Origin of the sequence: Pseudoselenomonas ruminis (assembly GCF_008271295.1) — a bacterium.
Lineage (GTDB): Bacteria > Bacillota > Negativicutes > Selenomonadales > Selenomonadaceae > Selenomonas_A > Selenomonas_A ruminis.
The window spans coordinates 1-53,963 of record NZ_VTOY01000014.1 but is presented as its reverse complement, the minus strand read 5'-3'; the positions used below and the strand labels follow the sequence as shown (position 1 = coordinate 53,963).

The window sequence follows — 53,963 nt, the reverse complement described above, 5'->3', positions numbered from 1 at the left end:
AACGCGGATCACCGTGGTGGTCTCCTCACCAGATTTCTCCCCAGTGTCGGTTATGGCACCGCCGGTTTCCAGTTGGCGCAGCATGGTGCTGAACTTTTCCTTGGCCGCTAGGGTCTTGTCCTTGTTGTTGGATTCCGTTCCCTTGTCAGACCAGGCTGTCATGCCCTGTACTGCTTTGATATTCATTGCGTCACCTCCAGAGCAGATAAGTATCCTTCTATTACTTTATATCGACGAAAGAGGCGTATTGATAAGAGGAAAATCAAAATGGAACTTCTATCCCGAAGTCGCTGGCAGGAATATCCATATCCTGCAAATTGGGAACGCCTACGGAGGCAGCCCCGTCCAAGGAAATGGCAGTATCGTTCATATTAGCGGTAGGGGAGTTGCTGTTTTTGGAAGACCTGGGCAGGTCAACGAATTCTACTTTGTCAGCAGTCACCTCGCTGAATTTTAGATGTTTGCCATCTGCCGTAGTGTAGGTATTATTGGAGAGGTGCCCACGGATATTTAATTGTCGGCCTTTTACGAGATAGTCCCGGCAGTTCTCCGCAATTTTTCCCCAGGCGTTGATACGGTGAAATTCTGCTGGAATCTTACCTTCCTTATTACGCTTGAATCCTGTTGGGGTAGCTATGTTAAAGTGAGAAACCAGTCTGCCGTCCTTGGTGACACGGCTATCAATGTCTGTGGCCACACGGCCACTAAGGATTACAATATTCATAAATTATCCTGCCTTTCGCTTGAAGTTTTTCTTTCCATAACTGTTGGTTTTCTTTTTGGCCGGAGCCGGATTGAAGTCAGGCTTGCCGCACTTATCGCTGAATATGGATTTGCATGCTCTTTCAGGGTCAGTGCAAATCCAATATTTTTTTCCGTTCTTTTTGGATGTGATAAGCTTCAGCGGCCTGCCGCATTGGGGACATTTGGGAATATCCTTGGGTGGTTCAATTTCCTTATGAATGGCATCATCCAAAAGCCGCTCGATGTAGGTTTTCTGCTGGGAGAAGAAATCCTGTACCGACATTTCCCTGTTGCTGATGGCTTCCAGGTTTTTCTCCCAGAGGGCTGTGATATCCGGGTAGGTAATGCTATCCGGCAGCAGGTCGATTATCATCATCCCCTTTTCTGTGGGGACAAGGTTTTTCTTGTCCAGCTTCAGGTAGTTTCGCTCCTGCAATAGCTCAATCTCCCCTGCTCTGGTGGCTTCGGTGCCAATGCCGGAGCAGTCCTTCAGGATGGGTTTCAGGGATTTGTCTTTGACGAAGCTCCCGATATTCTTCATAGCTGCCAGCAGGGTGGAGGTGGTGAAACGCTTGGGAGGCTTGGTGATTTTGGTGATTAACTCTGCTTTTAGGTTGGTCACGTTCTCCCCGTTCTGTACTGTCGGGAGTTGGGATTGTTCTTCATTTTCGCTGTCCTTGTCTGTCGTCTCGCCCTGATAGAGCGTTTTCCAACCTTGCGAGAGAATGACTTTGCCATTTGCCACAAAGGTTTCCCTGGCGGCCTCAATCTCAATACGGGTAGTGAGGAATTTTTGAGCAGGGTAGAACTGGGCAAGGTAGGCTTTGGCTATCATGCCGTAAAGATTTCGCTGCATTTCCGTAAGTTCGTCCATGTTGGCTTTCACCGTAGTCGGCACAATGGCATGATGGGCAGAAATCTTCTTATCGTTCCATGCCTTGCTGCGGAGTGTGGTGTTGGCACCTTTGGTGAACTTTGCAAATTCCCCGGACATAGAGGAAAGATTTTCGATGATTTGCGGTACATCGGCCAGCTGGTTGGTGGGCAGGTAGTCACAATCTGAGCGGGGGTAAGTGGTGAGTTTCTTTTCGTATAGTTCCTGCTGGGTGTCCAAGACCTGCTGGGGAGAGTAACCGTATTTTTTACCTGCCGCAATTTGCAGGGCAGACAAAGAATATGGAAGCAACGGCTCTGACTGTCCCTTTTTTTGCTCCACCTTGCGGATAGTTCCTGTTTGTCCCTGAACTTTGGCTGCGATTGCCTCTGCCTGGGATTTTTCCAAAAGTCTGCCTTCGGCATCCAGTCCTTCCATGTCTTCAGGAATCTGCCAATGGGACTTTATTTCCCCTTGTGGATGCTGCCAAGTGGCGCTGACCTGAAAATAGTTTACTGGGTGGAAATCAGCAATTTCCTTTTCCCGGCGAACAACCAGACCTAAAGTCGGGGTTTGTACCCGGCCAACACTGACCACGCTGCTGTACCCAGCCTTTTCGGCGTGTTTGGTGCAAGCGCGGGTCATATTCATGCCAATAATCCAGTCAGCCCGGGATCGCGCAAGGGCTGAATTGCGGAGGCCGATAAATTCTCGGTTATCCCGTAAATCTGCCAAGGCTTCATGGACGGACTTTTCATCAAGAGCATTGACGAGGATGCGCTGGATAGGCTTTTTCGAGAGAACGCCAATGTAGTTCAGCACCTCATCCACCAGCAGCTGACCTTCTCTGTCCGGGTCCCCGGCGTTGACAATGGTATCTGCCTTCAGGGCTAATTCCTTCACTGCCTTGAACTGATCTTTGGCTCCGGCCTTAACCTTCATCTGCCACTTTTCGGGGATAATGGGCAGCAGCGCAATATCCCAGGATTTGTATTTCTCGTCATATTCCTGTGGCGCATACTGCTCCAAGATATGACCGAAACACCATGTAACAACATCATTTCCACAAACAAAACAAGACCTTTGTTTTGTTGCATTGCCCAGCCCTTTACTGATAGCCTCAGCGAGACTCGGCTTTTCTGCTATGAATAAGCGCATGGGGAGTCCTCCTTAAAAACTTGCCTTGCTGGCAGTTGCAGCATTCTTGACTTCGGTTGTATCGCCGGATGAGGGCACAGTGGATTTCTCCATTTCCGGCTTTTTTTCTTTGCCCATGTTTTCGATAATGAGCCGGAGCGCCTGCTGCATGGTTTCCTTGTCTTCAAGGTCGATGCCGAAATTACTAAGCTCCCCTACCATGTTGGAGTGTTTGTTGGCGTTCAGGCTATACTCCATCGTCTTGATTTCTGCTTTCAGCTTATTGCGGCGGTCACGGAGTTTGTCCAAATCCTTTTCCACCACTTCCAGCTGTTCTTTCTTTTTGGCCAGCTGCTCAACCTTCTTTTCCCCGTCACCGCTGACAATCTGATAAATACTTTCCACTTCCTGATGGCTAATATTCACGATAAGTTTGCCTCCCTTTTGTAATCTTGCAAGATTTGCAGCACCTTGTCATGGTCATAAATGCCCAAGATACCTGCTTCCTTAAAAATCAGACCGGCCTTGTATACCTCCAGTACGTGCTGGTACATTTTCACCGTCTGGCTTTCTTGAGAAAGTTCTCTTTCCAAAGTTCGTTGCTTTACCTCTAAATCTTCAATCTGCCGATTGACGGCGGCAAGGCTTCGGCTCCGTTGTTCCAGCCTTGTTATAGGTAACACCTTCCTTCCTGAGAGATACCCATATTATAAATATGATAGGGGGTTGAAAAACTATACAATATTTTACTCAACGTTAAAATTTCCATAGGGTGAAAAAATATAGGGGGTTCTGAATCCTCGCCAATATTCGAATCTGACCACACTTGAACAGGAATAGGTGTTATAATGCCAACATACGTGAGCAGCACCCCGTTAACTTGGGGCTACATGTGCATCTAGGAGTTTCTCATTTGGAGAAACTCAAATTACTGGTATCGAGGAAAGGGACTTCCCTCAATACTGGGACAGGACAGCTCCTTAAAGCTGCCCTTTTGCCATTCGCTGCTGCTCATTGAACTGCCGTTGGCTGAAGGAGAAGACCATGCCAAATTACTATTTTGACCTAAAGACGGATAAACGCCCCAATGGCAAACAGACAAGTGCGCATACGCACTGTGAGTACATCCAGCGCGAGGGGAGATTTGCCGACTTGGGGCAGGAAGAACTGGAAAGCCTGTCCTATAATAATTTGATTACTGGCAAGTACCCCATAGAGAATCTGCCAGAAAAGGAAATGCTTCTGTATAGCAGCCCCTACGGTAAAATCCTCGTGGATAAATCCGGCGTTCGCTTTATGCGCCAATCTACCCTTAGCGAAGAAACCATAGCTATGGGCATAGAGATAGCCCGGAAAATCTACGGGGATGAACTGGAGCTGAAAGGCAGAAGCACCTTTGTCAACAAAACCATGGCCACGGCGGTCAAGTTGGAAGTGCCGGTGTCATGGCGTGATGAATACCAAAACAAGGTCATGGACATCATGAAGGAGGATTACGAAAATGGAGAACGAGATTTTAGAGCAGCAGGGGGAAAATACATCCGTAGAAGAATTGCTGACCCTAGAAAACGAGCAGGACGAGGCAGAGGTAAAATGCCAATCTCAGAGCCTCACGCTAAACTCGATACCCTCGAAGCTTTGGCCAAAAGAGGATTCAGCTTGCCTAAACTGCCCAAATGCCATATGGTACGCCCAGAAGGAAGAAGCCAGCTGTTACTGTCTCGTGATGAGAATAATCACCTGCTCAACAAATGCCGAGAATCCACTGCGCATCTGCGATGGTATAGCCTACGGGCAAGACGAAGAGCAATAGACAAAACCGTAAATGACATCATGGTGAACTTCCAGAAATGCAATGATGCCGTTTACGCATCCAGCCATGTGCAGTACATCAACCGTGAATCCATTTTCAAGAAAAGAGGTGGCTGCCTCTATACGGCAAATCATCTGCCTCGCTGGGCAGAAGGAAACGCCAAGAAGTTCTTTCAGGCGGCAGACCGTCATGAGCGAGGTAACGGAGAACGGTATAAGGAAATTGTCTTTTCCCTGCCCAATGAGCTGGGGCTGGAGGAAAACAAAAAGATTGTGGAGGCATTTGTGCAGAAGCATTTGCAGGATTTTTACTATGCTTATGCCATCCATGATAAAGTCGGAGCTATGAGCAACGGTGAGCGGCAGCCCCATGTCCACATTATGTTTTCGACACGGGAAATAGATGATGTGGAAAAAAGGCAGGAGCGTCCCCCGGAACTCTTCTTCAGTCGGGCAAATTCCAAGGCACCAGAAAAAGGCGGCTGCAGAAAATCGTGGAAGTGGATTTCTGTTGACCGCCAAAAGTATCTATTGAAGCTTAGGAAGGACTATGCTGTTATACAAAATGAGGCATTGGAGCGAAACGGTGTAAATCTTAGAGTGGATCACAGGACACTGAAGGCACAGCGAGAAGAGGCGTTGGCAAACGGAAATTACTTTTTGGCAGACCTGCTAAAGAAAATGCCGGAAAAGTATGTCGGCCCGGTGGAACTGATGAAAGCCGATAGTGAGGTGGTGAAGAATCAGAAGCGCCTAAGAGCAGTCAATCACCAGCGAGAAAAAGACCTCATAGCTCGGCTGATGATTCAAGATGGCATTGATAAAGATACCATGGAGGAAAAATCCCAAGACCTGAAGCAGCGGCTGGATTCAATCTTTGCCTATGAACCAGACATTGAAGATGCGGATGAACGGGCATACTTCACGGAGGAAAAGCAGAAAATCCAAGCAATGGAGAAAGACATGGTGGCCGTTTACGGCATCACCCTCTGGGCACCAAAGGCGGTAGAAATGGCCTCCCTTGATGCCATGACTACCGAGGAAAAGGAACTCTGGCAGGATTTGAAAAGCTACGGCAGAGAAAAAAAGGAATGGGAAATCCTCAAAAATCGCATGGTTGAGCCGCCGGGGGACGATGTGGAAGCCTTGGAAGCATACCTTAAGATTTGCCCGGAAATCGACAAGGAGCTGGACAAGATTAATCTCAAAATTCATCAAGCAGCTGCCGAAATACGTCCGGTATTCGAGAGGTTGAATCTGCCTCACAACAAGGCCAGCATCTTGAAGCGAGCTGCTTTTTATGTGAATGACAACCGCTTGGCCAAGACGGAAATCAGGAAATTGCAGCGGAATCTGGACAGCAAACTCAAGTCTTTGGACAAGCATATTAAGGACTATTTTGTCGTCCATCAAAAGAACCGGGAGTATTCAGCTGAGGAAGTAGCCAGCATCCTCAATGCGAATATTGTAAGGCAGGAGACGGTTGAAAAACGACTGGCCAAAGAGCTTTACCACATGCGAAAACGGGTAATCAGCTATCCTAGAGCCATCGAAATGGCCAAAAATAACTATGTGCAGGGGGCGTTCAAACAGCTTCGCGCCGATAAGCGTGAACTAAAAAAACGGGAAGACAAACTCTCCCCGGAAGAACGAAAAAGCGCATGGCAGGAAATTGACCGCCGTGAGCAGGAACTGGAAGCTCAGTGCAGCACAGCCGTAGGCCGGTCAAAAATTGAAGCTATTGCTGCTGGCATCCTGCGCAAGAATGCGCCCATAGCCAAAGAGTACAATATGCTAAGTGCCAAGCACAGAACACTCAAAGATTCCATCGTACAGACAAAATATCAATCTCAGCGAGTTGAGGCAAGGGCACCACTAGAACAGGGCAATAAATTCCGTGTTGCGCCATCTGCCCAATCCTCCAGCAGTGGAGGTGGCGGTGGCAGCTTACCCACTCCATCCCGTGATGCAGACCTCATCAGCAAAGCACTTTCCGGCGGAGCTAAAGAAGCCCAGCTTGTGGCAAGGTCAAAACCAGACGAGCCAGACGATTGGAAGTGGCTTAGTGAAGCAGAAAAAGATGATTTGCGAAACGACATGGCTACTATTGACCGCTACTAATGAAAAGTTAATAGACAATCAAACATCTATGTGCTATACTATGAATAGTTAATAAGTATTCATAGGAGATAAATATGGACGAGAAAAAGAGTGGCCGAGGCGGTGCCCGGGAGGGTGCTGGCAGGCCGAGAGAATTTAATGAAAGTTGCAAACCTAGAGCTATATATTGCTCATTTGGTGAGAAGCAGGAAATGGAAAAGTTTCTTGCCTTTAGACGGATTCTCGAGAAATATGATGTTAATCCATTTGCATTGAGTGTGACTTTTGGAGATATGATGTCATTTATGCAAGTTGGAACTGGTATGGGGCTTTTGCAACTCCGTAAAGAAATGCCAGAAGAAGCCGTTAATGAAATGGTTAAAAAGATAGAGTCTATTAATGATAAAGTCCGTAAATATCAGGTTAGGGGTAAGAAGTCGTAACCATAATATGAAAAGTTAATAGTTTATCAAAAGGCGGTGTGCTCCATGGATTATGAAGTAACAGAATACAAAGAAATATTTAGAGAGGTATTTGCTGGCTTGCTGGCAGATATTGACCGGGAAATAGAAAAACGTGGCATCAGCGACCAAGCGCATCCTTTGTATGTGTTCCAGTCAAAAATCAACATGATATGGGGAGAAATCCTGAGCGAGAAGTATTCGACCATGGAAGATATGTTGAAGCTCAAAGGGATTTTCGAGTTTTCTCAGGACTATGTAAGAGGTTTGGCTCAATGACATATAGCATGGAAGAGTTTGAAAAAGCGAAGGGCAAGATTTTATCTAAGCTGCTGCTCCCATATATAAGTCCTGCAGAAGAGCCACAGGCATTTCTTATAGTAGGCCAGCCCGGAGCAGGCAAAACTACCATGGCCAGGATTTTCACAAGCCAACTGGAGAAGAATGTCATATTTATCAGCGGTGACGAATACCGGCGGTTTCACCCAAGGTTTAGTGACTTGATAAAGCAGTATGGTGATGAGGCTGTGCTTCATACTCAAGAATTTGCAGGTAAAATGACAGAGGCTTTGATTGATGAATTAAGCAGCCGTAAGTATAATCTCATCATTGAGGGAACCTTACGTACAGTCGAAGTTCCGGCAAAGACCAAGTTTCAGCTGGAACGCCGGGGCTATGATGTGACTATGGCAGCTATACTTGTGAGGCCGGAAGTTTCCTATCTTAGTACCATAAAGAGATATCAAAGGATGCAGGAATTTGGTTCAGTCCCTCGGAAGACACCTAAAAATCACCACGATTTAGTTGTATCTGCCATTGCCAAGAACATAGGCCTTTTGCACAGGACAAAGGAATTCCCGCATATTCAGGTATACAATCGCCAAGGGGATAGGCTTTGTGATACTATGGAGACGCCGGCTATTAATCCGGGAGACATTTTCAAAAATGAATTTGAGCGGCCATTGTCCCAGCAGGAAAGAGATAGAATCGTCAAGGATTTTGCAGCCTATGTACCAAAAGATAGAATATTGGCTGTAATGGACGAATACAAGGGCGCTTCTACGTTGTCTCATCCGATGGAAAGAGGACGGGGGAAATAGGCTGGTTGACAGCTTGTCAGCAAATGCCCTATAATAGTCAAGCAATTTTAATGATGAAAGGTGGAAAATTCCATGGCAGAAGTAATCAGCAAAAGCACTTTGGTAGACAAGGTGGCAGAGACAGCTGGTGTTTCCAAGAAGGATACCAAGGCAGTAGTAGATGCTCTTATCAGCACCGTAATTGAGGAAGTGAAGAAGGACGCAGAAATCCGTCTTATTAGCTTCGGTACCTTCAAAAAGGCACAGCGTGCAGCTCGTAAAGGCCGCAATCCGCAGACTGGTGAAGTCATTGACATCGCAGCCAGCGAGAGCCTTGCTTTCAAGTCCAGCGTGAAATACTAATTTTGTGGTGAGTGACAAAATGATTCATAATTAATATAAATCATTTTGCGCAGAGAAAAAAGGCCAGCCAGTTCCAATTTAAAGAATACTTGCCGTCTCGAAGTCAGTATAACTACTGATTTGCGACCTTATCTATTTGCTTTGAAGAGCGGCACGTTCACCAACATAGAAGTTAGGGATATTCTTGCTCTGAATACGGTAGCTGCTCTTCGTGTATACATTTTCTGTAAGGACTTAGACCGTATAGGCCAGCATACTACCACTATTGAGGAGATGCGTCGTTACACAGGATTCACACATTCCTCCTACGACCAGTTTAAGGAATTCAAGCGTTGTGTTCTGCAACCTGCCGTCAGGGAGATTCGCAAGCATACGGATTACAAGGACTTCTTCATCGAAGACAACGGAGGCCGTGGCCGAAAGGCTACTCATCTTCACTTTGGCTTCGAGCCAAACTTCGACTCTGAGGACTTGTTCCTGAACACTTCCCAGGATATAGCTAAGACCATAGTCAAGAAGTTCTCACCAGCCGTGCAGATTTCTATTCGTATCGCCATGGACCATGGGTTCAATCCTCGTTATATCAAGGATAAGTTCGATAATATCCCCGATGATGTCATCAAAGCCAACTTCCTTTATGTTGAGAATATCATCACCAGAGAGAAGCGGGAGGGGAATCCAAAGTCCCCGGAGGTTTATGGCAAATATTTCATCAAGGCAGTTACTGAAAACTGGGCACTTAAGAACGAGAAGTTCGACGAGATGAAAGAACGGGCAAAAAAGCAAGAGCAGAACATAGAGATACAGAAAAAAATTAAAGAAGCCCAAGAGCGTGATGATGTTGCTAACTCTAACGAGTTTTACCGTACAAATGCCATAAAATACCTTGATGCCATGGACTTCACGGCTCTGGACAATTTCATTCGTTCCAACATGAATGGTCTTAATGCGATGGCTGGTAAGGCCGTGTTCAACTATGAGCACGCCATAAGCCGAAAGAAGAATTATCGGGAGTACCGCATTTTGGTCAACTTCATCACAGCGAAGATGACTTTACGAGAAATTGATTTGCCACAGCAAGATATATTCAATCATTCTAGTAGATAACAGTCATGTGGAACAAGTTATAAATGTCAACGGCGTGAGAACGCCGTCTTTTTTTGTGTGCCCGGTGGGGATGGCTTTCGGTATCCCGTTGTGCGTCGAAGAAAATGGCATAAGTGGAATTTCATACTGCACGTAAAAATATATAATTATGTGTGTAAAATCACATTTTTATATATAATGGGGTGAGTTAATGTAGAGATTGGCAATTTTTCTCTCTTATTCTCTTTCTTTCTCTTTTACAATGAGAGAGAAAGAGAATAAGAGAGGAACATCGTGATGACCAATAGAGAAAACGTAGATGTTGAGTACAAGCGAGTATCCGTTCAGGAACTTCGTAAGGATATTGTAGCCTTTGCCAATACGGAAGGCGGCACTCTTTATATAGGCATAAATGATGATGGTTCTGTGGCAGGTGTAGAAGATTCGGATGATACCATGCTGCGACTGGCGGGAAGCCTGAAGGATGGCATTGCACCAGATATTATGCCATTTGTGCAGATTCGTGCCATCGAACGGGAAAATAAAACAGTGATTGCAGTGGAAGTGGCCATTGGTTCTGCCAGACCGTATTATTTGAAGGACAAGGGCTTGAAGCCGACTGGAGTGTACGTACGCCGGGGGACATCCTCGCAGCCTCTTAGTGAAGCTGGTATACGGGATATGATTGTGGAGTCATATGGCAAATCCTACGAAACATGTCGCAGCCTTAACCAAGAACTTACCTTCGAGGCTTTTCAGAAAGAAATGGCCGTGAGGGAAATGGAGTGTGGGTCCGTGCAGATGCGGACTCTGAACATGATTGGTGAAGATGGTCTTTTTACCAATCTTGCCCTGCTGCTGTCTGACCAGTGTGAACATACGCTAAAAGTGGCCGTCTTTCAAGGCACAGATGATGTCATCTTCCGCAACCACCAGGAGTTTAGTGGCTCTTTGCTGTCGCAGTTGGAAGCAGGGTATGCTTTTCTGGACAAAAATATAGCTGTCAAATCGACCATTGAAGGCCTGCGACGCAAGGAACAGAGAGATTATCCCATGGCGGCTGTCAGGGAAGCATTGCTCAATGCCATTATTCATCGTGATTACAGTTTCAATGGAAGCACGTTGGTAAACATATATGATGATAGAATAGAGTTTGTGTCTCTTGGCGGATTGGTGCCTGGGCTTTCTATGGAGGCCGTGCTGATGGGAGTTTCCCAGTCACGTAATGCATGTCTGGCAAATGTTTTTTATCGGCTGAAATTGGTTGAAAGCTATGGTACGGGGATAAAGCGTATCAAGGCATTGTACAAGAATAGTGAGAAACAGGCTGTTTTTGAATCAGCACAGGGGGCATTCAAGACTACCTTGTTCAATCTCAACATCGAGGAACAGGCAGAAACAGTGATATCATACCAACCAGATGCAGAAAAGGAAATTGTAATGAATCTTCTAAAAAGACAAGGCAGTATTACTCGCAAGGATGTGGAGTTGGCATTGTCAGTAGGAACGACCAAAGCATATTCCATATTGACGAAGATGTGTGATGAAGGTGCCTTGATTATGCAGAAGGCTGGCAATAGGACGCAGTATAAAATCAGATAGTAAAAAATCAAACAAGCAGCGGAGGCTGAGGGAGGCACAGGTGGGCTTTAAGAAGGCAGATACGGAGGACAGGGATTTTTAAGACAAAATAATACGACCGGCTGTCAGTTTCTTTGCGGAAGTGACAGCCGGTCTTTTGATGCAGAGAAAGGCGATATAAGATAGTTCCTATTCGTTATCGGGGATGTCTTCCAGTAGGTCGGCCAGTGTTATCCGGGAAAAATCGTCCAGCATATGGCTTTTTACCATGGAAAGGCGACTGCCCAGCACCCGGTGGATATTGCGGCCAACGGGGCACTGGGGATTTGGGTTATCTTGGATATGGAACAAGTCCTCGTCTTCTTCTACTGCCTGGAATACATCTTGTAAAGTAATGTCCTGGGGAGCCTTGGTCAGCTTCGCCCCGCCGACAACGGCAGCCACTTCTACGAGGCCAGCAGCTTTAAGTTGGCCCAGAGTCTTGCGGATGATAACCGGGTTTACGTTGACGCTGGAGGCCAAAAAAGTTGAGGTAGTCTTGAACACGCCGTCAAATTTGGCAATGCACAGCATGATATGCACGGCCACGGGCATACGAAACGAAAATTGCATATTCATTCTCCTTATAAATAAACGTTCTCATTGTAATGTATGGTATTACAGTGAGAACGTAATGTCAATTAAGAGTTGAATTTATAAAGGAGAAGGCAGTCAGCGTATGCTTATAGCGGAGAATTCGCTTTTGTCGGCCCGATGATGTGAAATGGAGTATTCAAAGGGATGTCCGTCGCTGAAAAAAGCCACCTGCTCTACCTCTAAAATCGGGTCATTGGGGGCAAGCTGCATTTGTTCCTGCTCCATTTCAGTAGAACGCACAGCCCGGACTATGCGATGAGCTGACTGGATGTTGAGTTTGAGCGTCTTCTCGATATGATGATAGATGGAATGTTCCAGTATCTCATTGCGTATGCCGGGGACTAATTGAATTGGCATCATGGTGTATTCGATAACCATGGGCACATCGTCAAGAATCCGCAGGCGAATAATGTCGTAGACAAAATCCTGGGTGGACATTTGCAGCTTCTTGGCCACTTCCTCGGAAGGATGCACTATCTCAAAACGCAATACTTTTGTGCTGATGTGGCGGCCTTTGTAGGTCTCGGCAAAGCCGGAGAATTGGTTGCCGGTACTGATGCTGAGCTGCTTGGCATAGTTGTCATCCAGAGTCTTGACAAATGTGCCGGAGCCACGTCGCTTGGTTACCAGGCCTTGTTTGACCAGCTCGTCCATAGCCCGTTTAATGGTAACCCGGCTTACCTTGTACTTTTCGCACATATCCTTTTCCAATGGCAGCTGGTCGCCTGAGGTGTACTTGCCCTGGCGGATTTCTTGCCGCAAATCTTCTGCAATCTGTTCGTATTTTAGCATATTCATCATTCCTTACAGATATATATTATAATTATACACAAAAAGAATATACATTTCAAACATTTTTATAGTCTATATTTGGATTTATAAGCAAAAGACTTGTTTTATGTGCAACATTTGAATGGCAAAAGGAGCATCAGGCTCTCAGGGGGAGAGGGCTGATGCTCCTTTTTATATATGCAAGCAAAAATGGGGAAGCTTGCTAAATCCCATGGGGATAGGATTTCTAGAAGGAGAAGAGCAGATTGGCAAAGTAAGCTGTGCCATGGGGATGGGTGGCATCGTAGCTTGCATCAATCGCTCTGCCATTGAACAGGTAATAGGTTTGCAGCTGGATGTTTTTCGTGAAGTGATACCACAGGCTGGCTTCCACGCCCTTGCGACCCGGTTTTTCACTGCCGTTGACGATACTGGTCATAATCAGGGCATCGGAGCCGAGATAGCGATAGCCAAGGGAACCGCCGTATCGCTTATCGCCCCAGGGGCTTCCGTTATAGACTAGTTTGATATCATAGGCCTTGTTTTGCCAGCCTCTGTTGCCGTGGGAATAGAACCCCGTCAATTCGAGGTTGCGGGAAAGCCGCTGACGCAGGTTGACTGCCACAATGCCAAGATGGGAATCACCATAAGCTACGGGGGAGTCGAGGTTGTAGTAGCCAAGACCGGCTGTGGTGCGGTCGGTAAAGCTATGCTCCACCGCCACGCCCCAGGCACGCAGCCGCTGGTCGGCAAAGCCGCTATCCGTGGTGCCCACATAGGTGTAGTCATTTCTGCCGCCTGCCCGGCGGAAGGTATCTGACCAATCTGAGGAAAGGTCGGATACCTTCTCATGAAGATTGCCGCCGTAAGCCTTAAAGGTAGTCTTGCCGACATTCCAGTCCAGCTCGCCGCCCTTGGTTCTGGCATTGCCGACCACGCCTTCCTGAAGGCCGGGCGTGAAGAGGCCGAGAGTGAATGTTGCTCCCTTGGCTACCGGGCCTTGGGCGTAAAAGTGGTAAAGCATGCCGGAAACTTCCTTATTGGAAGCTCCGTAGGCATCGGAAAAACTGGTTTCGCTGTTCCAGCCGTCATTGGTGCCCCATTTGGTATCGATGCCAGCGTGGACTTTCCAGGTTTCATTAACCTGGGCATCCATATTGAGGAAAAGTTCTTTTTCCCACCAGGTATGCTGGTCACTGGTGCCTTTCATGGCTTTTTGGGCAAAGACACCGCTCCACTTAATCTTGTCAGCGTTTCTTTCCAGTTCGGCTACCCGGACACCCAAAGATTCCAATTCCGCAGAAAATTCCGCAGATAATTTGTCGATTAGTGCCTTGTCAGCGGAGGGCACACCGCTTTTGGCCATTGCCCTGGCTGTCATTTGGGCCATTTCGTAGCGGGTAATGGAACGCTCTCCACGAAAGGTGCTGTCTCCATACCCTTCAATAATGTTATCAGCTGCCAGCTGCTCTATTGCATCATAGGCCCAATGGTCAGCGGGGACATCAGCAAAGGGATTGGCTGATGCCTGACCGGCAGAAAGGGCACTTATGGCTAAAGTGGCAGCCAGGATGAGCGGTTTATGGCTCATTTTAGTTCCTCCAATTCTCTAAATTTTTTGGACGTCCTAGGTAAAAGGATAAAGTAAAGAGATAGTGTTTGTCAATATAAAAAAATATTTATTTTATTTTTGAATGTTTTTATTGACAAAAAGAATAGTCATATATTAAAATGATGTCATGATAAGTTATGTCAATCTGAGAGAGGAGCAGAATCATGAACATTTATTTGGTGTGCAATGCCGGGATGTCTACATCCATATTGGTAAAGAAGATGCAGGAGGCAGCAGAGAAAAAGGGACTTGCAGATACCAATATAGAAGCATTTTCCGTTGAGGTGCTGGATGAACGGGTGGATACAGCCGATGTAGTGCTGCTTGGCCCCCAGATTCGCCACATGGTGGAGGATGTAAAGAAGGTTGTCGGCGGCAAATGCCCTGTGGATGTCATTGACATGCGGGATTATGGCATGATTCGGGGTGACAAGGTGCTGGAAAAGGCATTGAAGCTTTCCGAGGGCTGAGGATGAAAAGGGAGATGGCACAGTCGTGTGCACATCTCCCTGCTTAAAAATGGTGTGTGTTTCAGGAGGGAGAAATAGTGAGTTCGGTTATTTCCAAATTTGAGCAGGTCATGATGCCTCTGGCGGGCAAAATTTCCAGCAATAAGTATCTTTTGGCCATGCGTGATGCGTTTTCCATGTTGTTGCCTTTTATTATTGTAGGCTCTTTTTTTGGCATTATTGAATGGGTGGTGCTTGACCCTTGGGGCACTATTATGGGTGAGAATGGCATGAATCTTGGCCAGGCCATAACAGGGCTTTCCGGCGATGCCTACAAAGCTTCCCGTTTTGTGGCTGCCATGCAGATTATGCAGGGACTTTGCAATAATGTAGTTACAGTAGGTTTTGGCATCTTTTCGTTTTTGCTGGTGGCAGCCTTCTCCTATCGCTTGGGGGGAATATGGGGCGGTGACAAGTTTGCCACGGCCCTGACGGCCATGGGTGCCTTTATCATCATGACCCCGCAGCAGGTTGTAGGCAAGGCCGGAGATACTATCGGTGCTTTCAGCCTGGATTATTTTGGCAACAAAGGCGTATTGACTTCCATCATCGTGGCAACGGCAGCTTCCTGGCTGTTTGTGAAGCTTTCCCAAAATGAGAAAATCCGCATCAAGATGCCGGATACAGTGCCACCGGCAGTTTCCAAGTCATTTGCCGTTCTGGTACCTGTATTTATCACCCTGTTTTCCTTTACGATATTGGCTACTCTCTTTGCTCATGCGGAATTTTTTGGCAAAACGGCTCTGAATGACATTATCTATGCCATTATTCAGGCACCGCTGATGGGCTTTTCCCAGGGAATCGGCTTTTCTATCCTCTATCAGGCTATTGTCTGGTTCTTCTGGTGGTTTGGCATTCATGGCCATAATGTGACGGCAGCTATTCAGAATATGGTATATATGCCGGCCCAGCTCGCCAATCAGGCCGGGGATGCTTCCTATATTTTCAGCAATGGATTCTTTGAGGCCGGCCTTATGCACATCATGGGCCTTTTGATTGCCATTTTCCTCTTCTCCAAGCGTGACAGTTGGCGGGCCGTGGCCAAGCTGGGCTTCCCTGCTATGCTGTTCAACATTCAGGAGCCGATTGCTTTTGGCCTGCCCATTGTGCTGAATCCCATATTGCTGGTTCCTTATATTCTGGCTCCTCTGGCCAATACGGTTATCGGCTGGCTGGCTATCGCCACGGGGCTGGTGCCTGTCTTTAAGTACGTGGTTCCCTGGACAATGCCCATGTTCTTCGGCGGCATGATAGGGACTGGCTCTGTTATGGGCGGTCTTTTGCAGATTGTCTGGCTTGTAGTGGATATTGTCATCTACGCTCCCTTTGTTATGGCAGCCAACAAGATGAAGGATGAAGATACTGAGGAATGAAAAGTTCCTTCAGCATGTAAAGAAAATTCAGAAAAGGCAAGTGATTACAATGAATGAAAAAACAGTAGAACAGTCCATGCAGCTCATCCTCCATTCCGGTACGGGACGCTCCATGGCCATTGAGGCCGTCCGTGATTTGCTGGGAGGCGGGGATGCAGAGGCAGCCAAGGAGAAGCTTAAGGAGGCTGGCAAGGAAATTGGCGAGGCTCATGACATACAGACGGCTATGATGTCGGCAGAGTGTGACGGTGAGCCGGTGGAAAAGTCCATTTTGCTTATCCATGCACAGGACCATTTTATGACTGCCCTGGCTGTGCGGGATATGGCCCAGCTGATGGTAGAAATGTATGAAACGTTAAGGAAATAGGAGACCGAATATGCAGTATAAATTCCCGGATAATTTCTGGTGGGGAGCGGCTACTTCAGGCCCCCAGTCAGAAGGACGCTTCCATAAAGTACATAAGAGCGTTTTTGACCATTGGTATGATATAGAGCCGGAGGCGTTTTTTGACCGTGTAGGCCCCAATGTTGCCTCGAATTTTTACAATGACTATGTTCAGGATATTGCGTTTATGAAAGAGGTGGGCTTGAACAGTGTCCGCACATCTATTCAGTGGACACGCCTGATGAAGGACTTCGAGGCAGGAACTGTGGAGCCGGAGGCGGCAGAATTTTATCGTAAGGTGATTGAAGAGTTCCTGCGGCAGGGGATACGCCCGGTTATCAACCTGCATCATTTCGATTTGCCCGTTGAGCTTTATGAAAAATATGGCGGCTGGGAATCCAAAGAGGTCGTGGAGCTGTTCGTCATTTTTGCCCAAAAGTGTTTTGAGCTTTTCGGCGGGCAGGTCAAGGACTGGATAACCTTTAATGAGCCCATGGTCGTAGCGGAAGGCGAATATCTCTATCAGTTCCACTATCCAAATGTGGTGGATGGCAAAAAGGCCTGTCAGGTAATATACAATCTGAACCTGGCCTCGGCAAAGGTCATTGAGGCATTTCATCGTTCTTCTTGTGCAAAGCAGGGCGGGCGAATCGGTATTGTGCTGAATTTGACACCGGCCTACCCTCGTTCCCAGGATGAAGCAGATATCAAGGCGGCTGCTTTTGCGGAAGACTTCAAGAACAATGCCTTTCTCTATCCGGCGGTCAAAGGTGTATTCCCCCAGTCGCTGACAGATGTCCTGAAAGAAGATGGCGTGCTTTGGGACTCAACGCCGGAGGAACTGGCCATCATCAAGGAAAACACCGTCGATTTTCTCGGTATCAATTACTACCATCCATTCCGGGCAAAGGCCAGGGAAAATGCCTTTGATGAATCCCGGGGCTGGCTGCCGGAAAAGCATTTTGAGGAATATGAAATGCCCGGGGCAAGGATGAATCCCTATCGTGGCTGGGAAATCTATCCGCAGGCCATTTATGACATCGCCATAGAGGTGCGTGACAAGTGTGGCAATATTCCCTGGTATGTGGCCGAAAATGGCATGGGCGTGGAAGGCGAGGAAAAATTCCGCAACAGGGACGGCTATATCGAGGATGATTACCGTATAGATTTCCTGAAAGAACATCTTGCCTGCCTGCATAAGGCCATTGCGGAAGGGTCAAACTGTTTCGGCTTCCATATGTGGACGCCCATCGACTGCTGGTCATGGAAAAATGCCTATAAGAACAGATACGGATTCATCGCCGTGGACTTGAGCAACCAGCAGAAAACAATCAAGAAATCAGGCTATTGGATGAAGGAAGTCAGCCAGAACAATGGTTTTTGATAACAAGCTTGGGGAGGTAATTGAATGATGAAAAAATCCCGTATACTCATAAGTGCGGTCTGTGGCTTGCTGGCCATGGCACCAGTTGGCGTGCTGGCCAATCCGCTGACCGATGCCAATGATTCTGCCTATATAGAAAAAACTGTCCGACCTGATGCCGAAAAGGCCGCCAAGGAGGCGGCAACTTTGACCAGGCTTGCCCCATATGTCAATCAGGATTTGCATCCCGTAGATGCAAAGGCCACATCGGAAGCAGTTGCCTTGTACCGCTATTTGCATGCTGTGGGCAAGAGCGGCCAGGTTATTTACGGGCACGAAAACGATGTACATCATAAAATGTTTCGCCCTGAAAATGGCTCGGAATCAGATACGAAGGATGTAACCGGTGCTCTGGCCGGTGTGGTGGGCTTTGACAGCCTTTCCTTTACCGGGGATGAATTGCGGCTTGACGATTCCGATTGGAATATGGGAATCCGCTATGTGGAACGCATGGCAGAAAAAACCGCCAAGGCTGCTGAGGAGGGCAGCATCATCACCCTGTCCATGCACCTGCCAAACTTTGACCGGGTAGCCAGGAAAGCTGCTGTGACAGGAGAAGTGGATTACAGCTCCTACTCACCCCATATTCTGGAAGGCAATGTTGCCCACCGCATCCTGCCGGGTGGGAACCTTAACAGCGTTTACAATCAGTATCTTGATTTGGTGGCAGATTATGGCTTGCGTATGCAGGAAAAAGGCATTCCCGTCATTTTCCGGCCTTTGCATGAACATAACGGTTACTGGTTTTGGTGGGGCGTAAAATCCACATCCGCAAAGGATTTCCAAAAGCTGTGGGAGTATACGGTAACTTATTTGCGTGACCAAAAGGGCGTACATAATTTCTTGTATGCCTATTCCCCTAATGGACCCTTCCAGAATGAACAGGAATACTTCACCCATTATCCCGGTGATGCATGGGTTGACATTTACGGCATAGATACCTATGATGATGACCAGACGGGAAGCTATTATTTGAATCTCGACAAGTCCCTGGAGCTCATTCAGGGATTGGCAGAAAAGCATGGAAAAGTCCTCGCTCTTACAGAGGCAGGTGTTCGTCAGGGCGGCAGTCTGGCCATAACAGGCAATAAAGACAAGCAATGGTTCAGCAAAGTGTCCGCTATCTGTGCCAAACATCAGGCCGCTTACTTCATGACCTGGTCAAATTTTGAAAAGCTGCCGCACAATTTCTTTGCTCCCTATATGGTCAGCAAAACTAAGGGGCATGAAATGGTGAATGATTTTGTCAACTTCTACAATGAGGACACAAGCCTGTTCGCCGATGGTCTGGTTGATTACCGTCCGTTGGGCAGGTAAAAATTTTTCTAGGGAAATGGAGTGATTAGGGTGTTTTATCCCTTGAAGCTAAAAGCCCCCCTCAAAGATTATCTTTGGGGAGGGACACGGCTGAAACATGAATATCATAAGGAAACCGATTTGGACAAGGTAGCCGAAAGCTGGGAATTATCCTGTCATCAGGCCGGGCTGAGCATGATTGAAAATGGCGAGGCTAAAGGCAAGACCTTGGCAGAATTTATCCAGGAGCAGGGCAAAGATGTCTTGGGCAGGAATGCGGAAAAGTTTTCCTACTTCCCCCTGCTAATCAAACTTATTGATGCCAGGGACAATCTTTCTGTACAGGTTCATCCTGATAATGACTATGCCCTGCGTGTAGAGGGCGAATACGGCAAGACAGAAATGTGGTACATCGTGGACTGCGAACCGGGGGCAAGCTTGCTGTATGGATTCAAGCAGGAAATTACCCCTGATGAATTTGCCCGCCGCATTGCCGACAATACCTTGCTGGAAGTCTGCAATCAGGTGCCGGTGAAAAAAGGAGATGTCTTCTTTATTGAAGCAGGTACGCTCCATGCCATTGGCAAAGGAATTTTAATTTGTGAAATCCAGCAGAATTCCAACACCACCTATCGCATTTATGATTATGGAAGAGTAGGCAAGGATGGAAAGCCACGGGAACTGCATGTAGAGAAAGCCAAGGAGGTTACGAAGCTGGCTCCTCCCACCAGAGACACAAAGCCGCTGGCTGCATTAAATATCTTTGCGGATGCAAAAGCAAGTCTGCTGGCCTCCTGTGAATATTTCACAGCATATCATTTTGAACTGAATGGATGCTGCCCCCTGCGATGCGGCGAGGAATCCTTTCAGGCGTTGACTGTGATTCGCGGTGAAATGGAAATTGTCGCTGAAGGTGGGAAAACAAAACTGCTGCAAGGCGAAACGGCCTTTTTACCGGCAAAAACAGGGAAGTATCAAGTGAGTGGCAAAGGAGCGTTTATCTTAAGCTCGGTTTAATACGATGACAGGAGCAAGTTTTTCCTCATAATTTTTTTTCAACCACCGTCTAGGTAAAGGTAAAGGAAAATTTAGCAAAACCAAGGGTTTGAAACACCTAGATAGAAAAGATTAGGTACATAATCAACTAGAAATACCTAAAGTTTTCTAGTTGAAAGCCTTCATATCTGCAGTATTGCTACGAAAAAGGGGAGCTGGAAGACTATTACATGTGATTGCCACGAGGAGAAAGGGGCAATCGTAGTTTCTTTCTTGGACTACGTAAAGATAAAAGCTGGCCAATGGTAGCCAGCTTTTATCTTTAGTCATGCGGAACCAGCTTTGATGTGTACCTCTTTGATAGCTTGTCAGCCACATGGGCATACCTGGCCGTAACCTTTGGGTCACGGTGCCGAAGAATGTCCTGGACAAGTCGCAGGTCCTTGGTTTCCTGGTACAGATTGGTGCCGCAGCTGTGCCTGAACACGTGGCAGGAGTAGCCTGGGTGTTTCAGGTTGCAGGCCTCCAGAGCTTTATTCATAATGGCCCGGATGCCATTCCGGGAGATACGGCCCAAAAAGTTCCTATTAGAAGAAGACAGAATCAACGGCGTGAGAACGCCGTCCTTTTTTACCTTGTGGTTGGTGGGGATAGCCTTCAGGTATTCCTCGATAAGCTCGAAGGTTTCCTCGCAGGGGTAGATAGGCTCCATCCGGCCCTTGGTTCCCTTACCTCGTACCATAATGGCACTGGCTTCCCAGTTGATGTCCTCCACGCAAGCCCGATGAACCTCGATGTTTCGCAGACCCTCGACGCCCATCAGATAAAGGATGAGCTTGTTTCTGGTTCTGGTGAATGCATCCGCATCTGCATCGAAGACACGGACAACTTCATTCATCTGCTGCGGTGAGTAGAAGTGCAGCAGGGCGTCAGTGCTGTTGCCGATGGACGGAGCTTCTACATCGGCAGCTGGGTTGACCTTTATCAGGTCAATTTTCTTCGCTGCCGTGTAAAAGGCACGAATGGAGGCCAACATGACTTGGATGCTGTCGGGCTTATACTGCCGGTTCAGCAGGAACTCCCGATACATCATAATTTGATATTCGTTCAAAGCAAGCGGATGCCTTTCATGGGCAATGCACCAACGGATGAAGAAGTCAATCTGATTGCAGTAGTGCCGCATGGTATCCGAGGATGGATTCCCTTTGGCGATGACACGGGGAATGAATTCGGCATAATGGGCTAAAAAATAGTCTGGGGTAATCTGCTGAACATCCAAAGTCGAGGACAGTTGATTAGTTGTTACTATCAAATTGTTGTCAGGCATGGCTGGCCTCCTTCTTAGTTATCAGATAATTATGATATTCGAGGTAGGACTGATGAAAAAATTCTTTATTAACATTTTACTGTGGATAATCGGCATTAGCAACACTAAATTGTGGGGAAATTTTCAGACTGACAAAACGGACATAAAATACCGATTTATGCTTATTTATCAGTCTGAAATAGTAAAATTCAAATCATAGCCCCTATAATTGCCTGTAAGCGTTTTTAGATGTACACGCTATACTTTATATGCAAAATCTTCCAGATGGGGCTTATAAGCAATTCTGTGAGGTCGTTTTTCCGTAAAGGCTAATATATTTTTGAACGTCCAGTAAATTCAAAAATCGAAAATTTACGAACGCGATGACAATTAGATTGTAAATGTACACCTTTACGGCTGGATTTTTAACGAAAAAAGGGCCATAGCGATTTATAGCCCTTCTGAGCGCCGATATTTGATTTTGCGATACTTTATATGCTTGAGTGCGGTATCGTGTCTTATAGGCAATTCTGTGAGGTCGATTTTTAGATAACTTAATCTTAACCTGACCACAAAATATATGAAGACTTACAGTCATGTACCTTTACTCATCTACTAAAAAGGAGTGACCACACCGTAAACACCGGTATGAATGATGCCAAGCCGCTTTAGCTTTTCTATATTTTTCCATATTCTGCCTAGCGTTTTCTCGTTGTTCTTCAGCATGTATTTTTTTGTTCTTATAATCATATATACAATGTAAAACGATAAGAACAGATACAGCTTCGGCCACTATTTTCATAAATTCAAATGCACCATGCCAGCTTGTATCCCAAAAATCTGCTACGTTGATAAAACCAAATGTGTTTGCAAATGATACTATTAGCCATACAAGAAAAGCAATAATAGGAGCGAGGCAGCCTATTCCCCCTATTAATTCGCCTATGGTTTCTGAACCGGCACCACTCACTTTATCTGGCGTTATTGTTGGAGGGGATGGTGGGGCTACAGATTGTGCTAAATCAGATGTATATGAATTTGTATGTGAAACATTCCCATAAACGGGAGTACTTCCGACGACTTTTGATTCTTTGTGACCATCAGCGTATGTGGTAACTTTTGATTGGACGTTATGTCCCACAATTTCTCTGTGTATTTCTACTCCGGTTCCATGACCTTCACTATATATGATTGAAAAAGAGCGCGTGTTATCACTTCCGCAATGTGGACATCTATATTTGCTATTTTCCATTTTATTTCTCATCATTAAAAATCAACAAGGCGCAATGCTTCTCCTGACTGCTCTCACTCTGCCACTCCTGCTTGGCCTGACCAGTGTGGCTGTTGACTGCGGGAGCCTGTATCTTGAAAAATCCCGGCTTCAAAATGCCGCTGATGCCGCCAGCAACACGTACAAACACATGCGGCTTGTTCCGGACGAACAAGCCTACCTGTTTGATCAAAACATGCAGGATCATATCAACCGCCTTCGCGCCCGCCGAAGCATCTATATCCCAGATCAATCTCTTGATGGAAACCTAAGCAAGACCAATCATGGGCAGATTCCCAGACAGGTATCCCAGTTCGATCCGGAAATCGATCTCTCCCAATGGGACGGACAGATCGTAGAACTTCGCTACTATAGTAATAAATTCAAGCTCACCCGTCCCCTCAGTCATTTAACCTATGTTATCGTGGACGGAGGAGACTCTATTGTTTTTGATGTGTCCAATGATTATACGAACAACAATCTTGTCCTGATCTATTCTCCAACCGATACGGAATATTCCACCACCGATGCCGAAACCTATAATTCCGATGGAAAAGACGGAAATCGTGCCGACCCGGTCTATAAGACCAAAAAGGCAAAAATTTCTCATCTGGCCAAAAGCAGTATAAAATTCATTAACAGCGATCCATCTGGCCAATCTCATACATTCAGCGGTGCTATCTACGCACCGTTCGGCGAGGTGGACTTTGCTATGCTTCGCTCTTTCCGAATAAAACCGACAAAGGGAAAACCCGGGTCATTGCAACGCTTCTTGAAGAGTGAGCGTTCTCATGGTTTCATTCTCTGCCGTGAAATTCGCAGCCGCCGCTGGTACAGTACTCCACCGGCAACAAAAAACAGCAGTGCCAGCAGAAGAAGTTTCCCGACACATTCTCCATAATGAGGGGAACTTCCTATCAGAAAAAGCTCCCTCACCGTATTGGAAAAATGGGTAAGCGGAAAACATTGTGACAGCAGCTGCATGCCTTTTCCCATGGATTCAGCAGGCCAGGTATATCCGGAAAGAATAAACGCCGGAACCGGATATAGAATGGCCGCACGAACAAAGGACAGTTCTGCGGAAAAGAATGCGGAAAAGAAGATGCAAAAGCCAATGACCGCCAACAAGAAAACACCTGCCAGTAAAGCCAGTCTTCCCGGCGATGCATGCAAAACAATGCCAAGCCCCTGTGTGACAAAAACAGCTACCAACGCATACGAAACCATTCCCAGCAGCCAGTAGATCACTGTTTTACTCAGAATCATTGCCCATACCGGAGCATCCTGCATGTTTTCAGGATGCTCCGCTTCGTATAGCGAGGAAGCCCCAACTGCAAAAAGGACGCCCTGCTGATAAGCGACCATAGCCAGACCAAGAAGGAAAAAAAGCATATATCCCTGCGTCGCATTGTACAGAACACGCAGATGTACGGCAACCGGGGCAATATAGCTCAATGCCGTTTCCTCACTCATTCCATAGCGTAAAGCAGTCTGGTGGACTGCCAGATGATTGGAAAAATCCGTCAGAATATCCTGCGCAGCAGAGCTGGTGATATTGGTCAGAATAATGTTTGAACCATTGACCAGATATAATACGGTTGCATACCCTCCGGTTCCCGCTTTTTTCGCAAAATCGTGCGGAATATCGATCGCAGCAATCGCTGTTTTTTCATGCAGGGTTTGCCGCATCTCTTCCTGCGTATTGACATAGGCAACAATCCGATAACTGTCACTCGCCTCAAAATCTTGAACCAGATGACGGCTTAGCGAAGAATTATCCTCATCCAGAATGACACAGGGAACCGCTGTCACGATATTGGGCAAATAGAGCATGCCAAAAACAATAAGGTAAGCCAGCGCCGCGCCAAACAAGAAAGTCAGACGCCGAAGGTCGCCACGGATTTCCTGAATCTCCAAACAAAACAACGAGATCAGCTGTTTCACGTTTCTGCCCCTTCCTTTCTCCAGCTGCGCAGACGACGCCAATGGAACACCATTCCGGCCAGCAAAGCGCAAAGCAAACCGCCGCCGGTCATTATGATAATATTGCCAGCCAGTTCCGGTGCATAACCGGAAAGCATAATATCGCGCAACGCATCACCGGCATACGTCATCGGCAGCATTCTGCCAAAAGCAGCCGCCACGCTATTCATATCAAAGACAGGCCAGGAAAGCCCACTGTAAAGGAGCCCCGGCATAATGTAAACCATTGGCGCCTGAAGGGAAAGTTCCCGGGAAGGCACGCAGGCAGAAAAAAGCAGTAAGACACCACAGACAAAAAATAGAAAGGATCCGCCAAGAATCATGGCATCCAGCCAGCTCCCACGCATTGGCACCGCAAAAAGTCCGATAACGACGAAAAGAGACAGCAGGTATCCCGCCATGGCGGTCAGCCAATAAGGGAGCGTCCCGGCCATAATCAGAAGCCAGGAAAGATATTTTTTCCCATAGCGCCGTCTCAGAAGCTCCGTGATGAGCAACGGTGCCAGAGTGACCATGACGCCGATCTGCAGACCGTTAAGCATCAGGCCGGACAGCATAAACGAAGTATAGCCATTCGCCGGATTCCCGGTAATACGAACTCCTAATCGGACAGGATAAGCATTGTTCCAGGCAGCTGCCGGCAGCAGGCCGCCTGCTTCCAACAAATTGGCAGAAACCGCCAGAGAAAAACTCCGCGCAATTTCCTGTGATGCGCTCAAAGCGGCGTTGCCAAACATGTTGTTGGCAGAATTCACCATAAGCATAGCATCGGAGCCGCGTCCCAGATGAATATCCCGGGAGAAATCCCTCGGTATCTCCAGCACGGCCAAAGCCCGCCCCTCCAGCAAGGTCTGTCTCATCTCCTCCTCGGTGCTTACATAATCCGTCACGGTAAAGCGGTCAGAATCACGGTAAGACTGGATAAACTGACGGCTCAAACTGCTCTGATCTTCATCATAAACAGCCAAAGGAATGTAATTGACTACATTTTCTTTATAAATCGTACCGAACAGTAGCGTAAAACCTAAAGGCGCGCCGATAAGCAGCGCAGCGAGCGGCACCCGCCCGCTGAACAAACTGCGGAAAGAGTCCAGAAACACCTCCTGGAATGTTCCACCCATCATTTCTCACCCCCCGCCAGACGGAATCTCATTCCGGGGCGCAGGGCCGGATCATTGACCTGTATCTTCACATTAAAGCTTATGATATCCGACGCATCACCCCGTTCGCTGGTTGCACGCTGTGTAGCAAATTCCGCTTTCTTGCTTATGTCGGTAATGGTTCCCGCCACTTTTGTCTTTCCGTCACGAGCAATCAAGCTAACATCCTGACCGACAAAATAATCGGACAGCTGCGTTTCCGGTACCTTAAGGTCCACCCAGTTATCCGATGTATCCTGGACGGCAATGAGTGGTGTGCCAGTAGAAATCATCGACCCCTCTTCCACATATTTTTCCGTAACAACTCCATCGAATGGAGCACGAATTTCTGTCTCATCGAGGGAAACCTCTACCTCCTGCAGAGCGGCCTGCGCCTGTTGTAATTTGCCCGCCATGACTGCTTCATTCGCCTCATCCGCTGCCGTCTGCCCAAGACCAGCCTGTGCCTGCCGCACAGATGCGACGGCCTGCTGATAAGCAGCCTGCGCCACCTCATATTTCGTCCGGAATTGCTCATACGTCTGCCGGGATACCGCGCCACTGGCAACCAGCTCGGCATAACGCTGATAATCGGCCTCTGCCTGAGATAAATCGGCACCTGCTCTGTCTTGTGCCGACCGGGCCGCAGCCAACGCCGACTGTGCCGTTCCAGACTGCATGACCGTCACAGCAGCAGACTGGCGTTGCTGTGATCGAATCGCCTCGATATTGGCTTCGCACTGTCTTTTCTTCGTCTCAAGATCCCTTTTGTCGATCCGGGCGATCACCTGTCCGGCTTTTACCTCATCGCCTTCTTTTACGAAAAGCTCTACAACACGCCCGGCAATTTTCGAATTCACATCGATCTCCTTTGCATCCGCACGTCCCCATTCCACACGTCGTTCTGAATTTTGCCTGCCACAGCCAAAATTCAGAACGATAAGCCATAAAACGATAGCCACAGCAAAAATCCGTTTCATCAATCCATTCCTCCATTAATTAAATATGTTCAAATAAAGAATAAAAAGAATGTCTGCCGATTTCGGCAGAGCCTTTACTCGCCGATAGGGCGCATCGCCAGATCATTGGCGATAGCCAGCCACAATTCCTCTTTTTCCTCAATGCGTGCGATAATCTGATGAACAGCCAGAGACGGCACATGAAACAAATTCAGTGCCAGTGCCATCAGCTCGGCCCGGCTTCTGACATGGTCATGCGTCTGCTCAAAATAAAGCTCGGCAATACAGGCCCGCATGGCTCCTTTTATCAGGAGCATCCGTTCATAATATTCCGCTTCCGTTGCCTCCAGCTCAGTCCCATCAAAAATATGGTGAGCCAGCAGAACAAACTGACTGACCATATGCTCAAAAACGATATTGGAATCATATCCTTCTTTGTAAACATCCCGGATAATGGGCGCCGCTTCCATTTCTTTCAGTTCCAGCTCACAAATCGCCGCCAAACGGAAGGCCGGCGTTTCATCCGGACAGCGTTCCTCAATCTTGGCAATGCCATGCTGTACCATTTCCAAAATTAACGACTGGAAAATATCCTCTTTATTCTTAAAAATATAATAAATACTGCCGATAAGGACACCGGATTTCTCTACGATCATACGAATCGTAGTGCGCTTGTAACCATACTGAACCAGCAATGTTTTCGTACTGTTGAGTACGCGCCGCCTCACATCTTTAAGATGATCTTCGGACAGCTCCGTTTTCTTCCGCATCCTGCCGCCTCCTTTAACATGTTCAACTCAATAATAAAATAACCCCCCCTGATTGTCAATACACAACTTCCCTTGCTTTCTTCATTGGATCAGGGTAAATTGTGGCTTGGATGTCTTTCGTTCTGTGGTACTGCTCGTTTTAGAAGCATGTTTTCCTTTTACCATCTTCAGCGGGCAGGATGGCTGCTTTTTTGATTTCACCGCGGCACTGCTGCCGCGCGGAGAGTCTGGATGTCTGACTAAAAGCTCCTGCATATTCAACGTTTTCATCCATTCCTTCAAATATCCCTTGCTGCGCGCCTGCCGAATCTTTGCCGCCATGATGATTGCCGCTCCGGATCAATCTCACCAGCCAGCCCGATCCGCTCCAGATAGCCGGTCAGATTTCCCCGGAAATAGGCCAGCCGCATCCTTTCCTGCAGGCGCATAGCCGCCCGGACCATAATCTCATCCAGACGTTCATCAAAACGGCCCTGCTTCATCCTCGCACCCTCTTCCATCCATTGCGAAAAAATTTTCTTATTCTTTACTCATATTTCTATCTTGGTAAATAGTGCTAACCTTATCATTATTTAATTTTCCATATTATTTCGTTCTCCTGCTTAGTTTACTTATATATGAAAAAAAGTCGTCCTGTGGACGACTTCATCTTAGCTAAATTTTATATTAAGCATTAAACTATTTTATTGATAAATAATCCAGAAATACTTGTATAGCAATGAATTAGCGGCTCTCCATCGGGGCTGTATTCATCAGGCCTGTGGTATTCTACACTGTCACGTAAGGCAGGAATATTATGGCAATCCGCTTCTAGGCTGGTCAATACATCATCAAAGGTGCAAATACTACTGTCTGTCTCATGTAATTCAGCCACAAGGATTTCTATTTCTTCGCTGTCATTTTCAACGAATACCATGCCTGACTTACTTGCCAGCGACCTATCGACCAGATATCGTGTAACAGTTCCAACGGCTTTGATATCCAGAAGTTCCGCCAGTATGGGTATATCTTCTTCATGCTTGTCTATATAATCCTGTGCGGCTTCATTGATTTTTTTCCCTTTGTCTGCTATGGCTTCCTGCAGCAATAGCATATTACCGGCCAGCTTACCCTGTTTGATGTAAATGGTGAAATACTGACCACCGCAGGAGCGTTCTACGTCTACATCTGTAACTATGGTTCTCATTGGCGATACCTATTATCTGACCGCTGCCGCTGTCTTGGTGGTCGTATGTTCCTTACAGAATTCGGATGCCAGAACGTTATCTTTGAGCTTTTTGGTATATTCCTGTTTGTCCCCTTCCAGCACAGCCATTCTGGGGCTTAACTTGAAGAGGGTTATGGTGGCCCGGTCAATGTCGGTCTTATCTACATATCCGTTTTTCTCGCAGCTCTTATGGGCAACTTCTTCTAAAAAAGCCTCGTCTGCTTTTTCCCATCCAGCCTGATCCGCAGAGCGGAGGCTGGAAAGACTGTATTTCTGGGCATTATTGAAGATAAAATTGTTATAATCGTCCTCCACCGTACCGGAATTCGAGAAATTTACCGGGGAACCGGCAAAATAAGCCTCGTTGAAGCTCTTTTGGTAAGCATCGTGCTTGTCTGCGCCTATGGCCTCTCGGTCTGCAGCAATGGTCTTTTCGATTTTTTCATTGGAAACCGGGGTCATAAGCTCCATATCCTTGAAAGGCTTGACGTTAAGTTCCTGAAAACCTACGCTGTCTACATAAAAGTAACGCTCATTGACCTGTACTACATCACTCATAGACAGGGAAGACATCACCTGTCCGGACGGTCTGTTGTCTGCGTTGTGCTCGGTGTAAATGTGTTCGAGAATGGACGATATATTCTCTCCCTTGGCTTCATAGGCTTCCTGCCATTTCTGTTCGTAGGCCTTGAAGTTCAAGGGATTCTTGGCATTATGGGTCTTGCTGGCTTCTTCCCAGCTGTCAAAGTGCCAATCATGGCCTTCTCCTAGCTGATGGATGGCCACATAGAGCTTAGTGGCAGGTTTGCTGACTTCCTCGGTGGTTCCTTTGGTTTGCGCTTCTGCCGTGACAGCCTTTTCTTCAGGCTTACTGGGATTGGTGGCAGTCTTTTCTTTGGGAGCCTGAGACTTGGCTGGTTCCACGGCTGCACCTTTCTCCGTGACTTCCTCTGCGCTTTTTGACTGAAGCTTTTCCTTCATCAAATCCCGTACATAGTTCTCAAGGTATTTGGCTATCTTGGAGGCATCGTTGGCAGCTTTGAAGATTTCGGTCTTATCTTCCTTCAAGGCTTTCAGCCAGCTGCCAATGTAGGCGGCGTGGTTCTGGGTATTCATGGGAATGCCAAGGTCTGCTGACAAGAAGGTGGAGGCCAGTTCTGCCCGGAGTTCTTCTTTGGCATAGGTGGGAGAGCCAAAGTCCACGCTCCCCATGCCAAAGCGATTTAAGCGACTGCTATGCCCTGTCCAATGACCAAGTTCATGCAAGGCCGTGGCATAGTAATCTGCAATTTCCGGGAAAGCTTCTGGAGCTGGCAGGTGGATTTCATCTGCACTGGGACGGTAGTAGGATTGGTTGGCTTGGTCATTGAAGATTTTGGCTCCCGACCTTTTCAGCATGGCTTCGGCAAGCTCAATCTGGTCATCATGGGTGTAACCTTCTGCCTTGGGCACATACTCCGGAATAGGTTCATACTTAATCACCGGCTCCATCTTAGGAACCATAACAGTCTTTCCGTCTTTGCCCTTGCTCTCTACTAAGACCGGTTTACCTGCACTGTCATAGGCTGGGGCATAGACTTGTTTGCCATTCTCGTCCTTAACGTAGGTCATGCCTTGGCAGCAGTCTGTGGCGTGGAAAACACGGTAGTATCTATTTGTCCAATGCTTTTCATCCTCTGGTAGCTCATTTCCTTCAAGGTCTTTCTCGGCATAAAAACCCATGCGGATAAGGGTGGACTTGGCTCCCTTCTTGATAGAGTACCCCATATCCTTGGCCTGTTTGAAGGTAAAGAACCGTGGGTCTTTGCTATTGCCGTGACGGCGCATTACGATGGAAAGGCGAATGAGATTATCCTTGTAGTAGGGTCTGCCGGTCTTGCCGTTGATGGGAACGGCGGCGATAGCCGCTCCCACTTTGCTGTCCCAGCCCTGCTGCCAAGGTGTAGTTCCCTCTTCAATAGCCTTGATGATTTCATTGGTGACTTCCTGATAATAGTCTTTTTTCATATCTGCCATGATTTACTTGCCTCCTTTCTGTGCTTCAAAAGCTGCCATAATATCCCGGTTATACTGTTCCTCTGTCACCCATTTTTCGCCGTCCCAAACATTCTTCTCGGCAGCTTCGGCAAAGTTTTCATCCGTGATGGTTTCTTCAGCATCCTCTGCCTCCATTACGCCCTGTGCCTTGATTTCTTCCTCGGTCATGGTGCAGTTTGTTTCATTCATGGTACGTTCTCCCTTCGCTTATCTTGTAGTAGATGCCTCTGCCTGAACGGCTTTGTATTCCGGTTTCTGCATTTCAGCCATAGCTTTGACTTTGACTTCGGAAAGCAGGTTGGTAATACCATCTTGCTTTTTCCCTGCCTTTACCAGAAAATCTACCAGCTGGCTTACGGCTTTATCCCGGTTTTCATCCTTTAGAAGGCTGTTCAGGTTAAGCATGTGGTTGTCTGCTTTTTCTTCTGCAGGCGTTTCCGGCTGAATTGGGGCTGCTTTTCTGCCATAAATGGCATCTCTCTTTTCATTGATGGCTGCTGATTTTTCCATGAGCTTATCTTTTTTCTCCTGCAAGCTCTGGAGGCCTTTGTCAAAGACACGGGCAATCTTGCGGATGCCGCTGTCTACTACGCTATATGCCTTGTCTTTGACCGCATTTCTGATGCGCTTTGGAGTATCAATCACATCTCGGTATACTTTGTGAACGGTACGCCGTGTATGCTTGTAGAGTTTTCCATAGTTCCGTCCGGGCTGCTGGGCATGTTTATAGATACCATTGGCTTCCTCCAAGAATTTGATGGCCACCGCCATGCTCTGGGCAAATTTCTCCGGTGAGTACCCTTGTACGGAAGCACGCATATCTGCCAGCTCCTGCCGGAGTTCCTGCATTTCTCGCAGCATGTCCTGATTACGCCGCTCCACCGCAGTAAGCTGCTCCACAAGGTAATTATTGGCATTTTTCAAGGCAGCTGTGCTGTGGTCTAAGGCTACGGCCTTGGCTTCCGTAGAGGTGTTTTCAGACTGGTAGGTTTTGGAAAGATTATCTAAGCTGTCGCATACTTCCTCATGCTTGGGCTGATACCCCTCCCAGATTGCAGGCTCAGGCCCAAAGCATTCTTCTGCAGTTCGGCAATCTTCAATGTGCTGTTTAAGTTCCTCTGCCGGTGCAGCAACTTGTTCATAAGCCTCTGCCGGGGCCGCTTCCTTGACATCTTCCATATAACCTTCCATAGAAGCAATCATGCTGGCGATGTTTGCTTCATCCATCTCTGGTTCTTCATTCATGTACTGATTCATAATGGGTTTCTCCTTTTCTGCTGTCTCATGGTAATCTTGGCCATACATTTCTTTAAATGCAGTGTCAATGTCTCGCCCTTCCAGCATGGGGGCAGCATTGGAATATATGGTGTTTATCCTATACTCACTTACTAAGGCACCGTTTAACTCTTCGGTTAGTTCGTTGGCCATGTGGCCATCATCCAGCCAAATCTGAATAGCCGCCATGGCTTCATCCTGCGGCAGGCCGTAAAACTGACTGTCTTTCTTGAACTCGATGCCCGGTGTGGAAGTGATGAAATCCACTACCTCCGCTTCGTTGGTGGCAATATGCTGGGAACCAGCCTTGCCGTTAATGGTAAAAACATAATCCTCTGCTGCTCCGGCAGTTGGCACTTCCTCGATACTATCGTCAATGAGTGCCCGTAGATTTTCGGCGGTGGTCGGGTTATTACAGATAGCCGTAATGTCCCCGGCACCGTCCCTTGCAACATATAGCATTTACAATCGCCTCCTATGGGGTAATTGTAAATCTGATTAGGGGCTGAAAAACTATACAATATTTTACTCAACGCAAAAAAAGAAGCCGTCAAAGACAGCTTCTTGGAAGGTTCGTATTATCAAAGTGGCCCTCTTTTACAGAGAGCCACTTTGATTTATGCCATGAATATCATGCGTTCAATATCGCCATACTGAATCTTGCTGCTGGCTTCAGTGGGGTCACCCTTGAGAATATCATGCTCCACTGCATCTTTGTCCGCAATATTTACGCGACCAGCAACTACTTCTGCTTCAACCTTTGCCAACAATGCTTTTCTGCCGGAAGTCGTATCTGCGAAAACCTCATTGTTGTAACGGGCATTCATGGAATGCGCATCCTTATTGTCATTGCAGTTGAAGAAGATAAATACATGCTGTTTCTTCCCAGCAACTTTCTTAGTAGTGGCCTTAGCCTTTGTAACAGCAGTAGTCACTGCCGCATCGGCAACCTTGGCAGCAACCGTCTTTACTGCCTTTTTTGCGGCAGCAGTTGCAGTCTTCTTTACCGTTGTCGTTTTCTTAGTCGTAGCCAAATAGAATTCCTCCCCTAAAAATTCATAGTTGTTTATAATCCCTGAAAAATTCTACCACAAAAGGACTTTTGTTGCAAATACGCCAAGTGTATCATTGTAAACCCAAAATATAAAACGACCACTAAGATACATAAATATATTTACATGTATCTTAGTGGTCGAAACTGTATTAGCAACTAATTGATAGATAACACTGGTAGATACCCTTACTTTTTATGTGACCTATCGTCCCTAAAGTACTCATATTGGGGCTGACTTAATTTATCTATGGCCATCTTCTTTATCTGTGACAGTAAATGGGTTATTTCTTCATTAGTTTTGCCTGATTTAACCAGAAAGTTTACCATTTTACTCACTGCCATTTCTCGATTTTCTATTTTTATCAAGTGGTTAAGGTCAAGCATCTCTTGGTCTTTATCTGGCATACTTTCTATAGCTTTGTAAAGCAGTTCTAAGTCTATAGTTGAATTATCTACATTCGAATTATATTTTTCAGCTGTAATCCAACCTTTCCGCGTCCAAAAATCAGAAAAATGTTCCCCCTTCTCGATTGCCAATTGTACTGGCATAATAAATTTTTTTATTTCTCGAAGTGTTTCTTCAAAAGTTAGCTCCAATCTACTGTTAATACGATTCTTAAAGCCCTGCCACAAACGCTCCTTATTTGCTGCAAAATCGTTTGTATAGATATGATGAGAAAATTGCGTATTTCTTCCTGTGAATGTACTTGTCATAGCCTCCTGTAAAACTCTGCCATCAAAGTCATAGTTTCTACTAAGCATCACAATGTCGTAGAAATCCTTGAACCTGCTATTTTTGTCTCCCAACGATGTCATTGCCTCATACTTCTCTGCTATAACGGCCTCTATTGGATAGGCATACATATAAGGTTTGTCCATCTTTAAGAGCGAGGGAAACTCTATTTTCTTTGGCTCCGGATAAACTGCATCAGAAAATCCTATGTCCATTTGCAGATGAATTTTCGCTTTGCCCAGGTAAGCTGTGATAACAAAACGAACTCCATGATACTCTGCATCTTCCGCTATATCCTCTACACAAATAGAATCCTTATCAAATGTTAGTGTGTCATCTGAACTTATTGAGCAGATAGATTCCATTACCGACTTTATATTTTCCCTTGAATTCTGTAGTTTTCTGGCCAGTACATCAATATCACGTGTCATTCTGGCATCATTGTCCAACAGTGTGTAGAGTAACGCCCCACCTTTCAAAATGAATTGGTCGCTGTGTTCTGATACGGAAATACGATAAAGCAACCGCTCGATTCCGTATAAAACCAGCAATTCATCAAAGTTTTTTCCTGTTTCTTTACGTTTATTTTTTAACCGCTCTTTAACGCTAACATCATTCATCCAATCGTAACCTCCACATATTGGCTGATATATTTATATACCCTAAGTTGTTTCGCATAATCCAACAGAAGATTTATATCTCTATTTCGTATATCTCCCATGTAATTCTTAAATACTTCTATTGCGGTATCTATTCCAGTTTTGTTCAGGTATCGGAACATATCACATACAGTACGTTCTCGATTGTAGATATTCACTGTATGAGCATCCACTTCAACCTGCTCCATTCCCAGTGAAATGCTTTTTTCGCTAGAAAAGAATATTTCAATGCTGGGATAATCCGGCATTGATAGTTTTCTCGTCCCGCTACTTGGCAGCGTCATCTGAACTGTTCGCGGAATAACTGTGGTGAGATTATGGAAATTTGCCGCCGTGAAGACGCTTATTATAGCATTAGGAAAGAATTGCTGTGCCAGTACCATGTCATTATCAGGTTCCTCGCTGTCACGATAGCTGTAGATACCTTTTCTTATGCGTTGCAATTCTCCGCTTGCTACCATCTGTTTGAATTTGTAAGTTGTCATATGACGAAGTAGCTCCTGTCTATGCCAGATAACCTGTCTTGTCTGCGGCATATATATCACCCCCATGCTCATTATAGCACAATAGACCAATAAAATACATATAGATATTTTCATGTATTTTATTGGTCTATACTTTCTTATCTAGCCATTGCCAACTGGGCAGTTTCTGTCTTCTCTCCCACCAGCCGTTTCACATCAACGGCTTTTATCATGCTAGGAGACAACTCCTCAATGGTCTTATAGATATTTTCGAGGTCGTAACCCTTGGCAATCATGCAATCGGCTATGCCCTTGTCTGTGCTCATGGCATTATCAGGGGAATAGGCATTGTCGTTTTTGGTCAGGGCTTCGGCTGCCCGGAAAAGGTAAGTCCTTTCTATATCGTTTTTTCCTTCCAGCTTGGTGAAGTCCATATGGCCATCCTTATCCACCAGCTTCAGAATGCGGCTCCGGCGCACATCCCCTTCGATTTCCTTCGCGCTCGTGAGGCCTTTTTCCTTAGCAGCCAGTATCATGTCGATTTCCTCTGAACGCGCCTTCAATTTTTGAAACTCATCTTCCCTTGGATAGGGGGCTTCCATGGTCTTCTTGGCCACTTCGAGGTTATGCTTCAAGGTTGCCAGATTTTCTTTTTCCTCCGTGATTTGTTTATCAATCTGCTTGTCAATCCCCTTGATAGCCGTCATAATACGCTTCTTGCTGCCGTAGATATCGATACGGAAGTCGGTGGCGTTTACGGCCTGAATGTAAGGGCAGTTATTCATCCAGTCAAATTGGGTTGAGAGCTTGAAGCCCTTGTATTCCCCGGTAAATTTCTTGGTAGCCATGGGGTCAAGTGCTTTTTCCAATGCCTCCACAGCCTTTTTCTCATCCAGATACTTCACGCCGTTTATAGTCATGGCAAAGGCTTCCTGTGCCTCTCCATCCAGCCTCGTGGTCTTATGGGTGTTATTCTGCCACGTTTCCTTATTCTTGAGCTGGGCCTCCAAATGGCTTTCACTCTGGGCAATGCGGTTCGGCAGGTCTACTTTTACCTGTTTGGACATAATTTCCCTGTTTTTCAGGTAGCTCCCCTTGTCCATCTTCAAGCGGTTATAGGCGTTATCCACGTCCATTTTTTCCTTAATCAGGGGATCACCTGCCGCCAGCGCTTTGATTTCAGCAGCACTCAAAACCACTTCATCACAGTCCTCGGCCTCCCTTGTGGGAATCTTGGAGGACATAATCTGTGAGATAAAGCGCTGCTTATTCTCAATGAGCTGCCACATGTAGGCATCGAAGGTTCCTTTGGTAACATAGCGGAAGACCTTTACATTCTTGTTCTCATTGCCCCGGCGAACGATACGCCCCATGCGCTGCTCTAGGTCAGCTGGCCGCCAAGGCACATCAAGGTCATGGGTGGCAATAAGCTTGTCCTGGACATTGGTGCCCACGCCGAGATTATCCGTGCCGCCTAAGAGTACACGCACCTTCCCGGCTCTTACCTTGGCAAAGAGCTGTTCCTTGGCTTCATCATCCTTGGCCTCCTGCACGAAGGCGATTTCTTCCCTTGGCACACCTGCCTCCACCAGTTTCCTGCGAATATCATCATAGACATTGAACTTGTTCGGCTCCTTCTTATTGGGCACCGACTTGTCGCAGAAAATCAGCTGGGTGGATTTTTTGTCCTCGGTGGCTTTGTAGATTTCGAGGACATTCTTGATGCACTTATTGACCTTGCTACCCGGATTATCCGGCAGCGTGGGGTCGATAATGCGCTCATCCAAGGCCAGCATACGGCCTTCATTGGTGATTTTCAGCATATTGTCTTCGCTGGGGTCAACGCCGCCTTCCCGGATGGATTCAGCCCGGACAGCCAAATGATTTACGAGGTCAGACTGGGTTTCTGTTGGCTCTATCTGGTCAACAACCATTTCACAGTCAGGCACATCCAGGTCAAGCATATCAGCGGTCTTGATGTCAGCAGTCATTTTGACTATGGCCATCAGCTCCGGCAGGTTGAAGAACCGGGAGAAACGGGTCTTTTCCATAAAGCCCTTGCCCTCCGGCTTCAATTCAAAGCCAGTTACGGCCTCCCCAAAGGTGGCTGCCCAATCGTCAAAGCTGTTGATACCGGCTTCCTTCAGCACTTGCGGCTGGAGGTATTTCTGCATGATATAAAGTTCCGTCATGGAATTGGAAACCGGGGTGCCGGTGGCAAAGACGAGACCTTTGTAATTGGTCTTCTCGTTGATGTACTGGCACTTATCCATCAGGTCATTTGCTCGAACGGAATCGGATGTGCCTATGCCTGCTACATTGTTCATCTTGGTAGCCACATAGATATTCTTGAAGTTATGGGCTTCATCCACATAGAGCCTATCAATGCCAAGCTCTTCAAAATAGATAGGCATATCATCCTTGTTCTTTTCCACTTCATCCTGGGCTTTTTCCAGACGTTCCTTGGCCTTTTTCAGCATCAGCTCCACCTGCTTGATGGAATACCTGGAATCCTCATTGGCTCTAAGTTCATCCAGCATATCCTCGTACTCTCCGATACGCTGCTCCTGCAGGGCAATTCGGCGTTCCGGGGTGATGGGGATGCGCTCAAACTGGGTATAGCCCATAATGACAGCATCCCAATTCTGGGTGGCAACCTTGGCCACAAAGGCCTTACGGTTCTTCTTTTCAAAATCGCTGGGCTGGGCCACAAGAATTTTGGCCTTGGGGTAGAGCTTCATAAAGGCAGCCCCAGTCTGCTCGGTGAGATGTTTGGGCACCACCATCAAAGCTTTCTGAGATAGCCCTAACCTTTTGGCTTCCATGGCCGAAGCTATCATTTCATAGGTCTTTCCGGCACCCACAGAATGCGCGAAAAGGGTATTACCGCCATAGAGTGTATGGGCGATGGCCGCTTTCTGATGGTCTTTTAGCTCAATCGCCGGGTTCATGCCGGGAAAACGAAGGTATTCGCCGTTATACTCCCGAGGAACGACCGCATTGAAGTTCTCGTTGTAGAAAGCTGTCACTCTGGCAGCCCTCTTCTCGTCCTTCATTATCCAATCAGCAAAAGCCCGCTTCAGGTCTTCCTGTTTCATCTGTGCTGCCGAAGTAGCTTCGGGGTTTATCACCCGCTTGCCATCTTCTGTATTCTTATAGACATGGGGCTGCTTGAGGTTCAAGGCCAGCTCGGCAAGATTCAGGGCATTGATGTCGCTGGTGCCGTAAATCTGGTCTATCTTGGTGTTGAAGAAGCCTCCCTTATTGTCAATATGCCATTTGCCAGAGGCCTTGGAATACTCAATTTTGAGCTTTCTGGCTTCACTATAAGACAGGTCAAGCTCCTCTGTGAGGAAGTCCTTCACATAATTTATAGGCAGCCATGTAGCTCCCAGTGTCACCCGGATGTCCTCGGAAGGAATGTCCGTGGGCTTCACTTCCTCTAGCGCCTCGATATTGGCCTCAATGTCCCGGAGCTTATCTTCGTAGATACTAAGCTGCTCGTCCTGACGGCTGGCAACGATGTCTTCCACCTGCTTGTCATAGGCCGTCTTATAGGCAGGCCATGCAGCTATAATTTCCTTTTTGTATTCTTCCTTCTTCTGCTTTTCTAAATGAGCATAGTCAACAGCGGTGAGTTTTTCGTGCAGGAATTTGTAGTAAGGCACGAAATCCGGCTGGAAATAGGAATTCACATTGGCTTTCGGCTCCATGTGCTCCAACATATCCCGAATATCGGCTCCAGCTTCATCCTGATTGGAAATGCTCTTAACGCCATATCGAAAGGCATCCAGCAAGAATACTGGGTCATTCCGATATTCCTCGGGAAAGTGGTAGCTGATTTGCCGCATGGCTCCAGCCATATGGAGCATGAACTCCCGGTCTGCAACGTGGTTCTCATAAAATGTGCGCTCATTCCCGTTTAACTGATACAATCCATAGATTGTCCCCTGATGCAAATCTCCTTCCCGGATGCGGCCATTGCCAGAGCGCACATACTGCTGGGTGTCCTTCAGAATATCATGGATTCTTTTCTCCAGGTCATGTTCCGGGGCAAAATCCGGCTGCCAATCGGGCATCGTGATATTTGCCACAGCAAGCTCCTTATCCAGAAGCAGCTTTTTCCGCTCTTCCTGCAGGTAGCGGATTTTTGCACGGACATTGCCGGAGAGATATTCATCGGCTATCTTGTATTCACCATCCTGATAATCTTGGAAGATGAGCTTTTTATCCGTCAACTCTTTGAGGATGTCGGTCACATTCGTCTCCGGCATAAGGCTGGCCATATACCCCACGTCCACTTTGCCCTTTTCCTGCATGGAAAATGCCAGGGCATCCATGGCCGTTTCCGCCTTTTCCGGCGTAAAGGATGGCATAACGGTACGGGCTGTGAAAATATCTGCTTTGCCTAAGAACACACCCGTTTCTGCATCCACATTTTCCAGCACTTCCATTAGGGGACATGCTGGGTCATGCCGGAAAGAAGACAAGAGCTCCGTGTCCCTGAAGATATGCCCGTAGTTCTTCACATGCTGGTCGTAGATGGAATTCAAAGTGTCCTGCAAGGCAGACAATTCTTCATTGGAGCAACCATTGGTCTGGGCATCGAAGACATCCTTGACTGCATCCCGAATATGGATAAGAGAAAGCACCTTCTTTTCCAGTTCCGGGGCTTTGGCCATGACAGCATTGATTTTCTTGCGCCGTCCTTCGGTCAAATCTTCCTCTCCCAGCACTTCCCCTTTGGCCTTCTTATCCCCTTGCTGGCTGATAATGGCATCCCTCACCATTTGCTGATGGATAAAGCTCTGGAAATCCTGCGTCTCCCCATAGACATTATGGTAGACCACCTTGCCATTTTCATAGGCATAGCCAAAACTGCTGCCGGACTGTGTGTTTTCCTGCACCGGTGGCTCTAGGGGTTCAGTGGCTTTTTCGTAGCTTCCTTCAAAGTTTGCTACGGCTTCGGCAATCTGCTTCCCCAAATCCATGCCCTCTTCCGGCTCACAAGTCAGCGTATCCCCGTAGGGGCCGGAAACAACAGCAAGACTTCCCAGCACGTTTTCCGGGTGCTGGCTGAAATAATGGTTGAGGTTCTGATACCCCAATTCACTTTCCGGCATTGAATATACCCAGCTCATGAAGTTGGCATCTTCTCCCTGAACTTCCCCGTTCTTATCATGGGTAATGTTAAGAGGTGTTTCCCGCTTCCTCAAGATGAGAATATCCGAAGTAACGCTGGTGCCAGAGGAATTAAAAGCCGTGTTTGGCAGACGAATAGCGCCTACCAGTTCGGCCTTGGCAGCAATATCCTCCCTTGCCTTGGATGACTTCTTATCCATGGTGCCGGAGCTGGTCATAGCTACTACATAGCCGCCGGGGCGTACTTCATCCACCATCTTGCTGATGAAATAGTCATGAATATAAGGGCGCTGCTTCTTGTAACGCACATCACTGGTTATGCGATATTCCCCGAAGGGCACATTACTGATAGCCAGGTCAAAAGAACCATCCGCATAGGTAGTACGCTCAAACGGCTGATTGGAAATGGTCGCATCCGTATAGATATGAGCTGCAATCCGGGCTGTGATGGGGTCAAGCTCCACGCCATGAATAATGCTGGCCTCCCGAATGCCCTCCGGCATATTTTCCAAAAATCTGCCATTGCCACAGGACGGCTCCAAGACATTCCCCCCAGTAAAGCCACGTTTTTCCAGCCCTTCATAAATCCCCTTGATAAGCTCCGGGGGCGTGAAGTGAGCGTTGAGCGTAGAAGCCCGGGCAGAGCTGTACTCGGAATCTGTGAGATTGTTCCGCAGCTCGTTATATTCCTTCTGCCAAGCGGTATTATATCGGTCAAAGGCTTCCGGCAGGCCGCCGAAGCCAGAAAAGCTTTTGAGTACTTTCAGTTCTTCCGGCGTGGCCTCCCGTTCTTCGTCCTCCAACCGTTTTACCGTGCGAATAGCTGCCATGTTGCGCTCAAAGACCTTGCGCTTACCGGAAGTGGTAGACATATCTGCCGTAAAATCTAAATGGCTGAAATCCTCCGTAGTAAAGAGCTTTTCCGGCTCCTGCTCGTTCTCCTGGTCAGGCGTTTTTTCTTCTTCCTCTATGGGAGCAGGTTCATCCAGTGATCCCCCTTCTTCCGAAAGTGTCTCTTTTTCTTCTTCAAGAAAGTCAGCGGGAAGTTCGTGAATCAGATTATCTATCGTACTCTTGGTGAAGAACTTCAAACGATGTTCATAGTCCTTGGTTCCAAGCTTCATGTAGTTATCGGGGTATTCCGGGGGGAGCGGTGTGTTTTCCGTCTCTGGCAGCGTCAATCCCTGCTTTTCCAAATTCAATAGCGTAGCTATGATGTGATTGCGGACAAGGTTCATTGCCTGCCCATCCGTCTCATACATCCCACCGCCATATTCCTTTATCTGGTGCCAGCGATAGAATTCCACATGAAGCGCCGCAATGGAATATTCCAGGTATTTCCCCTTGGGTACACGCCCAGCCCAAAGTTTACTGGACATGTCCCTTTCGGCCTGTGTAGGTTTGGGATAGCCAATATCAACCTCTTCATCAGCTGGAGCTTTATCTTCTTTTTCCTGCTTATCTTCAGGTACGGCTGCCGGTTCGCTTTCCTCAGTGACTTTTCCGGCAGCATCTACGGTAACTTCTTTTTCCGTTACGTCCTCCGGCACCCAGGCTACACCGCCATTTGGTGTTCTAACCGGGTGAAGGGATGCCTTGGTAACGGTAATATGGGTAGAAGGTTCTTCTGTTACGCCTGATTCGTCAGCTGCTGGGCCAGCAGAGACACTATCTCGTCCTCCATCGCCATTATTGCCCTCGTGTACCCCATGAAGTCCCTCTGCTGGAATATGTGGTTCAGGCCCCGTTTCTTCTTCATTTCCGCCTTCATCTGCTCGTACTTCTGGTTGTACTCCATGTCCACCTGTCCCAGCATCAGCTGCACTCTCCCGCTCTGGAGAATTTCTATCCACTGGGCTGGTTTCTCTTCCTCCATGTACTTCGCCCAAATCCCCGACCACCGTCCGGGCATCAGGTTCATCTGCTGCCTCATTTCCTTGGCCTTCGCCGTCAGCCGGTCTAACTCGTCCAGCTCCTTCATCCGCTCTTCCCTCGCCTTGTCCTCCATGTCCCAACGGGTGAGCATTTCCTGATATTCCTGCTCTGTTGCCATCAGTTCGTCCATTGTCATTTTGTCTCTCCGCCTTTCTGATATAATCTCCAATCTGACTTAAAACCATCTTGCTGGCATCATTTACCGTGGCAAGGGTCTTTTCAACATTGACATCCTCCCAATCATGAAGCATAAGCTCAAGGCCAATCTCATCTTCGGCATCATAGCCCAGACGCTCCATGATTACATAGGCGGTACTAAGGGCTGTAAGTTCCTTGTCCTCTACCCAGGGCAAAGCCTCAGTATAGCTTTTGGCGAAATTAAGGATTCGCTGGGGCATGGACAGGTCACTGGGGCCGGGAAAATGCTCATCCATATAGGCTTTACATTTCTGCTCGTCATATTCCCATGTGAGCTTTTCCCCTTGATAGCCCTCGGTGGCCGAGACATCAAAAACTTCCTCAACGTGTTCCTGATACTCGCTGCCTGTGATGATGGGGATAGGCTTGGCATTATCTGCCACCTTCCTCCCCAACTTTTCCCAGATGGCCTTGGTAGCCACTGCACCGCTGGCACCCGCCGGGGCGTGGAAAAAAAGATTGATTTGCTGAGTAAGACCGTACTTGTGGTACTTGCCCATGGTAGACAGGAAGTCGATATAGCGTTGCTGGTTCGACTGCATGTCTAGGATGAAGCGGTCTGCTTCAGTCATTAGAGCATTTTTGCTTATCATGGATATGCCTCCTATATAAGGTAATTTCATATCCATGGTAAATCTGCTTTGGGGTTGGAAAACTATGCAATATTTTACTCTATTGCTTTTCCACTAAAATACTAACATATATTTATATATGTTACAAGAATATTCTGTTAGTAATATTATACATAGTTATCCTGGCAAAATTCTCTCCACAATTATTTTGACAATACACATTAAAGCGTGGTATTATTTACATAGAGAACTGGCAACGGAGTGTGTCAGTAAAGGTGTTGATACCGAGAAGCGTGTCAGGATGCGGGACTCGGAGTAGCCATATGTAGGGTTTTTGCTATAAAAACCTCAACCTGACTATATGCACAACCGTGTGCAGACAGAAAAAATAGCAAATTACAAGGCGGATGCCATCTTCTCAATGGCATCCGCCTTGCTTAGTATTTAGAAGGTAACCTATGGACAAAGACATTTTGCAAGCGGCTGCTAAAGCTTACGAACAACTTATCAAGGTAGAATATCTTATTGTTTTGGGGCGTAAAGGAAAAACCTCAACAATGCATATAACCTTTCAACCAGAAAATTTCTATCATTTAGCAGGACTACACAAGTTGAAGCTACGCTACAAATTTCAGCAAAAAACCAGTGCTAAGATTTTAGCTAATATCGTAAAAGGTCAACTAACAGTTAGCCAAATAGAGAATGACGATAATTTCAGAAAAATAGTCCCCCGATTGATAGCATTGCAGAACTTATCAACTATTCTTGAGAATAATGATACAAAATTCTTTGCATATGACAATAGAAAAGTATCTTTTGCAACTAAGATAACGGCAGATTACCTAGCCAAGGGAAGCTATGATAGTGAAACAATAACATTTTCTTTCTTCGTAAAAGACGAGGCAGGCACAATTTGTATGAACTCCATCTTCCCTATGGAAAAATTTGATTACAGCTCCAGACAGACGCAATATACAGTTCTTTTCAAAAAACGAATCGAACACCATGCTAATAACGTAACCGAAGAAGAATTATATCGTCACAAGAATTTCATAAGCGATGAAGGGTGCCTAACATCCCTAGAACAAAAGCCTGATTGCGTTGATTAAACGCATTCAGGCTTTTGTTTATTTAGAATCTCACAAAACCCTTCGGCTCCGATTTCTCATAGAGCTTTTTTGACCGCTCGTTACGATGATAAGGGTCTTCGATGCTTATCTGCGCATCCTGTACCTGCCGCCGAAAGGCTAAATCCTCATTTTGCTTGATTTTGCCCTCCACGGCCTTGATGCTGGCTAAATTCCCCAGCAGAGTATTCCGCCTTGCAGTTTCTGCATCCAACATGGCCATAGCATCGGCCTTGGCTTGGTCTGCTTGCATTTCTCCTTCAGCATTGTTGCTGGCTTCCATGATAGCAGTGATATTTGCCTGTTCGCTCTTTGCTGTATCAATAAAGCCTTTGGCATTATCACCGTAATACTTGTAGATTGAAGCGGCAGCCTGATATTGTTCCTGCGGCTTATAGGTGCTTTCATCCACATAGCCGTCTTCCGTGCTACGGAAAATCTTGCTTTTCCAGAAATCCAAGGTCTTTTCTCCCAGTCCGCTACTTTCCGTGTCGCTGTTCAAGCTGGCAATGTTTCTTTGCACGGTGGTCAAGATGCTGTTATCCAAGGGGTTCATATTCTTGACCTTGATGCCAAACCGCTCCAAGGCTGTGGCCAACCAATTCTCCGTATTCTGAGTAGCAAGGATGGCTTTCATGTGCCTGGCGTAGTCATAAACATTGCCTCCCTGCCTTGCCAAATCCTTCAGGGCAAAGGGTGACGGAGCACTATCCGCATAGGAAACGCTGGTCATGCTGTAATAATTGGCCGGGTCAAAGGGCTTATCCACACCGGGGACAGCGTGAGCGGAGCCTATGCCGTAGGCTCCAATGCCGCCTATAAAGCAAGCCCCAAGCACTCCAAGGCAATATGATATTTTACCTTTTCTCATGTTCTCACCTCCTTCCTAGTGTTCGTTGGTGAGCTTAAAGCCCATACCGCCAAACTGCTTGTTAATCAGTTTTTCCATGTGGTCAGCTATCAGAATAAAGAGCAGTACCAGCAGAAGGAGCTGGAAGAGCAGCGCCATATTGGCCACACGGCTGGTTTTGTTCGCTCCATGATGGCCTAGAATAGCCGCCTGGTATTCATAGGCAGCCGCATTTTCCATACCTCCTTCACCTTGGTTCCAAGCACGGCAAGCGGCTTCCCATGAGCCATATTTGTTGTAGTAGCCCTCTATGATGAACCTCGCTACTTTATCCTGATTTTGTGGTGCCCACGGATACTCTGTACTGGGCTCCGGGGCTGTATCCTTGTCTCCATAGGAATTCCACCGGGTGTAGTTCTCTCCGTCATGAATTAGTGTGCCGTTACTGTTTTCATAATCCCTGCACCATCTATCCCAGTTGTTATAGTGGCCATAATCTATCTGATAGGCTCCATAGTAGCCTTGCCCATTGTCGCAGTGATAGTTGCCACCATAGGATTCCACAGCCCGGATGCGAGCCATACAATCATCTTCACTGATGATTTTTGCCGTGCTGCCAACTTCTGACACAGTGGTTTTTGTTTCGACAAAATCACCCACCACAAGATTCTGCATAGTAAACTGGAGCATCACCGTAAATATGATGAAGAACATAAGATTTAGGGAAACAGCGAAAATGCCATTAATTCCGTTGGAAGCCCACTTCCGTGTCTGTTTCAGTCCGGCGAACATGAAATTGACAAAGGAGAACAGAATGGTGAAATAGAAGAACAGGTATGCCTTGGCCACCTGTATGCCAATAATCATAAAGAGAATAAGGAAAATGCAGCCAAACACCGCACAGATGAGGAACGTGAACCCTTCTGTGAACAGGTCAAGAAATCCATGTACCTTCAACGCCTCATTGATAAGTGGGACAATTATCTCCACTCCCTTCTGTACAATCTTGGTCGGGTCTGAGACGGTCTGACCTGCTGTGTCCAAAGATTCCCCTACTGCCAGGGCTCCAATTTGCGGAAAACTTTCCAAGGCAAGGTTACCGATAAAATCGCCCCAGTTCATCAGCATGAAAATCAATACGCCATAGGTGATGATTTTGTAGAAGAACCAGCTGGTAAAGGTATGCTCATCATTATCTCCCCATGCGCCCAGGCCTTTATACATAGCCGACATGGCAAGGTCTATGGCCATCAGGCAAGCAAAAATCTGCCAGATGTAGTTTTTGATTATTCCCAAGGCCTTGGTCATTAAATCCACGAAAGTATCTATGACATCTTTCAGCGGCTTGGCAAAATCAGCAGAAATCTCCAGAGAAACATTGCTGTCATCAAAGTCTGTTGCTGCTGTTGGATCACCGCCGTTTATAAGGCTGCCAAACTGTTCAACTTCCATTTGCGCCATACCTGCTACAAATAGCCCTGGGTCTACAAATACGTTATTAAGTTGTGTCCCAAAATGACAATGCGGGCCGGTAGATGCACCAGTAGACCCCATGGTAGCGATAATCTGGCCAGCATGTACCTGCTGGCCGGGGTAAACATCCACGGTGCTATTGTGAGCATAGTACGTTTTAAGGCCGTTCCCATGGTCAATTATGACCAGGTTTCCATAACCATCGTTATAGCCTACCGAGGCATCTTCTACAACACCATCACCAGCTGCATATATCGGGTCACCAAAATCTCCCGCTAAGTCAACACCGCCATGATTGCGAAGATTTCCTGTAATCGGATGAATACGGGGGCCAAAAGCCGAAGTCATAACAGCAGGTGGCGTTGGCACCGGCCAATTTAGTTTCCCTCCCCCGCTATTTATCTCGCTTTCGATAGCTCCTATATCTTCTGAATAGGCCAATGCTGTACTGGCTATGGATAAGTTCAAAAGCATCAATAACAAAACTGCGATACGCTTTAGCATTTACAAACCTCCTCCTGGGAATATCTATATAAAGTTTACTGACGAATTTGCTCCGCAAACTATCCAATATTTTACTGACAGCCTTGAAACATATATAAATATATGTTATTGTATTTACAGAGAATTTTGAGAATGAGAGGATATTACATATGTCGGAACGATATTTTTATCCTATGCTCATAGAGCACACACCTGACGGCCAAGGATATACAGGCAGGCTGCTAGACCTGAGGATTAACGTAGAGGGAAAATCACTTGCGGAGCTTATGGACAACAGCCACAAGGCATTGGATAAGTTCTTTGACGATGGTCTGACGCCTAAAATAAAAGGAACCGACCCAGCAGAGATAACTCCCCCCAAAGGACAAAGCATAATAGTCGTTGAGTTTGACCGCATTGCCTATAAAATGAAACATGATAAGGCAACCGTTACCAAAGCGGTTACTATGCCAGCATGGATGTCTAATATCGCAAAAGAAAAGAGAATAAACTGTTCTCAACTGCTACAACGAGCATTACTAGATGTTTTCGAAAAAGATTAACGCCACAACTTAGTTAAATAGCAATATTGAGGTTTTTATTATGGAAACAATAGCTTCATATACACTTCGTTCAAAAGATAAAGCACTGGTTCACTTTCATTTACAAAGCGAGGCAGAGCATGAATTTGGTGAAACACAATATAAATATCAGGTAGAGATAGCGGATATAGTGGAAGAAAACAAACACCTTCTTCCATACCCACTAAAGAATGGCTTAAATAACCAAAAACTTCTTGCTTGGATAAATCAACGCAAAGCTCCTAAAAATAGGCAATTCGTAAATCAACTTATGAATGCCATAGAGGATTCTAATAATCCATTGAAATATGTTGACATATCTCATGCATTGTCGCTTAACGATGCATATTGGATTACCAATGATAATGTCCCCGCAAAATGGCAAGAATTCAATCTTTATGACCATCCTTTTGATGATGTTCTTGCCTATGTAGCATTTACCGGCTATCATGAGAAAGTAAACGGTGTTATTACATCACCGGAACTAACTTCTTCCGGGATGTTAAAAAAATGTTGGACAAACAGGAAAGAGGGGATTTTCCTGCTAAAGGGTGATGACCTTATTCCTCGTCCTGACCGACGCAATCAGGCTACCATGGAGTTCTATGCAGCACAGATAGCGGAGAAAATGGAATTTGAACACGTTGACTATGACTTAGAGGAATTCCATCACCGCAATGGGGATAAAGAAATAGTATGCAAATGCAAACTATTCACCTCCGAAAACGAAGGCTTCATTAACGCCTATGAATTCTTCCTAGCCAAAGGTTTTGACACTAAAGATGCAAACCTTAGTGATTTGTCCAGTCAGGCAAAAATGGCAAGATTATATGGCGAAAGTGCTTACCAAGACCTTATGGTATTTGATTCTTTAATATGTAACCAAGATAGGCACTTAGGAAACTTCGGCTACATTGTAGACAACAATACAGGGGAATTCCTACGCCCTGCCCCCATCTTTGATAATGGCTTTTCATTACTTTCTGGAGCCTCGCAAAATGGACTGAATAATTTGGAGGAATATATCAATAGCATTAACGCTAGATATCTCAGCTTTGATATGCAAGCCCGCCTGTTTGTTGCCCCACGTCATATTCCCCATATACGGTCACTGTTAAATTTCCAATTTGAAAAACATCCCCTTTATAATGTCAGCGATGAAGCCGTTGATAAATTATCGGAAATGGTACAAATCCGTGCAAAACGTATATTGGCAATCTATCAGGAAAAAAAGAAACAACAAGCGCAGCATGAAAGTTATTCAAGATAATATATTTTAGTTGCACTAGGAGGGTTACTCATGGGACTTTTTGGCAAAAGCAAAAAAGAAATTGAACAAGAAAGATTAGAACTTGAAGAAGCAAAGAATTTTGAGGAAAACTACGGTATATCCAAATTACACTTTGAAAGTCTTACCGATACTTTAAAATCTAAATTATCAACAGATAATTTAGATGCTATTATCCGATTAAAAGCCCCCTGCTTTAACGATACAATCAATGATATTTTTAGAGCCTCAATGCACAATCAAGAGCAGCTCGATAAACTCGAAAAGAAATACGATTTATTGTTAGAAGCCATAAACAAACAAAACGAACTCCTTTCTGCGGTTTTGAGTTGCAAGTCCTCAAATTAACCACCATATACAAGGAATATGTAGAAAATAGCTATCATCGTGGGTGATGATAGCTATTTTCTTATTTGAAGTCTTTATCTAAGTTTTTCCTTGCATACCGTCCTTTACTTAAATTCTTCAACATTGCTTCACCAGTATTTCTCTTCAGATTGTCCATATTTTCAATGGCCTGTCTATATCTAGCCACAGGAGCTGTACTCATAAGTTTCGATTTTCCCAACTCTGCCAATGTACCTTTCACACCACCATGACCAGTAGCACTTGCAATTGCGCTGGCAGCGCGTACTGCGCCACGAGCGCCAGAAGCCGTTGCAGCTGCATTAGCAGCAGACATAGCTGCTCCCTTTGCCATATCCATCATTCCAGAACCAGCAAGGTTTGGCTGGCCATTTAGCAGGCTCGTTACCAGTTCCGGGATTTTCTTCGTGAGCAGATAAATAACCAATGCCGCTAATACTGCCTGAAAGAGTAGCGCAGGCTGTGTCCAGGGGTCTTTGGCTGCTGCCATTTTGGTTTGGAATGTCATCATAAACGGTATTGCCATAGCCGAAATAAATGAGATTACAGACAGTTTAATCGCCAAATTGAACATACCGCCAATCGCTTTTTCTGCCAAAAATGCAAATTTATTAAGCATAATAAAAGGCAACAACGGTATCGTGATGAGAGCCATTGTATAAAATTCAATCCGTGCCATAAACATTTCAATGGATGTCAGAATCATGGCAATTACCACAGTCAACAGGCCAACCAGATTTAGGAGGACAAGACCTATACTTTTGAAAGAAGATTTCTCCCAAAATGTGGTAAATATCTGGAACCCATTCTTGTATATAGAATCTGGCTTCAGGTCTGCTCCATCACTTCCTGCACCACCAGCCAGGAAGCCGATTTGCTGGAATCCTTGCCCGAGTGCCCCCATTAGGTCAATCCAGTTCATCATAAGGAACATGAATATGCCCATCTTGATAATCACGGACATCAGGTATTTCACCTTGTCACCAGAAATGAGCTTGAAGGACATTTCCCAGCCCACTTCCAAAATCGTAAGGATTAGCAAAAGCTTCAAACAAGGGGATAAAATTGCCTGTGAACCGGGTTTTATTACGCCATTTAGGTAACTATCCATGAAGCCGGACAGTATATCCATATCCGCAACTTTTTCTTTAACATCCGGCTCGTAAAAATGGGGTACAGCTGGCCCGTGTCCGGCGCTGCTTGCCATATCAACGATGCCTGTCTCCGTAAGAAAAGCTCCGAAGTTTATCGCAAGGCCAGCTCCCAAAAGCCAGCTCCAGATGGTCTTCTTGCCGTCCTCAATGCCCCAGCCTACCATGATTGCTGCCACCGCTGTCATTATCAGCACCATGACCTTGGCCAAAGTAACAAAGGTGCCCCCAATTACTGCCAGCTGCTTATCAAAGTTACCTCCCAGCCCCGTACCACCTGCCACGATTGAATCGCTGCTGGCAGCAAGCGCCGTGCTGCTTATCCCCAACACAAGCATAAGTGCCAGTATGGCCATAGCCATATCCTTGTTTGTCCTCAACGTGAAATCGCCTCTTCTCTATCTTTGCCACTACCCGTTATATACTCCACAAATCTACGGCTATCCATAAGCCTCTGCTGCTGATCTAAATGCTCAAGACGCGGAGAATTGGCCATAATTCCTGTGATATGGGCATTGCCTATGCCCTTTTCCTTTAAGAGCGGCACCACTTCTTTATCTGCCTCGAATATTCCTGTCCCAGCCTGCTTTCTGCACACCTCTTTAACCGCTGCATAGTAGACAGCCTCAAAATTCTCCGACTCCAGCTTCATCAACACTTCATCCAATGAACCCGCATGTTGCACTTTAGGGAGCGCCAGCAAAGGACTTGCCTTTCTGGCCTCTACGGCCTTTTCTATCAGGTCACGGGTGAAGTCATCCAGCTTGGTCATGATGTCAAAAATTGCATTCCAATCATCAGCCTCCTGCTGGGCGTTCTTCCCCAACTCTTTCAGCACCTCCCGGACAGGAGCCAGTTCTTCCGTCTTGAAGTCAAATTCCTTGGCTGCCTGTCCTATGGCCACTGTCCATAAATCCAGAGCCTCACAGAATTTTTGTGCCTCATGGAGGCGGGTAACGGCATTTCTTATCTCCCCTGTTACACGCTCCCAATATTCGATAAGGTCGCTCTTGGCGTGTTCCGGCTTATGCTCCAGCAGTCTTTCATACAGCTGCTGATAGGTTTCCTTGTCCTCCTGTGCCTCGGTCTTTACTTCTGTGTGGGGCTTTGCAATATCCTGAAGCTTCCGCTCCAAAACCTCCTTGCCCCCAATCTCCAGCCACTCGCCGGGGTCTTTGCATGGTTCCCATGCTTTTGGAACAAGTGTCACCGAGCGTCCCATGTCGGCAAGCTTTTCCGCAAGCTTCTTTCCTGTCGTAAGTCCAGCCTCATCATTATCAAGAGTGATTAAAAATTCGGCAGGGGAATCCTTGGCAAGACTGACCAGTAAATTAGCGTTACTCACGCTGTTTAAGGCTATCGCCTTGCCGCCGGACTGCTCAATAGCCAGGGCATCTAAGGCCCCCTCCACGATAAAGACCTTGCCCTGCTCTTTTATCTTCTCACTGCCGGTAAGCGAAACAGATACGCCCTTCGGATTTTTATAGCGTATGCGTTCATCCGGCTGTGTTGCCCTTGCCACATAAGCGGTATCGGTAGGAATAATAAGGCGTTTTTCCCGCACATCGTAGCCAAGACCATGGGATTTCACAAAATCCTCCGTAAATCCTCGTTTCCGCCAGAAATCCGTCTGCAAGATATTCTGCTGGCAGTTTAGCTTATACTGCAGTATTCGTACCTTGTCCTCTGCCGTAGCCTCCACTCTCACCGTTGGTCTTTGTCTCGGCTGACTGTAAGCTACCGGCCTTGTATCAGCTGACCGCTCCCGGCTGCCGTAAAGCTCCCGTGCCCTTTCCACCTGCTGACTGAAATCCGGCAGATTTTCCCTTGCACCAATGAGCTTGAATAAATCCCATGTGTTGCCACAGCCAAAACAGTACACCACCGGGCAGCTGTTTGGCCCCTTATCGTAGTAATGAGCAGAGGGAGAATCATCACCATGTGCCGGGTCCGGGCAGCAAAAATTATTCCCTCTTCCCAGTGCATCAGCCGTCACGCATCCACTCTCGATAAGATAATCTGCCAGATGCCTTCCCAGCTCCATCTTTTCCTGCTCGTCTAAATATTTCATAGCCAAGGCCTCCTCCATTTTCTCTAGGATAATATGTATTCGACCCTGTAAAACTAGCCAATGTTTTACTCAACGGGGTATTTTTCTGATATAATTTGGATAACGAATGTTTCAGGAGTGATTGTCATGAGTTTTCTAGGCCTTATGGCTTTAGCAATGTTCGCCATTGTCGTTGTTTCATTCTTTGGAGCTATATTCATTGCCGTATTAAAACTCATATTCAAACTACTTGTAAAAATCTTCCAGATTATCTTTAAGTAAAAGGCCGCCAACTCTTAGGCGGCTTTTTACTTTTGCCTTCCCTGGCCTAGTGTCCACAAAATTTGGCCATGCTATCCCGGGAATCCTGCTCCATCTTCTCGGTCATGGCCTTCTCATAGTTCCGGGCATAGGCTTCTTCTGCCACCATGGCCACAAGGTTTGTCAGCGCCTCATTGCCGTTGTGAGTAGCCAGTGCATTTGCTGCCAGGATGGCGGTCTGCGCCTGCAAGACCTGCTTCTGCCCTTCGGCGTTATTGGCCGCATCCACCGCAGTATTCACGCTGGCAGACAGCTTTGCATCTGCCGTCTGAATGTTCTTGGCCGATTCTGCTGCCGCTTTGTAGGTGGCATCCAAGGCTCTGCGATTTTTCTGGGTTCGCTGGTATAAATCCACCACCGTAGCATCCCCATTGAACACGCTTTCAATGGTGCCAATCTCATTTTCCATGATGGCTGTCGGCGTGGAATTCCGATTGAGTATGCTGGGGAGCTTGCCCAGCTTCTCCAGTGTCCCCTTGGGATACATAATATCCCCGGACATCAGGGAAGCCTCCGCTGCCTGCTGATTTTGCACCATGGCAAGCAGCTTCTTGGCATCCAACGACTTGGTATTTAAGATGTCCAGTGCCAGCTGTTTCTGCTCCTCAGTGAGGATTTTTGCCGTCTGCACCGCTTCCTTAATGGCCTCTTCCACGTTTTTCTGGTCATAAACAAGGATTGTAGCCTCGGCGTCCCGGCTGGAAAGGCTCATAGCACCAAAGGGAACGGTCACGCCAAGGAGCACCCCCATGGCAATGGCCGCTTTTCTAAATTTCATCTGCATTCACTTCCTTTACTGGTAGTAGTATCGGTTAAGCAGCTGGGTGTAGATGTCATTCACCTTCACCACATAGTTCTGTGTTTCGGCATAAGGTGGGCAGCCACCATAATTTCTTACTGCATTGCCCCCGGCATTATAAGCTGCTACCGCATTGGTCACGGCGTAATCGCCGGAGCCAGAAAAGCTATCCAGCTGGCTCCGCAGGTAAGACACACCACCTATGACATTTCCCAGCGGGTCATAAGGGTCTACTCCCACAGACGAAGCCGTAGCTGGCATCAGCTGCATAAGGCCAATGGCTCCGGCATTCGAGAAGCTGCCAAAATTAAAGTGGCTTTCGGTTTCCATTACGGAAGTCACCAAGAGCGGGTCTACACCGTACAGGCTGGAAGCATAACAAATAGCGTCTGTGATCCAGACCGCCTCATTGGCGTTGGCATTGTAGGCTGCCACCTCCGAATAAACCACGCTGCGAACATCTGCTGCCTCTGCTGTCTTTTCCACGGGGAGGCCCCCGTAAAGTATGCATAGCGATAAAATCGCTATAGAGA

At 46.7% G+C, this 53,963-nt stretch carries 49 protein-coding genes and 2 pseudogenes; 20 read left to right on the top strand and 31 right to left on the bottom strand.

Features of this window, described 5'->3' with window-relative positions; genetic code table 11:
- The 5 genes and pseudogenes from FZ040_RS11895 to FZ040_RS11875 form a co-directional block, all read right to left on the bottom strand.
- A pseudogene (locus tag FZ040_RS11895) lies at window positions 1-186 on the bottom strand (hypothetical protein); the annotation flags it as partial.
- Between the two features lie 76 nt (window positions 187-262).
- Window positions 263-724, bottom strand: a complete 462-nt coding sequence (locus FZ040_RS11890; RefSeq protein WP_149172185.1) for a single-stranded DNA-binding protein — start codon at window positions 722-724, stop codon at window positions 263-265.
- A gap of 3 nt (window positions 725-727) precedes the next feature.
- Window positions 728-2,776 carry a DNA topoisomerase III gene (locus FZ040_RS11885; protein ID WP_149172184.1) on the bottom strand — a complete coding sequence of 683 codons (2,049 nt, stop codon included), beginning with the start codon at window positions 2,774-2,776 and terminating at the stop codon, window positions 728-730.
- A 12-nt stretch (window positions 2,777-2,788) separates the two neighbouring features.
- Window positions 2,789-3,181, bottom strand: coding sequence for a hypothetical protein (locus FZ040_RS11880; protein ID WP_149172183.1), 393 nt, complete (start codon window positions 3,179-3,181; stop codon window positions 2,789-2,791).
- Entirely contained in the window at window positions 3,178-3,438 is a 261-nt protein-coding gene (locus FZ040_RS11875; RefSeq protein ID WP_149172182.1) for a hypothetical protein, read from the bottom strand. Before FZ040_RS11875 ends, FZ040_RS11880 begins: the two co-directional genes overlap by 4 nt.
- 361 nt (window positions 3,439-3,799) lie before the next feature.
- Here FZ040_RS11875 and FZ040_RS11870 point away from each other — a divergent pair, with 361 nt between their 5' ends.
- From FZ040_RS11870 to FZ040_RS11845, 8 genes and pseudogenes are all read left to right on the top strand, one after another.
- Window positions 3,800-6,688: a MobA/MobL family protein gene (locus tag FZ040_RS11870; protein ID WP_255448871.1), complete on the top strand. Its 2,889-nt coding sequence runs from the start codon at window positions 3,800-3,802 to the stop codon at window positions 6,686-6,688.
- 74 nt (window positions 6,689-6,762) lie between these two features.
- On the top strand, window positions 6,763-7,110 hold the full coding sequence (locus FZ040_RS11865) for a hypothetical protein (RefSeq protein ID WP_149172181.1): 348 nt from the start codon (window positions 6,763-6,765) through the stop codon (window positions 7,108-7,110).
- 45 nt (window positions 7,111-7,155) lie between these two features.
- Complete coding sequence (locus FZ040_RS14020) at window positions 7,156-7,407, top strand: hypothetical protein (protein ID WP_187620327.1); 252 nt, start codon at window positions 7,156-7,158, stop codon at window positions 7,405-7,407.
- Window positions 7,404-8,228, top strand: a complete 825-nt coding sequence (locus FZ040_RS11860; protein WP_187620326.1) for a zeta toxin family protein — start codon at window positions 7,404-7,406, stop codon at window positions 8,226-8,228. The genes FZ040_RS14020 and FZ040_RS11860 overlap by 4 nt, the downstream gene beginning before the upstream one ends.
- Before the next feature lie 72 nt (window positions 8,229-8,300).
- Window positions 8,301-8,570, top strand: coding sequence for an HU family DNA-binding protein (locus FZ040_RS11855; RefSeq protein WP_187620325.1), 270 nt, complete (start codon window positions 8,301-8,303; stop codon window positions 8,568-8,570).
- 45 nt (window positions 8,571-8,615) lie between these two features.
- Window positions 8,616-8,786: pseudogene (locus tag FZ040_RS14380) on the top strand (RepB family plasmid replication initiator protein); the annotation flags it as partial.
- Window positions 8,787-8,843: 57 nt separating this feature from the next.
- On the top strand, window positions 8,844-9,677 hold the full coding sequence (locus tag FZ040_RS11850; RefSeq protein WP_369407143.1) for a hypothetical protein: 834 nt from the start codon (window positions 8,844-8,846) through the stop codon (window positions 9,675-9,677).
- 276 nt (window positions 9,678-9,953) lie between these two features.
- Complete coding sequence (locus FZ040_RS11845) at window positions 9,954-11,258, top strand: RNA-binding domain-containing protein (RefSeq protein ID WP_149172178.1); 1,305 nt, start codon at window positions 9,954-9,956, stop codon at window positions 11,256-11,258.
- A 168-nt stretch (window positions 11,259-11,426) separates the two neighbouring features.
- On the opposite strand, the gene FZ040_RS11840 is transcribed toward FZ040_RS11845, so the two are convergent.
- The 3 genes from FZ040_RS11840 to FZ040_RS11830 all read right to left on the bottom strand — a co-directional run bounded on the left by FZ040_RS11840 (window position 11,427) and on the right by FZ040_RS11830 (window position 14,235).
- The gene (locus tag FZ040_RS11840; RefSeq protein ID WP_149172177.1) at window positions 11,427-11,849 is read right to left on the bottom strand and encodes an Rrf2 family transcriptional regulator; all 423 of its coding nucleotides are present in this window, start codon (window positions 11,847-11,849) and stop codon (window positions 11,427-11,429) included.
- A gap of 99 nt (window positions 11,850-11,948) precedes the next feature.
- Window positions 11,949-12,665 (bottom strand): GntR family transcriptional regulator, encoded by a 717-nt coding sequence (locus FZ040_RS11835; RefSeq protein ID WP_149172176.1) that lies wholly within the window; start codon window positions 12,663-12,665, stop codon window positions 11,949-11,951.
- A gap of 226 nt (window positions 12,666-12,891) precedes the next feature.
- Window positions 12,892-14,235 carry an S-layer homology domain-containing protein gene (locus FZ040_RS11830; RefSeq protein ID WP_149172175.1) on the bottom strand — a complete coding sequence of 448 codons (1,344 nt, stop codon included), beginning with the start codon at window positions 14,233-14,235 and terminating at the stop codon, window positions 12,892-12,894.
- A 185-nt stretch (window positions 14,236-14,420) separates the two neighbouring features.
- Between FZ040_RS11830 and FZ040_RS11825 the strand changes: the two genes are divergently transcribed.
- The 6 genes from FZ040_RS11825 to FZ040_RS11800 all read left to right on the top strand — a co-directional run bounded on the left by FZ040_RS11825 (window position 14,421) and on the right by FZ040_RS11800 (window position 20,259).
- Window positions 14,421-14,726 (top strand): PTS sugar transporter subunit IIB, encoded by a 306-nt coding sequence (locus FZ040_RS11825; protein ID WP_149172174.1) that lies wholly within the window; start codon window positions 14,421-14,423, stop codon window positions 14,724-14,726.
- 77 nt (window positions 14,727-14,803) lie between these two features.
- Window positions 14,804-16,138 carry a PTS sugar transporter subunit IIC gene (locus FZ040_RS11820; RefSeq protein ID WP_149172173.1) on the top strand — a complete coding sequence of 445 codons (1,335 nt, stop codon included), beginning with the start codon at window positions 14,804-14,806 and terminating at the stop codon, window positions 16,136-16,138.
- A gap of 49 nt (window positions 16,139-16,187) precedes the next feature.
- The gene (locus tag FZ040_RS11815; protein WP_149172172.1) at window positions 16,188-16,505 is read left to right on the top strand and encodes a PTS lactose/cellobiose transporter subunit IIA; all 318 of its coding nucleotides are present in this window, start codon (window positions 16,188-16,190) and stop codon (window positions 16,503-16,505) included.
- A 10-nt stretch (window positions 16,506-16,515) separates the two neighbouring features.
- Window positions 16,516-17,907, top strand: a complete 1,392-nt coding sequence (locus FZ040_RS11810; protein ID WP_149172171.1) for a glycoside hydrolase family 1 protein — start codon at window positions 16,516-16,518, stop codon at window positions 17,905-17,907.
- A 24-nt stretch (window positions 17,908-17,931) separates the two neighbouring features.
- The gene (locus FZ040_RS11805) at window positions 17,932-19,263 is read left to right on the top strand and encodes a glycoside hydrolase family 26 protein (RefSeq protein WP_255448869.1); all 1,332 of its coding nucleotides are present in this window, start codon (window positions 17,932-17,934) and stop codon (window positions 19,261-19,263) included.
- Window positions 19,264-19,293: 30 nt separating this feature from the next.
- Window positions 19,294-20,259 carry a type I phosphomannose isomerase catalytic subunit gene (locus tag FZ040_RS11800; RefSeq protein WP_149172170.1) on the top strand — a complete coding sequence of 322 codons (966 nt, stop codon included), beginning with the start codon at window positions 19,294-19,296 and terminating at the stop codon, window positions 20,257-20,259.
- A gap of 301 nt (window positions 20,260-20,560) precedes the next feature.
- Here FZ040_RS11800 and FZ040_RS11795 read toward each other — a convergent pair whose 3' ends face one another.
- The gene (locus tag FZ040_RS11795) at window positions 20,561-21,565 is read right to left on the bottom strand and encodes a tyrosine-type recombinase/integrase (protein ID WP_149172169.1); all 1,005 of its coding nucleotides are present in this window, start codon (window positions 21,563-21,565) and stop codon (window positions 20,561-20,563) included.
- A gap of 583 nt (window positions 21,566-22,148) precedes the next feature.
- Window positions 22,149-22,796 carry a hypothetical protein gene (locus FZ040_RS11790; RefSeq protein WP_149172168.1) on the bottom strand — a complete coding sequence of 216 codons (648 nt, stop codon included), beginning with the start codon at window positions 22,794-22,796 and terminating at the stop codon, window positions 22,149-22,151.
- Between FZ040_RS11790 and FZ040_RS11785 the strand changes: the two genes are divergently transcribed.
- A complete protein-coding gene (locus tag FZ040_RS11785; RefSeq protein ID WP_187620323.1) occupies window positions 22,783-23,715 on the top strand; it encodes a Tad domain-containing protein in 933 nt (310 codons plus the stop codon). The two genes, FZ040_RS11790 and FZ040_RS11785, sit on opposite strands and share 14 nt — an antisense overlap.
- Here the strand turns inward: FZ040_RS11785 and FZ040_RS11780 are convergent.
- The 15 genes from FZ040_RS11780 to FZ040_RS14370 all read right to left on the bottom strand — a co-directional run bounded on the left by FZ040_RS11780 (window position 23,604) and on the right by FZ040_RS14370 (window position 42,112).
- Window positions 23,604-24,758 carry an ABC transporter permease gene (locus FZ040_RS11780; RefSeq protein WP_149172166.1) on the bottom strand — a complete coding sequence of 385 codons (1,155 nt, stop codon included), beginning with the start codon at window positions 24,756-24,758 and terminating at the stop codon, window positions 23,604-23,606. The two genes, FZ040_RS11785 and FZ040_RS11780, sit on opposite strands and share 112 nt — an antisense overlap.
- Window positions 24,755-25,921: an ABC transporter permease gene (locus FZ040_RS11775; RefSeq protein ID WP_149172165.1), complete on the bottom strand. Its 1,167-nt coding sequence runs from the start codon at window positions 25,919-25,921 to the stop codon at window positions 24,755-24,757. The genes FZ040_RS11780 and FZ040_RS11775 overlap by 4 nt, the downstream gene beginning before the upstream one ends.
- Window positions 25,918-26,916, bottom strand: a complete 999-nt coding sequence (locus FZ040_RS11770; RefSeq protein WP_149172164.1) for an HlyD family secretion protein — start codon at window positions 26,914-26,916, stop codon at window positions 25,918-25,920. Before FZ040_RS11770 ends, FZ040_RS11775 begins: the two co-directional genes overlap by 4 nt.
- A gap of 74 nt (window positions 26,917-26,990) precedes the next feature.
- A complete protein-coding gene (locus FZ040_RS11765; RefSeq protein WP_149172163.1) occupies window positions 26,991-27,665 on the bottom strand; it encodes a TetR/AcrR family transcriptional regulator in 675 nt (224 codons plus the stop codon).
- A gap of 81 nt (window positions 27,666-27,746) precedes the next feature.
- Entirely contained in the window at window positions 27,747-27,986 is a 240-nt protein-coding gene (locus FZ040_RS11760; RefSeq protein WP_149172162.1) for a hypothetical protein, read from the bottom strand.
- On the bottom strand, window positions 27,944-28,147 hold the full coding sequence (locus FZ040_RS11755; protein WP_149172161.1) for a hypothetical protein: 204 nt from the start codon (window positions 28,145-28,147) through the stop codon (window positions 27,944-27,946). The genes FZ040_RS11760 and FZ040_RS11755 overlap by 43 nt, the downstream gene beginning before the upstream one ends.
- A gap of 191 nt (window positions 28,148-28,338) precedes the next feature.
- Entirely contained in the window at window positions 28,339-28,851 is a 513-nt protein-coding gene (locus tag FZ040_RS11750) for a hypothetical protein (RefSeq protein ID WP_149172160.1), read from the bottom strand.
- A 12-nt stretch (window positions 28,852-28,863) separates the two neighbouring features.
- The gene (locus FZ040_RS11745; RefSeq protein ID WP_149172159.1) at window positions 28,864-30,888 is read right to left on the bottom strand and encodes a zincin-like metallopeptidase domain-containing protein; all 2,025 of its coding nucleotides are present in this window, start codon (window positions 30,886-30,888) and stop codon (window positions 28,864-28,866) included.
- Window positions 30,889-30,891: 3 nt separating this feature from the next.
- Window positions 30,892-31,098, bottom strand: coding sequence for a hypothetical protein (locus FZ040_RS11740; protein WP_149172158.1), 207 nt, complete (start codon window positions 31,096-31,098; stop codon window positions 30,892-30,894).
- Window positions 31,099-31,116: 18 nt separating this feature from the next.
- Window positions 31,117-32,646, bottom strand: a complete 1,530-nt coding sequence (locus FZ040_RS14015; RefSeq protein ID WP_187620322.1) for a hypothetical protein — start codon at window positions 32,644-32,646, stop codon at window positions 31,117-31,119.
- A 155-nt stretch (window positions 32,647-32,801) separates the two neighbouring features.
- Window positions 32,802-33,218 carry a hypothetical protein gene (locus FZ040_RS11730; protein ID WP_245582803.1) on the bottom strand — a complete coding sequence of 139 codons (417 nt, stop codon included), beginning with the start codon at window positions 33,216-33,218 and terminating at the stop codon, window positions 32,802-32,804.
- A 206-nt stretch (window positions 33,219-33,424) separates the two neighbouring features.
- Window positions 33,425-34,591, bottom strand: a complete 1,167-nt coding sequence (locus tag FZ040_RS11725) for a nucleotidyl transferase AbiEii/AbiGii toxin family protein (RefSeq protein WP_149172157.1) — start codon at window positions 34,589-34,591, stop codon at window positions 33,425-33,427.
- The gene (locus FZ040_RS11720) at window positions 34,588-35,115 is read right to left on the bottom strand and encodes a type IV toxin-antitoxin system AbiEi family antitoxin domain-containing protein (RefSeq protein ID WP_149172156.1); all 528 of its coding nucleotides are present in this window, start codon (window positions 35,113-35,115) and stop codon (window positions 34,588-34,590) included. The genes FZ040_RS11725 and FZ040_RS11720 overlap by 4 nt, the downstream gene beginning before the upstream one ends.
- 137 nt (window positions 35,116-35,252) lie before the next feature.
- Window positions 35,253-39,470, bottom strand: a complete 4,218-nt coding sequence (locus tag FZ040_RS14375; protein WP_488655853.1) for a helicase-related protein — start codon at window positions 39,468-39,470, stop codon at window positions 35,253-35,255.
- Window positions 39,471-41,866: 2,396 nt separating this feature from the next.
- Entirely contained in the window at window positions 41,867-42,112 is a 246-nt protein-coding gene (locus FZ040_RS14370; RefSeq protein WP_369407141.1) for a hypothetical protein, read from the bottom strand.
- Window positions 42,113-42,413: 301 nt separating this feature from the next.
- Between FZ040_RS14370 and FZ040_RS14365 the strand changes: the two genes are divergently transcribed.
- Window positions 42,414-42,917: a hypothetical protein gene (locus FZ040_RS14365; protein WP_149172153.1), complete on the top strand. Its 504-nt coding sequence runs from the start codon at window positions 42,414-42,416 to the stop codon at window positions 42,915-42,917.
- A 482-nt stretch (window positions 42,918-43,399) separates the two neighbouring features.
- On the top strand, window positions 43,400-44,050 hold the full coding sequence (locus tag FZ040_RS11700; protein WP_149172152.1) for a PBECR4 domain-containing protein: 651 nt from the start codon (window positions 43,400-43,402) through the stop codon (window positions 44,048-44,050).
- Between the two features lie 22 nt (window positions 44,051-44,072).
- On the opposite strand, the gene FZ040_RS11695 is transcribed toward FZ040_RS11700, so the two are convergent.
- Both FZ040_RS11695 and FZ040_RS11690 read right to left on the bottom strand, forming a co-directional pair.
- Window positions 44,073-44,939 (bottom strand): TrbJ/VirB5 family protein, encoded by an 867-nt coding sequence (locus tag FZ040_RS11695; protein ID WP_149172151.1) that lies wholly within the window; start codon window positions 44,937-44,939, stop codon window positions 44,073-44,075.
- Window positions 44,940-44,954: 15 nt separating this feature from the next.
- Window positions 44,955-46,895, bottom strand: a complete 1,941-nt coding sequence (locus FZ040_RS11690; RefSeq protein ID WP_149172150.1) for a peptidoglycan DD-metalloendopeptidase family protein — start codon at window positions 46,893-46,895, stop codon at window positions 44,955-44,957.
- A gap of 149 nt (window positions 46,896-47,044) precedes the next feature.
- On the opposite strand from FZ040_RS11690, the gene FZ040_RS11685 reads away from it, so the two are divergent.
- Genes FZ040_RS11685 through FZ040_RS11675 form a run of 3 tightly spaced genes read left to right on the top strand, consistent with a single transcriptional unit; the run spans window position 47,045 to window position 49,091 of the window.
- Entirely contained in the window at window positions 47,045-47,437 is a 393-nt protein-coding gene (locus FZ040_RS11685) for a hypothetical protein (RefSeq protein ID WP_149172149.1), read from the top strand.
- Between the two features lie 40 nt (window positions 47,438-47,477).
- The gene (locus tag FZ040_RS11680; RefSeq protein WP_149172148.1) at window positions 47,478-48,725 is read left to right on the top strand and encodes a HipA domain-containing protein; all 1,248 of its coding nucleotides are present in this window, start codon (window positions 47,478-47,480) and stop codon (window positions 48,723-48,725) included.
- Window positions 48,726-48,755: 30 nt separating this feature from the next.
- Window positions 48,756-49,091 carry a hypothetical protein gene (locus FZ040_RS11675; RefSeq protein WP_149172147.1) on the top strand — a complete coding sequence of 112 codons (336 nt, stop codon included), beginning with the start codon at window positions 48,756-48,758 and terminating at the stop codon, window positions 49,089-49,091.
- 61 nt (window positions 49,092-49,152) lie between these two features.
- Here the strand turns inward: FZ040_RS11675 and FZ040_RS11670 are convergent, their stop codons facing one another.
- From FZ040_RS11670 to FZ040_RS11655, 4 genes are all read right to left on the bottom strand, one after another.
- On the bottom strand, window positions 49,153-50,616 hold the full coding sequence (locus tag FZ040_RS11670; protein WP_187620321.1) for a type IV secretion system protein: 1,464 nt from the start codon (window positions 50,614-50,616) through the stop codon (window positions 49,153-49,155).
- A gap of 20 nt (window positions 50,617-50,636) precedes the next feature.
- Window positions 50,637-52,331, bottom strand: a complete 1,695-nt coding sequence (locus FZ040_RS11665) for a toprim domain-containing protein (RefSeq protein WP_187620320.1) — start codon at window positions 52,329-52,331, stop codon at window positions 50,637-50,639.
- Between the two features lie 307 nt (window positions 52,332-52,638).
- Window positions 52,639-53,409, bottom strand: a complete 771-nt coding sequence (locus tag FZ040_RS11660) for a hypothetical protein (protein WP_149172144.1) — start codon at window positions 53,407-53,409, stop codon at window positions 52,639-52,641.
- A 15-nt stretch (window positions 53,410-53,424) separates the two neighbouring features.
- Complete coding sequence (locus FZ040_RS11655) at window positions 53,425-53,916, bottom strand: lytic transglycosylase domain-containing protein (protein ID WP_255448867.1); 492 nt, start codon at window positions 53,914-53,916, stop codon at window positions 53,425-53,427.
- Between the last annotated feature and the right edge of the window lie 47 nt (window positions 53,917-53,963).

Coding starts and splice junctions, on each gene's coding strand:
- FZ040_RS11850 (WP_369407143.1), top strand. CDS start 8,844: ATGCGTCGTTACACAGGATTCACACATTCCTCCTACGACCAGTTTAAG.
- FZ040_RS11870 (WP_255448871.1), top strand. CDS start 3,800: ATGCCAAATTACTATTTTGACCTAAAGACGGATAAACGCCCCAATGGC.
- FZ040_RS11840 (WP_149172177.1), bottom strand. CDS start 11,849: ATGCAATTTTCGTTTCGTATGCCCGTGGCCGTGCATATCATGCTGTGC.
- FZ040_RS11795 (WP_149172169.1), bottom strand. CDS start 21,565: ATGCCTGACAACAATTTGATAGTAACAACTAATCAACTGTCCTCGACT.
- FZ040_RS11725 (WP_149172157.1), bottom strand. CDS start 34,591: ATGAATGATGTTAGCGTTAAAGAGCGGTTAAAAAATAAACGTAAAGAA.
- FZ040_RS11890 (WP_149172185.1), bottom strand. CDS start 724: ATGAATATTGTAATCCTTAGTGGCCGTGTGGCCACAGACATTGATAGC.
- FZ040_RS11825 (WP_149172174.1), top strand. CDS start 14,421: ATGAACATTTATTTGGTGTGCAATGCCGGGATGTCTACATCCATATTG.
- FZ040_RS14020 (WP_187620327.1), top strand. CDS start 7,156: ATGGATTATGAAGTAACAGAATACAAAGAAATATTTAGAGAGGTATTT.
- FZ040_RS11790 (WP_149172168.1), bottom strand. CDS start 22,796: ATGGAAAATAGCAAATATAGATGTCCACATTGCGGAAGTGATAACACG.
- FZ040_RS11700 (WP_149172152.1), top strand. CDS start 43,400: ATGGACAAAGACATTTTGCAAGCGGCTGCTAAAGCTTACGAACAACTT.
- FZ040_RS11770 (WP_149172164.1), bottom strand. CDS start 26,916: ATGAAACGGATTTTTGCTGTGGCTATCGTTTTATGGCTTATCGTTCTG.
- FZ040_RS11665 (WP_187620320.1), bottom strand. CDS start 52,331: ATGAAATATTTAGACGAGCAGGAAAAGATGGAGCTGGGAAGGCATCTG.
- FZ040_RS14365 (WP_149172153.1), top strand. CDS start 42,414: ATGAAGCATAAGCTCAAGGCCAATCTCATCTTCGGCATCATAGCCCAG.
- FZ040_RS11685 (WP_149172149.1), top strand. CDS start 47,045: ATGTCGGAACGATATTTTTATCCTATGCTCATAGAGCACACACCTGAC.
- FZ040_RS11695 (WP_149172151.1), bottom strand. CDS start 44,939: ATGAGAAAAGGTAAAATATCATATTGCCTTGGAGTGCTTGGGGCTTGC.
- FZ040_RS11775 (WP_149172165.1), bottom strand. CDS start 25,921: ATGATGGGTGGAACATTCCAGGAGGTGTTTCTGGACTCTTTCCGCAGT.
- FZ040_RS11680 (WP_149172148.1), top strand. CDS start 47,478: ATGGAAACAATAGCTTCATATACACTTCGTTCAAAAGATAAAGCACTG.
- FZ040_RS14370 (WP_369407141.1), bottom strand. CDS start 42,112: ATGGAGGAAGAGAAACCAGCCCAGTGGATAGAAATTCTCCAGAGCGGG.
- FZ040_RS11745 (WP_149172159.1), bottom strand. CDS start 30,888: ATGGCAGATATGAAAAAAGACTATTATCAGGAAGTCACCAATGAAATC.
- FZ040_RS11860 (WP_187620326.1), top strand. CDS start 7,404: ATGACATATAGCATGGAAGAGTTTGAAAAAGCGAAGGGCAAGATTTTA.
- FZ040_RS11810 (WP_149172171.1), top strand. CDS start 16,516: ATGCAGTATAAATTCCCGGATAATTTCTGGTGGGGAGCGGCTACTTCA.
- FZ040_RS11845 (WP_149172178.1), top strand. CDS start 9,954: ATGACCAATAGAGAAAACGTAGATGTTGAGTACAAGCGAGTATCCGTT.
- FZ040_RS11740 (WP_149172158.1), bottom strand. CDS start 31,098: ATGAATGAAACAAACTGCACCATGACCGAGGAAGAAATCAAGGCACAG.
- FZ040_RS11690 (WP_149172150.1), bottom strand. CDS start 46,895: ATGCTAAAGCGTATCGCAGTTTTGTTATTGATGCTTTTGAACTTATCC.
- FZ040_RS11660 (WP_149172144.1), bottom strand. CDS start 53,409: ATGAAATTTAGAAAAGCGGCCATTGCCATGGGGGTGCTCCTTGGCGTG.
- FZ040_RS11815 (WP_149172172.1), top strand. CDS start 16,188: ATGAATGAAAAAACAGTAGAACAGTCCATGCAGCTCATCCTCCATTCC.
- FZ040_RS11670 (WP_187620321.1), bottom strand. CDS start 50,616: ATGGCCATACTGGCACTTATGCTTGTGTTGGGGATAAGCAGCACGGCG.
- FZ040_RS11675 (WP_149172147.1), top strand. CDS start 48,756: ATGGGACTTTTTGGCAAAAGCAAAAAAGAAATTGAACAAGAAAGATTA.
- FZ040_RS11885 (WP_149172184.1), bottom strand. CDS start 2,776: ATGCGCTTATTCATAGCAGAAAAGCCGAGTCTCGCTGAGGCTATCAGT.
- FZ040_RS11765 (WP_149172163.1), bottom strand. CDS start 27,665: ATGCGGAAGAAAACGGAGCTGTCCGAAGATCATCTTAAAGATGTGAGG.
- FZ040_RS14375 (WP_488655853.1), bottom strand. CDS start 39,470: ATGCCATCCTTTACGCCGGAAAAGGCGGAAACGGCCATGGATGCCCTG.
- FZ040_RS11755 (WP_149172161.1), bottom strand. CDS start 28,147: ATGAAGCAGGGCCGTTTTGATGAACGTCTGGATGAGATTATGGTCCGG.
- FZ040_RS11760 (WP_149172162.1), bottom strand. CDS start 27,986: ATGGCGGCAAAGATTCGGCAGGCGCGCAGCAAGGGATATTTGAAGGAA.
- FZ040_RS11835 (WP_149172176.1), bottom strand. CDS start 12,665: ATGCTAAAATACGAACAGATTGCAGAAGATTTGCGGCAAGAAATCCGC.
- FZ040_RS11855 (WP_187620325.1), top strand. CDS start 8,301: ATGGCAGAAGTAATCAGCAAAAGCACTTTGGTAGACAAGGTGGCAGAG.
- FZ040_RS11865 (WP_149172181.1), top strand. CDS start 6,763: ATGGACGAGAAAAAGAGTGGCCGAGGCGGTGCCCGGGAGGGTGCTGGC.
- FZ040_RS11805 (WP_255448869.1), top strand. CDS start 17,932: ATGATGAAAAAATCCCGTATACTCATAAGTGCGGTCTGTGGCTTGCTG.
- FZ040_RS14015 (WP_187620322.1), bottom strand. CDS start 32,646: ATGCTATATGTTGCAAGGGACGGTGCCGGGGACATTACGGCTATCTGT.
- FZ040_RS11750 (WP_149172160.1), bottom strand. CDS start 28,851: ATGAGAACCATAGTTACAGATGTAGACGTAGAACGCTCCTGCGGTGGT.
- FZ040_RS11830 (WP_149172175.1), bottom strand. CDS start 14,235: ATGAGCCATAAACCGCTCATCCTGGCTGCCACTTTAGCCATAAGTGCC.
- FZ040_RS11720 (WP_149172156.1), bottom strand. CDS start 35,115: ATGACAACTTACAAATTCAAACAGATGGTAGCAAGCGGAGAATTGCAA.